Source organism: Streptomyces sp. NPDC015171 (assembly GCF_043079545.1).
Classification (GTDB): domain Bacteria; phylum Actinomycetota; class Actinomycetes; order Streptomycetales; family Streptomycetaceae; genus Streptomyces.
In genome coordinates this window covers 22,354-79,675 of record NZ_JBIBUO010000026.1, presented here as the reverse complement: position 1 = coordinate 79,675, position 57,322 = coordinate 22,354, and the positions used below count along the sequence as shown (strand labels likewise).

The following is a 57,322-nucleotide window of genomic DNA, read 5'->3' as shown; positions in this document are numbered from 1 at the left end:
TCACCCGCGTCCTTCCCAAGGAGATGCTGCCCGTCGGGCGGATGCCGATCCTCGAGCACCTCGTCCACGAGCTGCGCGCGGCCGGGACCACCGAGGTGCTGTTCGTGATCTCGGCACGCAAGCCGCAGATCCCGGCCTACTTCGGCAGCGGGGCCGCGTACGGCATGGACTTCTCCTACCGGGTCCAAGAGGACAGCGCCGGCCCCGGCGCCCCCGTCCTCGCCGCCGAGACATGGACCCAAGGTCAACCGTTCGTCCTCGCATTCGGGGACAACCTGATCCGCGGCGCCGCCGATAGTCAGACACCGCTCCAGCGGCTCGTCTCCGGCACGGCGGACTGCTCCGTCCTGACCCGCATCTTCCCCGCGGACAGCATCCCTGCGCACGAGACTCTCCTGGGCGCGGCCGACGCGCCCGGGCCCGGGCCAGCTGCGGTCGCCTTCGGCAGGGACCTCCTGGACCACGCCGGTGCCCAGTGGGTGTACGCCTGCGCAGCGCGCTGGGTGCTCGGGCCGTTCGTCTTCAAGGCCCTGCGCGCGTGCCCGCCCCGACCGGGCGGCGAGCTCTACCTCATCGACGCCATCCGGCGCTGGATCGCCGCCGGAAACCACCTCACGGCGCTGCCGCTCCGGCCGGACGACCTCCGGTTCAACTGCGACAACTGGGAGACCTACCACGATGCCGTCGCCGCCCTCCGCCCATGAACCCCCACACAGCCAGGCGCACGTCCACGACGCCGACCCCCTGCCCGCGGGCACCCGGTTGGTCCTCTTGGACAGCCCGTTCCAACAGCCCGGCACGCAGGTCACCGTGATCTGGCCCGAGCAGCGGGTGCGCAGGGTTGTGCTCGCCCTGCCCGTCGAGAACGGCGACGGGCGCAAGTACGGCCACAGCCTCGCCGAAATCGGACGGCTCCCGGCTCACCTGCGCGAGGGGACCGTCTTCGCCGCACCGACGTTCAGCGAGTCGCCCTGGCTGGTCAACCACGCCACCCGGGCCGACTGCCAGCAGGAGGACCACCTCGTCCGCGTGGTCGTACCAACGGTCCTGGCCTTGCTCGGCACGCAGGCCCAGCCTCCGGTGCACCTGCTGGGATTCAGCAAGGGAGGCTTCGCCGCCCTCAACCTGCTGACCCGTCACCCCGACCTCTTCGCCGTCGCCAGCGTCTGGGACGCCTCATTGCTCAGCGACCGGCCGCCCCACCCACAGCTCGTGGACGTCGCCGGCAGCCCCGCACCGCTCGACGAGTACGACGTACGGCAGAACCTGCGCCGCCACGCCCAAGCCCTCCAAGGGGCTCGCCGCATCGCGCTCGGGGGCATCGGCACCCTGGAAGCCGACTGGACTGCCGGCCGCCAGCTCCTCGAAGCGCTCGGCATCCCCCACGACGCCTACCCGGACGCACGGGCGGACCACCGGTGGGACACCGCGTGGCTCGCTCCCGCCCTGGAACACCTGCTCGCTCTCGAAGCCGGCTTCCTCCCGGGCTCGAGGGCCCGGGAGGAGTGAAGGCGGGAGGGAGGGATCAGTCCTTCAGCAGGTCGTCGCGCACCGGGATCCAGTCCAGGGCGGAGCGGATGCCGTCCTCCAGGGACAGCTTCGGCGTCCACCCCAGCAGCTCGGCCGCCCTGTCGCTCTTGGTGTAGCCGCCGGCGACGTCACCGGGCCGCGGGTCAGCGTCGATGGTGGCCAGGGGGGTGCTGACGACGTTGTTGAACGCGGCGCACAGCTCCCGGACGGTGGTGCCTGATCCGGTGCCCAGGTTGATCGCGATCGAGCGCTTCGACCCCGTGAGGATGGAGTCGAAGCGCTCGATCGCCGCGATGTGGGCCGCGGCGAGATCCCAGACGTGCACGTAGTCCCGGATACCGCTGCCGTCGCGCGTCGGGTAGTTCGTCCCGGTGATCGGGAACGGACGGCCTTCCTGGTGCGCCTGGATCAGCACACCCAGGGCGTGGCTGGGCCGCTTGAGCTGGAGTCCGGTACGCAGCTTGGGGTCGGCCCCGACCGGGTTGAAGTACCGCAGCGACAGCACGCGCGGCCCGGCCACGGCGATGTCGGCGAACATCTCCTCGCACACGGCCTTGGTCCGTGCATACGGGCTCTGCGGCGCCAACGGTGAGTCCTCGTTGACGGGCGAACCGTCCTCGGCCTGGTAGATGGAGGCTGAGCTGCTGAAAATGATGCGGTCGCAACCGTTGCGGTGCAGGTGCTTGACGAAGGCCAGGCTCTTGGCCACGTTCGCCTCGTAGTAGCCGATCGGGTCCGCGACGGACTCCGGCACCACGATCAGCGCCGCGCAGTGCACCACGGCGGAGATGTCCGGGTGCTCCGAGAAGATCCGGTCGACCAGCGCGCCGTCCGCGATGTCGCCTTCGTAGAAGGTACGGCCCTCGGTGAACTCGCGGCGGCCCCGAACGAGATTGTCGAGGATCACAGGGGTGATGCCCTGGTCCAGGCAGGCCGAGGCCACAGTGCTGCCGATGTAACCGGCGCCACCGGCGATAAGAACCTTCACCACGATTTTTTCTCTCCCGGCCTCGTTCCAGCCCAAGTAGGCGACCGGCAGCAAGGCTAGCGGAGAAGCCAGGCGGAGGGTGCTCGGTTGCCCCTCCGCTCGGCGCCCTGACGACCTGAGGTTCGGACTCCCCCGAGCAGTCACCGGTCGTCCTCGTGGTTAGGTGGGGTGGACCAGGGGGACGCGGCTTACCTGGTCGGTGACGATCTCCTCTACGCCAAGCCACACCGCGGTGTCACCAGCCTCGCGCCGAACAACGTACGGCCTTGAGCGCCGGGTAGCGCCGTGACCCTTGAACGCGCGTTGTCTCTAGTCGAGTTGGGTACGGTCCGACCGGCGGTCTGGGTCGTTCGGCGGCGGAGGCGAATCATGAAGAGCGTGCACGTGGGGCTCGCGGCGTTCGAGACCAGAGCAAGCGAGGCTGCCCGGACCCTGCTGAACAACCAGGGATACGACGGCGGGTGGGGCCTCACCCTGACCTCGGTCTCGTCGATCGTCAACACCAGCGAGGTCCTGCCGATACTGCGGGCCGCCGGCATCGCCGGACAGCCGGTTCGCCAAGGGCTCGACTTCCTCACCGGCGCCATCCCGGAGCACTCGCGGCCTCGGCCCAAAGGCGGTCGTGGCGAGCACACCCGGTTCATCGCCTTCGGCCTGGCCGGACTGCTGTCCCACCCGCGCTTCTTCCACCACAACGGCGTCGCAGAGACCGCGGCCTGGTGCGTCGGCTGGCTGGAGGACCACCAGGTCGACGACGGGTGGCCCGAAGTCCTCGGACTCGACGACACCTCGCTGCACCAGACCGCCCTGGTGGTGCACCGGCTTGCCGAGCTCAGAGACGCCCTCCACGACTTCGGCCCCAGACTCCTCTTACCCGGCGGGGTGGAGACCACCAGCCTGTTGGAGCGCGTCGAACCGCTGATCGACCACGGAGTGCACGGCCTGCTCTACCACCGGCGCCCCAGCGGGGCATGGGGGTGGCGTACCTACATCGACACCGACCCGAGCCCGAGCAAGACCGCGCTGTGCCTGCTCGCGCTGTCGGCCGTCTGTGCGGGAACTGGGCCCGGCGGCGAGCCCGCCTACCGGGACGTCCCGCGGGAGGTGGGCGGGGTGCACGGCCCGGTGCAGCACAAGCGGCTGTCCGACGTGGTCGACGAGGCCGGCCAGTGGCTGCTGCGCAACCACCACCGGTGGGAGGAGTTCGTCGAGGACGACAAGGACGTGCAGGGCACGGCCTGGGAGCACATGGCGTACGCGCTGTGCACCCAGGCCGCCATCCGGGCGGGCGCGAGCCCGCGCGATCCCCGCCTCGCCAAGGCGTGGAAGTTGATGAACGACCTGTGGGACCCGGAGGCCGGGCTGTGGAACGAGCCGGGTGCCTCGGGCAAGCGCGCCACCATCCGGGCCGCGTACTACACGGTGTCGGCCTACGAGGAAGCGATGCAGCGTCTGGCCCGGATGAACCTTGCCGACACCACCTCCGAGGACGCGAGCGAGGTGTCGGCCGAGATGGTCATCGTCCATGTCGCCCTCGGTCCGGGCCGGACCGTCCTCCTCGGGGCACGCGACAGCGAAGGAAGCGTGGCGTGTGAGCTGTCGGAGCGCCTGTTCGACGTGGTGAAGGTCGTGCACGACGCCCCCGAGGCGGGAATGTCGACCGAGCGGATCGCGGCGAAGCTCTACGTCGCGCCGTCCTCGGTGCCCAAGTACGTTCAGCGCCTCAACCAGGCCGTCTCCGCGGCCTTCGGTGGAGCTCCGGCTCGGCTGCTGCTGGCCAGCACGGTGGACGGGGCCGGCGGGTATCGCCTCGCGGGACGGTAGGCCGCCGCCTATGACGTGGCGCGCTCCCCGGCCAGCGGGTAGTTCAGAAGGGCGAACCGCGCCAGGGAACGGACCTGGTCGAAGGTCTTGAGGGTGTCGAGGTCCTCCAGGCCGAACCAGGCGGCCCCGTGCACCTCTTCGAGCTGCGCCTCCACGGCCTGTTCCCGGGTGCCCGGCTGCCGCTGGACGTAGAAGAACTGGACCAGCGCTGGCGTCGGAAAGCCTTCGCGCTCGATGTCCACGTAGAACGGCACGGGTTCAGGAGTGGCGTTGTGGTCGGCCGGGTGGATGGATGGCTGGCTGGAGATCGCCTCCACCAGCAGCCCCGTCTCCTCCTTGAACTCGCGCACCGCCGTGCCCGCGAAGGACTCCCCGGGCTCGATATGACCGCCTGGCGGAACCCATTTATCGAAGCGGTTGTGGTGTACGAGCAGCACTTTGCCACGCTCGACGAGGTAGCCGGAGCAGCAGTACACCAGACCGATATCGCGGGCGGTCTGGCCGTCGTGGATCAGAATCGAGCGAGGCACCCCGTCACGATAGCTCACAGGGAAGCACTCGAACTCCCGTGCAGGTGAAGCCACTTCAGCGCGGTGTCATTGCCGCGCCGATGACATGTCATCGGCAATGACAGCGCGATGTCATCGCGTACACGTCATCACGGGTCGGATCCTGGTCGTATCCCGCTCCGCGGCACCACTGCGGGCCGGCGTTGCCCTCTGTCCGTTGAGGAGAGGACCCTGATGCGCTCTCGCTCCTTCCTGTGGCGTGCCCGGTACCAGCAGCGGTTCGCGGCCCCGCAGACCGTGGTGGTGCAGCCCACGACCTGGTGCAATCTGGACTGTCGGTACTGCTATCTGCCGTTTCGCAAGCTCAAGCACCAGATGCCCTTGGAGGTGGCCGAGGCCCTGGCGCAGGCGGTGGCCCAGTTCGACGACAGCGGCCATCCGATCGGCATCGTCTGGCACGGCGGGGAGCCGCTCGCCGTGAGCCAGCAGAAGTTCGCCGCCCTGCTCGCGCCGTTCGAGGCCCTGCGGCGGGCGGGCCGAGTCCACCACTATGTGCAGACCAACGCGACGCTGATCACCGAGACGTGGTGCGACCTGCTGGCCGCGTACGGCGTCCGCGTCGGGGTGAGCATCGACGGGCCGGCCGCCTTGAATGCCGAGCGCGTCGACCTGCGGGGCAAGCCCGCCTTCGACCGGATCCTGTGCGGCATCTCGCAGCTGCGCGAGCACGGCATCCCGTTCTCCGTCATCTCGGTGGTCGGCACCATAGGCATCGCGATGCCGGAGGAGCTGCTGGAGTTCTTGGCCTCTCTGGGCGGCCATTCGGTGGGCTTCAACATCGAGGAGATCGAAGGGGTCAACACCGACCGGCAGCCGCCCACCGCAGTCCAGGCCGAGGAGTTCTGGCGCCGCATCCTCTCCTGGGCCCGCGAGCATCCTGGTGCCCCTGCGGTCCGGGAAGTCGAACGGCTCGCCGAGTACCTGAAGCTGATCCGTTCCGGCCAGAGAGCTGAGTGGGACCGGCGCCGCCTCGACCCGATCCCCACCGTCTCCTGGAAGGGCGACGTGGTCCTGCTCTCCCCGGAACTCGCGGACACGGCGGCGCCCGAGTACGGCGACTTCGTGGCCGGCAACATCCTCGACCGTCCCCTGCCCGAGATCCTCCGTGATGCTCACCGGCTGCGCTACGTGCGCGACTTTCTTACCGGCCTGGACCGCTGCCAGGCCGAATGCGAGTTCTTCGACTTCTGCCGCGGCGCCCAGGCCGCCAACCGCTACTTCGAGAACGGCGACCTCACGACCACCGAGACCAACTATTGCCGGGTCTCCCGGCAGGCCCTGGTCACGGCCCTGTCCACGCTCGCAACCAAGGAGGCTGTTGCATGAAGATCCTGGACCGACTCGCCGCATCCGACACCCCCGTCGTGATGGAGTTGATAGCCACGCACGACGCCCCGCCCCCGGTGATCGTTGAAGGAGCGTGGGACAACCGGCCTACGTGGGACAACTGGGCGAAGAACCCGGCTCCCTTCGACAACCGCCCGACCTGGGACAACTGGAACAAGAAGAAGTGAGTCGTCCCGCTGCTGGCACGCCCCTGGGCGTGCCAGCAGCGGGACGACCGAGCCACTGCGCTGAAAGGCTGTTGATGGACACCCGCACGATCCGCCGTACGAGCGTCACGCTCCCTGCCCTGAACGAGCCGGGCCTCTACCTCTCCAACGTCACCTCGCTGGAGGGCGGCCGTGGCCGGGTGGCGGAGTTCCAATACGCCGACGCCGACCTGCGGGACCTCGACCTGGCCGACACCCACCTGATGGGCGGACGGATCACTGGCGTCAAGGCCCAGCGCACCCGCCTGGAGAAGCTCCGCGTCGACTCCGTCGAGTTCACCGGATGCGACCTGTCCTCCCTGCAGTGGACCGACAGCAAGATCTCCCGAGCCGTCTTCCGCGACTGCAAACTCATGGGCGCCGCACTCGAAGACGTGACACTCGACAACGTCCTGTTCGAGAACTGCAAACTCGACTACAGCACCCTCACCCGCGTCCGGGCCACCGGACCCGTGATCTTCGCCAAGTGCTCTCTGCGCGAGACCACCTTCGCCGCCGCTGACCTCGGCACCGCCCTGATCGACGACTGCGATCTACGGCTGACCGAGTTCGACGGCGGGAAGTACCGCGGCCTGGACCTCCGGGGCAACGACCTCTCCCAGCTTCGCGGCCTGACCTCGCTCAAGCAGGTCGTCATTGACCACGCCCAGACACTCCAGCTGGCCGAGGCCCTCGCCGCCGAGCTGGACGTCACCTTCGGTGAAGACCTCGACAACAAGTAGCCCCCGCACCTGCCCTCGGGAGGCACGGCCATGGGCCCGCGACTCGCATTCGACACGTACGACGACATACGCGGCCGGTGCGACACCGCACCGGTCCGGCAGACCGACAGCGAGCACGGCTACGACCGCGGCGCCATCGTCCCCAGCGACGACTGGGTACCCCTCACCGCCGACGGGGCCGAGCGGTACCAGGCCGACGACTCGGCGCCGGACAGCATCCGCATCGAGCTCGTACGCCGACCGCTGCCGCCGCTCGACCCGGACGACCTGTCCGACCGGCTCGAAATCGCCGCCCGCCTCGACCCCCTCAATGGCCGCTGGCCCACCACCCTCCTGGGATGCGCGTCCAGCCCCGGTAACTGGACTACCACCACAAAGGACTCCACCACCGGCCGACGCATCGGCCTGCACGTCGACAACTTCGACCGGCTGCCGTACCCCAGACGCCACCAGGGCCGCCGGCGACTCTGCCTCAACCTCGGCCCCGGCCCGCGCTACCTGCTCATCGGAGACCATGACATTCAACAGATCTGCCGTACACTCCACGCCAACCCGGACCGGCAGCACCCCCATACCGAGGACGTCCGTAGGTACGTTGCTGCAGGGCACCAGCTGCGCTGTCTGCGCATCCGCCTCGATCCGGGCGACGGCTACATCGCTCCGACCGAGTTTCTTGCTCACGACGGTTCGACTGCCGGAATCGACCAGCCCTCGGTTGCTGCCTTCTGGCTCGGCCGGTCGCCAAAGGCGTCATGACCGATTAGCCACCAAACCGATTGTCTCTGGCCGTAGATCTGCCAGGCCCGGGTGTTGGTGTCCTCGGCGGGCACGGTTGCCTCCTGGTAGGGGTGGTGAAGGTCAGGTGTGCGTGATCAGGAAAGTGGGGCCCTCTCCGCGCCTTGCTCGTTCGATGGCGTCGAGGCGGGCGAAGGCGCGCGGTGCCATCAGCTCCTGCCAGGTCGCGAGGTCGTGGACGGCCCACATGTCGTGCTCGGCGGGGTCGAGGCGAATCCGGCCGATCTGCTCGGCGGTCAGCCGGCCTCCGTCGAAGATGAGCCCCACCTTGTTCAACGGCAGGCGCGAACCGGCGTGCAGGAAGTGCGTGAGGAGCAGCTTCGGCGTGTCCATGCCGAGTTCGAGGCCCGTCTCCTCGACCGCCCCGCGCCGAGCGGTCTGCAGCGGGTCCTCGCCCGGGGCGCCCAAGTTGCCGCCGGGAAACTGCCAGAGTCTTGAGCCGTAGACCGAGCGGAGCTGGACCGGTCGGTCGTGCTCGTCGCGGATGTACAGGCAGCCGTACACCGTGTGGTGGGGCACCGTCTGCGCGTACTGCGTGGGCGTCATCGGCATGGGGCGGCCGGGCCGGGCAGGGCGGTGGTCGAAGGCGAGGGCAAGAACACCGAGCGCTTCCTTGGCCGGCGGGTAGATGCTGCGGAGGTTGGCGAGCAGCTCTCCGGGCGGCCCGTCCGGGTCGATGCGCGCGGTGTCCTCCGAGTTGAGCAGGTCGTCGAAGGAGGGGCACGGGGTGATCCGCTGCACGATGACGTCGAGTTCCCGCCCGGTGTCCCGGTCGTGGAAGACGACCGTGTCGCCGACGCCGACGGCACGCTTGTTCGGGGTGGCCACCCTCACTTCGATCGTCTTGCGGCCTGCTTCCACTTGGCGGTAGTACCGCCCGAGCAGGTGCATGTGGTGCTCGCGTGGTTCGTCTCCGGCCGCCGGATTCGGGGCGGCTGGGATCGCCTGCTGGGTGTCGTCAGGCATACGTGCCTCCGTTCGGCGTATCCGTCCGTTGCCGGTCTGGAGAGCGCAACCACCCGAGGGGCGGTTGCCGCTCTCCTGTGCTTCCGGATCGGCGCGGGCGGTGAGGAAGTGGACGAAGATGCCGGCGTGCTGACGAAGATGCCGGCGTGCTAAGGCAGCTCGATCGGTCCGTAGCGCGCGTGCGGCTCCTGCCGCATCAGCGCGTCGTAGCGGTCCGCTGCCGAGAAGTGCCAGAACTCGGTTCCGTAGTTCGTAAAACCGGCGGCCTCCATGGCGTTGAGCAGGAGCGTGCGGTGGTGGCGCGCGCGGTCGCTGAGGTTCGGTGCGTGTGTGAAGCAGGCACCGTCGCTCTCCTCGGGGGAGGCGTTGACGCGGGTGCCGAGGTCGAGTTCGTGGCCGTCCTGGTCGACGAGGGTGACGTCCACGGCCGCGCCTGCGGAGTGGGGCGCGATCTCCGGCGGCGACACGTACCGGCTGGCGGCCTGGTGCAAATGCTCCGCTGTCCAGTCGGGGTGAGCGGCGGCCAGCTCGTCCCGGTATTCGGTGAAGTAGCGCTGCTGGAGGGCCAGCGGCCGGTAGCCCTCGATGAACAGCAGGTCGGTGCCGCCGGGCAGGAGCGAGCGGGCATGCTCCAGCCGGGCCAGGACGCCCTCGCGGACGTGGGCGAACGCCCCTTGCGGATCCTGCTTACGGGGATCGACACGGAAGTTGTGGTCACGCACGTCGATGAGCGGCTCCCCGCACTCGCGGACCGGGATCGCGGCGACCCGCGGATCGGACATCAACACCAGAGGGTTCATCGAGTCTCCCTGTGACGGCTTGCACTGAGGCGGCGGGATGGTGGAAACAGAGGCCAGGCCGGTTTCGCGCCGGATGCGCGCGACGGTATTCTGTAGCGTGCTGTCGGCCGGGATCACGGTCTCCAGACCGCGAGGCAATAGATCCAGCTCGCGGTACCAGGAGGCGAGGTGGCTGTCGGTGACTTGCTCCAGGTACGCGGCATCAGCCTTCGACGTGTGCCGGGCAAACGTGTTTTCCAACGGCACGTCCAGGTAGTAGCAGCTGGAGACGCCGCGGTGGTCCCGTACCAGAGACGTGATCATGTGGCCGTAGCGGTCGGCGTACAGAATCCCTTCGAGGACCACGTGAAAGCCGGCGTTCAGTGCTTCGCGTGCGATCCTGCCCAGCAGGGCGATGTTGGCGCCGCGCGCGGTGTCGTGTTCCCTGAGCACGTTCCGGCGGATCACGTCCTGGCCCACGATCGCGATACCGCGGCCGTAGTGATCTCGCAGGCCCTGGGCCACGCTTGACTTGCCGGACGCCGAGTTGCCGCGGATCACCACGAGGCGGGTGTCCTTACGGCCGGCCCCAGTTGCCGTGGACGCACGGCGGTCTGCGCCGCTCGGGGTGCCGGTCACGCGGGCCAGCCCGTCTCGCTGTACAGCTCCCCGTTCTGGATCTTTCCGATGGCCACTCGGGTGTAGGGGACGACGTTGTCGGGGAGCGCGGCGGGATCCCAGAATCTCCACTGGGTGCACTTGTCCGGCTCGCGCAGCTCTGGCTCGCCGCTCCAGACGCGGGCGCGGAAGAATGGGCCCATGCGGGGCCGGTCCCCGGCCTTGTCGATGTGGTGGACCACGTGGACGAGTTCGACGTCCCTTCGCTCGATGTGCAGGCCGGCTTCCTCCCGCGCCTCCCTGATCAGGCAGCTGATGGCGTTCTCCTGCTCGCAGTGGCCGGCCAGGACGTGCCAGGTGGACGGCGCGAACGCGGAGTCGGGGTGGCGCAGCCCGAGCAGCACCGTCCCATCGGGGCGCTCCAGATAGAGGTGGACGCCGATGACGTTGAGGACCGTGCCGTGCGGGCAAGCTCGGTGCTCCTCCTTCGGGGCGAGCCTGCTCTGCGGCGCGGTGGGGGCCGGGAGGCTGGCGGCGTGGCGCCGTACGAGGTCGCTGGTGGTGTCCGCGATGCGTAGGCGGTGGAGGTCGCCAGGGGCGAACCAGGCCAGCATCACCCCTTCCGTCAGCGTGAGTTCGCGCGGGTCGCCGTTCCAGCGGCCGGCGTAGATGGCGATGGGCACCGTCCTGCCGGCGTCGTCGGAGGCGTACTCGGTGCCGAACGGAGTCAGGTCGGCGAGGTCGAGGTCGGCTTCCTCGGCCAGTTCGCGGCGCACGGTGTGTTCCAGGGTGGCGTCCTGGGGCTCTCGGCCGCCGCCCAGCAGGGACCACATGCCCGGCTCCCAGATCTCGCCGGGGAAGTAGTCGCGCAGGTGGAGCAGGTACTCACCGTGGTCGTTGTAGATCAGTGCGGAGGCGTTGGCCGTCTCCGGTTCGCCCTGGAGCGGGAGCTTGAGGAGCTTCTCGCGCAGGGATGTTGAGGCCACCTTGTCCACGGGCCGCCACTCGATGCCGCCGACCTCCTCTTCCTGCAGCGTCACCTCCACCTTGCTCGCGGTGTGCAGGCGGAAGAGGAACCGGAGGTCGAAGTGCTGGTGGCCGGGTTCGCCTTTGCCCGGGCGGGCGTCAATGTCGTGGATGTCGATGTCGAAGGGCACCGTCTCGTATCCAGGCCACGGCGTGACGGCCTGGGGTGGGATCCCGGTCTCCTCGTGCAGTTCCCGCAGCGCCGTCCCTGCCAGGGACTCATCAGAGGGCTCGGCGTGTCCGCCGGGGCAAGCAGGTGGGTTCGGGGAATTCTGGCCGCTCAGTCGCGGGAACCTGCGCGTTGGTGGGCGACAAGGCGCTCTGCACGGACGAGTTCCGGCCTCGGGACTGATGGGCTCGCGTGTTGAGGTGTCGCGTATTCCTTGTCGCTGAGAACTCGGTCTCACGTTGAGTGACGCGAGCCCGAGCTGCGGGCCGACCGCGTTTTGAGGACAGTAAGCCTCTCCGACGGCCGCAACGGCGAGATCGCCGTCCGTCTCCGTGCCCCTCGGCGGCACGGTCTTCGTCAAGGGGATGCGACAGAATCACAAACAAGCGTGGACGCGGCAGCGGGAGGCCAACGGGGCTCTCTACGTACGCGACGTCGCCCCGGCTCTGCTGCGGCACGTCCAGGAGGCCGAGTGGGATCTGCTCGCCTTCGAGGACGTCGACGGCCGCCAGGCGGTCTACGCCCCCGGCTCCGACGACCTTCCGCTGGTCGTGGATGTCATGACGCGGCTCGGGGACCACCAGAAGCCGCACATCGCGACCGAGCTGCTCGCCACCATCGAAGACTCCGAACACCGGCGGCTTCTCCGCCACTTCGCCACCCGGCACCAGATGTGGCGGCTGCCGACGAAGGCGGCGAAGGGACTGCTGGGGCGCTCCCGGACCAACCACACCAAGCAGGAAGTCACCCAGGCCAGCGCCTTCCTCACATGGCTCGCCAGCCGAGGACGTGCCATCAGGCAGTGCCAGCAGGCCGACATCAGGAACCAGTCAGCCTCACGGGCGCTGATCGAGCGCGCGTTGTCCTCGTCGGGATCAGACCGGACCAATGGGACTTCGCTGGGCCACCACATCCATCCCCATGGCTCAGCGACGCGCAAAGTCCTGTTGCGGCGAGGAGGACCGGCGGCAATCGCGGCAGCGATCTCTGCTGACGGCAGACCGAGATCCATCGGCGGAAGACTGGTTTCAGACCGGGCGTCGCGATCACTTCTACCGTTCGTTCAGCCGCCCGCCGTCCAGCCAGGCCCGCGGGTTGGCGAGAAAGGGGGTTTCGCCGTGCTCCTCGCTTTCCTGGGCCAGGATCGGCAGAACTCGCTTGGGCGTCTCGGCGGTGCCGGCGGCGATGAAGGCGGCGAGCTCGTGGTCCAGGCCTCGACGCAAGGGACGGTCAGTGGCGGCGTAGGCGAGGCGCTTGGCGGCTGAGACTGCTCCCCGGGGTCGTGTGGCGAGCCGGGCTGCGGCGGCCTGGGTGCGGGCGAGGAGTTCGTCGGACGGCACGAGGCGTTGGACCAGGCCGTAGTCGAGTGCCTGGGCGGCGTCGATGGTCGAGCCCTCGAGGATCATCTCGAGGGCCCGCCCGGGGCCGATGTGGCGGGTCAGTCGCTGGGTGCCGCCTCCGCCGGGCAGCATTCCGAAGAGGATCTCGCTCTGTCCGAAGACCACGGCGGGGTCGTCGGCGGCGTACCGGACGTCGCAGGCGAGGGCGATCTCGGTGCCGCCGGCCAGGGCCGGCCCGCCGATCGAGGCGAGGTAGACCACTCCCGAGCGGTTCATCCGCAGCGTCGACTTCTTCCAGCGGTGGGCCCAGAGAATGCCCGCGCCGAGGGTGCCCAGGCGCTCACCGACGGACTCCCCTCCGGGCAGGCCCAGGGCACGGTCGGAGGCTTTCCAGACGGGCAGCATCGTGCCGGGCCGGAGGCGGGGCAGTGGCAGGTTGACCATCGAGCCGAGCTCCTCGGCATCGACGTGGATCATGAACCTTGCGGGCAGGTCGCTGGTCAGCACGACCGCGCCGATGGTCGGGTCGCGGTCGACGGCGCGGGTGAGCTGGTCGAGGTCCTTTAGGAACGCAGTGGTGATCAGGTTGAGTGGCGGGTTGGCGTAGAACGCCGTGAGGACGCGCCCGTCCTGCTCCAGCCGAAGTGTGGTGAGGTCGAGTTCCAGGGCGCTACTCATAGGACTATCCCTACCGCTGCTTCGTGGCGAAGGTGGCGTTGCCACGCTGTGGTCGGGAGGCGCATGTCGGGCAGGGCGGACATCAGGCGAGTCCCGATGCTGAGAGCGGATTCCAGCCCTCGGTGGTGATGACGCCTTGGAGCTGGCGGCGTCGCATGCTGATGTTGCCGCCCTCGAAGACGGGGTAGGCCAGCGCGTTGAGCAGGTGGTGGATGATCGGGAAGTCCTTGTTGTAGGACTGCACGCCGACCACCTGGACGAGCTTGTTGATCACCTCGACGGCGGTCTCGGAGCCGAAGACCTTGGCGTGCAGCGCAAGCTCCAGTCCTGCGGGATCACCGGAGGCGACGGCGTCGAGGGCCTTCCAGGACAGCAGGCGGGTGGCCTCGATCTTGCCCTTGGCGTCGGTGAGGAAGTCGGCGACGGGGCGGTGCTTGATGATCGGCACACCACCGCCGCGGGTCTGCTCCTTGGCGAAGGTGAAGGCCACGTCGAAGGCGGCGCGCATGGTGGCGGTGGCCATCACGCCGACGGCTGCCGAGGAGGCGGTGAAGGCGATGTAGGTCAGGTCGGTCCCCATGCCCTCGGTGCCGATCAGGTTGCCCTTGGGCACGCGGACGTCTTCCAGGCGCACGGTCTGGGTGAGGTGACCGCGCAAGCCGGGCATGTCGAGGGTGTTGAGCACCTGGAGGTTGTCGGGCGTGAAGTGCTCCTTCTCGACCCCGATCAGGGAGACCCCGCCGGGGGTGCGGCACGCGACGACCATGAGCTCGGGGCCGGTGCCGTCCCAGCCGCCGAGGTTGGCCGACCACTGCTTCTCGCCGGTGATCACCCACTCCTCGCCGTCAAGGACGGCGGTGGTGGCGATCCCCTCGGCCGGGGCGGGCGCGGCGAAGTTGGCGGTGCCGGTCGGTTCGGAGAGCGCCATCACGGCCTGGGGTGATCCCTCGTCGGCCAGGAAGGGCGCGAGGAACCTGTTGATCTGGTCCATGTCGCCGCCGAAGTAGACCGGCGTCAGCGCGAGCAGGACCCCGCCGAGGGCCGCGACGAAGTCGGGCATGACGGTTGCCAGCTCCTCGGTCACGATCGCGGCGTCGACGCCGTTGCCCATGGTCCCGCCGAAGATCTCGGGGATCATGCCCTTGACCAGGCCGGCCGCCAGCGCCGCCTCGTGGGCGGGCTTGACCAGCAGCGCGGCCTCGTAGGGGTCGGTGGTGGAGCGGACCTGATCGACCAGCGGGGCGAGATGCTCCTGGGCGAAGGCACGGGCCTGGTTCCGGAGCTCGATCTGCTCGGGGGTGAGGGTGAACCCTATGGGCATGGGCTCCTCCGTTCTGCGAGTGGTCGGTGGCGGGTGGTCAGGCGATGCTGCGGCGGGCGGGCTTGCCGATCAGGCCGGTGGTGCGCATGTAGTGGGGCAGGTTGCGCAGCGGGTGCCGCTTGGGGTCGGGGTCCTTGCCCTGGCCGATGCGGCGCAGCTGGACGCCGTACCACATCAGTTCGCCCATCCCTTCGAGGTGCTTGATCCGCAGCTTCTTGATCGTGACCGGAACCGCGGCCTCGGTCCCGGCGATCAGGCGCCGGGGCAGGTCGGGCTCCAGGATGAGCGGTCGACCCAGACCGATCATGTCGACGGCGCCACCCTCAAGAGCCTCGGTCATGCCCGTGCGGGTGCGGAAGCCGCCGGTGACCATCAGCGGTAGCGTGGTGCCGCTGTCATCGATCGCCTTGCGGACCCGTTCGGCGTAGTCGAGGAAGTAGGCCTCCCGGGCCTTGGTGGAGGTCTTGACCTTGGCCCCGTTGGCGGCGTCGGCACCCATGAAGACCGTGGACTCGTAGTTGCCGCCGGAGATCTCCAGCAGGTCGATGCCCTCGGCTGCCAGGGCGAGGACGACGTCGGTGGACTCGTCCTCGGTCATGCCGCCGCGCTGGAAGTCGGCGGAGTTGAGCTTGACCCCGATCGGGACACCGGGCCCCAGGGCGGCTCGGATCGTACGGACGATCTCGATCAGGAAGCGGCGGCGGTTCTCCGGGGTGCCGCCCCACTTGTCGGTGCGCTGGTTGGTCAGCGGGGAGAGGAACTGGCTGATGAGGTAGCCGTGGGCGGCGTGGACCTGCACGCCGGTGAAGCCGGCCTCGACCACCGTCTGTGCCGCGGTGGCGAAGCGCGCGATGGTCTCGGAGATCTCGTCACCGCTCAGCGCTCGGGGCTTGCCGAAGACACCGGGGGCTCCGGAGACCGACGTGACCGACGGCGCCACCGCCTGATTGTTGCCGTTGAGGCCCTTGGGTGCCTGGCGTCCGGGGTGGTTGAGCTGGACCCATGCCTGGGCGCCCCCGGCGGTGGCCGCGGCGGCCCATTCCTTGAGCAGGGGCATGTGCCGTCTGTCCTCGACGGCCACGTTGCCGGGCTCACCGAGGGCGCGGCGGTCGACCATCACGTTGCCGGTGATGAGCAGGCCTGCGCCCGAGTGGGCCCACCGGTCGTAGAGGCGGATCAGCTCCGGTGTGGGTGCGTTGTCGTGGCTGCCGATCGCCTCGCTCAGCGCGGACTTCGCGATCCGGCTTGTCAGCGTCGTGCCTGAAGGGAGAACGAGTGGGGTGTCAAGGTCGTGGGACATGCCATGAACGCTAGGTACCCGTCAGGTCGTGCCACAGAGCCCAGGCGGCACGTAAGTTACTCGATCAGGCCCCCTTGGGATCAGGCGCCGCGGAGGCGCTGCACCCTGAAAGTGGAGCGGAACTCGCGCGGCCCCACTCCCTTCCAGCGCCGGAATGCCTGGGAGAAGCTGGAGACCTCCACATAGCCGAGCCGATGGGCGATGTGCTCCACCGGCAGCCCGCCGGCCAGCAGCAGCTCCTCGGCCAAGTGCTCCCGGACCTCATCGAGCAGGATCCGGTACGAGGTGCCCTCGGCAGTGAGGCGTTTGCGCAGCGTGCGCCCGCTCATGTGAACGGAGGCCGCGACAGTGTCCAGGGAGGGTGGATCGGCGATCCCTGCCAGAAGCTCGTCCCGGACCCGTCCGGCCACCCCGCTGCGAGCGCGACGGGAGTCCAGGAGCTGGCGACACTGCTCGATTGTCTGCGCGGCGGTGTGAGGGTTTGCCCCGGGTAGCGGCGCATCGACCACCGCACGGTCGATGACCAGCACGGTCTCTGCAGCGTCGAAGACCGGCTCAAGACCGAAGACATCACGAAAGACGCTGTCGCCCTCGGGCGGCGCTGGGAAGGCGAACTCGACACGAGTGATCGCCGCAAGACTCGGGGCGATCACGCGCTGGATCGTCATGATCGAAGCGGCATCACGCTCGACATAGAAGCGACGCACCGTCGGAGGAAGTTCAGGGGCATCGAGGCTGAGGATCAGATCGCCGTCGCGGTCTGCCTGTGCCTCGACGGTGCCCATCGCGAAGGCCAGGTCCAGGAACCTCAGGCCGACGTCGACGGCCTGACGCAGCGTGGGGCTGCTCAGCAGCGCGAACCCGTAGATGCCCTGCTCGGCCAGCCGGAACCGGCTGCCCATCTCCAGCCCAGGGTGACCCGACGGCACCAGCTCGACCAGGTTGCGGGCCACCGCGAGGTCGTGGCGTGGCGTGACCTCGGTTCCCGGGTCGAGCAACACCTCCGGCGTCAACCCGGTGCCCGCCAGGCACGCCTCCGCCGGCACGCCATGCTCCGCGGCGATCTGCGTCATCAGCAGCAGGCTGACCGGCGGCCTCGGCTGGTCCCAATCCATGGGGCCCAATCTAGTAACTCCGGGGCCTCGCTGCATCTGTGTCGGCCCTTCGCATATTGCCACGCTGAAGGCGGCCACCCTCATCACTTCGAGAAGGAAGAACCGATGTACGCCTATCCGAGCCCGCCAACGTCCGGCGCACTGGCCGCCTCGGCCGATGCTGACCTCGCCACCGGTGCCGGGGATCTGGTGTCCGTGATCAAGCCGCGCCTACGGGGCTGGCTCCACGCCGCCGCGGCGCCGCTGGTGCTGGCCGCGGGGATCGTGCTGATCGCTCTCGCACCGGCCGGGGCCGAAAGGATCGCGGCCGTGGTCTATGCCGCGACCGCGTTCGTCCTCTTTGCGACCTCGGCGGTCTACCACCGCGGCAGTTGGGGCCTTTGGGCCGAACTGGCGCTGCGGCGGGTGGATCACACCAACATCTACCTGATCACGGCCGGCAGCTACACCCCGATAGCGGTGGCCGCGCTCACCGGATTCGAGCAGGCCGCGATCCTGGCCTGGGTGTGGACTGGCGCAGCAGTGGGAATCGCGCTGCGGCTGGGCTGGCGCACCGCGCCACGAGCGCTGACCACCAGTCTCTACATCGCGTTGGGCTGGTCGATCATTCCGGTGATGGGCTCTCTCTTCGCCGCCTCCACCACGGCGGGGGTCCTGATCGTGGTCGGTGGCGGGCTCTACACCCTCGGCGGGATCGTCTACGCCGCCAAGTGGCCCGACCTCTCCCCGCGGTGGTTCGGCTTCCACGAGCTGTTCCACCTCTTCACCATCGCCGCCTGGACCTGCCAGTACATCGGCATCGCCTTGCTCTGCCTCGGCTGACCCAACCCACACGGATCCCTGAGGGGCCATCATGACCACCACTCCCACCACTTCCGCGGCTTTCGGCGTCCTCGGCTCGATCACCCCGGCCCTGCTCGCCCGGCTCGTCACCCGGGTCACCGCCGCTGCCGGCCACGACACGGTGACCACCCGGGCGCCCTACACCCTGGAGCCGCTCGCCACCCTCCCGGTCTCCTCCCCAGAGGTGGTCACCGAGGCGTTCTTCACCGCCCGCGCGGCCCAGCGCGCCTGGGCAGCCCGCCCGGCGAAGGAGCGCGCCGCGGTGCTGCTCCGGTTCCACGACCTGGTCCTCGACCGGCAGGACGAGGCCCTGGACCTGATGCAGGCCGAGAACGGCAAGACCCGCCGCGACGCCTTCCTGGAGGTCAGCGACATCGCCGCCACGGCACGCTACTACGCCCGCAAGGGGCCCTCGCTGCTCAAGCCGCACCGGCGCCGCGGCGCGATTCCCGGCCTGACTCACACCCGGGAGCTGCACCACCCCAAGGGCGTGGTCACCGTGATCTCCCCGTGGAACTATCCGCTCTCCATGGCCGCCGGCGACACCATCGCCGCGCTGATGGCCGGCAACGCCGTGGTGCAGAAGCCCGACACCCAGACCGCCCTTACCGCGCTGTGGGCCCACGAGCTGCTCACCGAGGCCGGCCTCCCGGCCGGTGTGTGGCAGCTCGTCGTCGGATCCGGCTCCTCGATCGGACCAGCACTCATGGCCGGTGCGGACTACGTCATGTTCACTGGCTCGACCGCCACCGGCCGCTCCATCGCCCGCGACGCCGGGGAGCGCCTCATCGGCGCCTCCCTGGAGTTGGGCGGCAAGAACCCGATGCTGGTGCTGGCCGACGCCGACCTGGACCGGGCCGTGGAGGGCGCGATCCGCGCCTGCTTTCCCTCCGCCGGGCAGCTCTGTGTCTCGATCGAGCGGCTCTACGTGCACGACTCGCTGTACGACGAGTTCACCACCCGGTTCTCCGCCCGCACCCGCGAGCTCACCCTGGGAGCTGGATTCGACTACGGCTACGACGTCGGTTCCCTGACCAACCCCGCCCAGCTGTCCACGGTCACCGCCCACGTCGACGACGCCGTGGCGAAGGGCGCCACCGTGCTCGCCGGCGGCAAGGCCCGCCCCGACCTCGGTCCGCTCTTCTACGAGCCGACCATCCTCACCGGCGTCACCTCCGACGCCGTCTGCTACCGCGCCGAGACCTTCGGGCCGCTGGTCTCGATCTATCCGTTCTCCACCGACGAGGAGGCGATCGCGCTCGCCAACGACACCGAGTACGGGCTCAACGCCAGTGTCTGGACCACCAGCCCTCGCCGCGGCCAGCAGGTCGCCGCCCGGATCCACGCCGGCACGGTCAACATCAACGAGGCCTTTGCCGCTGCCTGGGGCAGCGTCGACGCCCCGATGGGCGGCATGGGCGACTCCGGCCTGGGCCGGCGCCACGGCGCCGACGGCCTGCTGAAGTACACCGAGGCCCAGACCATCGCCCACCAGCGACTCCACCCGATCGCCCCACCCCTCGGCATGGACCATGACACCTGCGCCAAGGCGATATCCACCGGCCTGCGCCTGCTGAAAAGGGCGCGAGTGTGCTAACGAGTAAGGGCGTGAGGACAGTTGAAGTTCCTTAGTCCTCGAATCCGCAGACCGGAACGCCGCGCCACTCGCCCTCCAAGTCGCTGGCGGAAGGATGGAAGCGGCCCATCGGCAGCTCTGGTACGTCCTCCACGGCGTCGAGGTAGCGCAAGCAGTCGAAGCGGGGAGGAACATGCACAAGTGATCGGGTGCCGTCTATTCGCACCTTCACCGCGGGCTCGGGGGGTGTCCTTCGCGTTGTTGGCAAGGAGTGTCGGTACCCGTTTCGGCTGGGCGTGTTCCACGCTGTAGAGCCAGCCGCGGGTGGGGTGGATACACGACCAGTTGGGCCGGGATCCGCAGGGCTTGCAGCGCACGACCGCGACCGGGCCATGTCCGCCGGGGCTCAGCCCCCGCTCCCGTAACTGCCGCCGGGTGAGCAGCCCTTCGGGAACCTCCCCACGGTCATGTTCGCCCCACGCGGGTTCGCGGAATCTCGGATGGTGTGAGTGAGAAACACGCGCGTCAGCCTCCCTAGGTAGTCGAGTAGGCGGTGGGTTCCTGGGCTTGCCCGTCACCGTAGCCGGTCGGGGCGTTTATCCGGATGGGCGGCGTAGATGTAGATCAGGGCGGTGTCAGCGGTGATGCCGAACACGCGCATGAGGTGGACTGGGTCGACGGTGACGCGGGCTTCGTCGACGATGCGATCGCGTCGCAGCTGGGTGAGGTTGATGCCCAGCGGATTGAATATGCGCCATAGGTAGACGGCGTCGACAGGTCCGGTCTCTGCGGCGGTCTGTTGGCTGATGAACAGATGCGGATTGCGCGTCGCAGGCCAGCGCCGGTATCGCTCGTGGAGCCACAGGTTGAGGAGGCTGACGGTGACCTCGTCGAGGTGGACGACGCGAAGTGCGTGACGACGCCGGATGAGCAAGCGGCTGCGGCTCAGGGACAGATCGTCCACGAGGATGCGCGTGAGTTCGCGTTGGCCGACCGCATGGATCGCGACGAGAGCCACGGCCAGGCGATCAGCGGCTCCGCTCGCGCGGTCGACGAGCCCGGCGACCATATCGCTGGGGAGCGTGCGCGGCGGCCGTGTAGGGCCATGAGGCACGATGACGCCGCGGGTGGGGTCGCGGAAGATGGTCTTGTTGCGCTTGAGCGTGCGGAAGATGCTGCGTAGAGCGATCCCCATGTGGCGTGCCGCCTCGCCCACTTGGGATTCGATTGCGGCGTCGACGTCGGCCGGGGTCACCTCTCGCAGTGTCCGGTAGCGTCGCCCCCACTCAACCAGGGCGGGGTGGGCGTAATGGAGGTAGTTCCTGATCGTGGCGTAGCGGGCGTGGGGCCGACCGTTGCGATCTTCCCTTCGCAGCAGCACGACCCACTCTTCGATCTCTGGGCTGATGCTGGACGGCAGGCTGGCGATGATGCGGTGCGAGGCATGCTCGCGTGGTTCGCTCTGGCGCGCGGTATCAGGGATGACCAGGCTGTTGTCGGCCAAGAATCGCAGCGCCCTGCGGGTCCGCAGCCCCACTTCGGTCAGGAGTCTGATGTCCTGCTCGGGGATCGGGGCTGCGTTGCCGAGCCATCCGAACAGGACGCGAAGGGTCCTGACCGAAGTGGAGAGATTCTCGCTGCTCCAACCGTGCTCCTGGCCGTGGCGCTTGAACCGATCCAGCATGCCGGCTGCCGCTGGCGACAAGGAGTAGCTCTCCAGCATCGCCCGCGCGTTCACCCAGTCCCGCCGAAGGTTGAACAGCTCACCCTGTCCCGAAACGAGCAGGTGGGGCGAGAGGCTGACGGGCGAGGGCGCGGCAGTCAGCTTCCTGTCGCTGGGGGACGAGGGCTCGGTGCGCCGCCAACTCAACTGGAAGGGGCGTTCGGACAGCCCGACGACGCTGTCGGCGAGCCATAGCTGGCACCAGTCGGAGCCGTGAGCGTCGATGCCCTGCTCCTGGACGTGCAGCAGGCAGGCACGGCACCATCCGTCGCGTATGGCCAGTGCAGGATGCTGACAGCGCGCACAGACGCCCGCGGAGTCAGGGCGGTTCAGTGCCCAAGCCCGGCAGGCCGCACACATCTCTGCGGTGCCGCCGAATGCGCCGCAGAGCGCGCAGCTTCGCGGTTCGCGCCCCACGACGACGTTCGGCCCGCGTGGGGCGGGACGCAGCTCGCAATCCGGGGCAAGCAGTCCTGAGCGACGCAGGGCCTCGGCGGCGGCACCGGCGAACCGCGGCATACAGGCCAGGACGGCGTCGTCGACCAGCGTCTTGCCCTCCGCCGCGGCCAACGCGAGGGCAAGCCGCACGACGTCGCGGGCGACCGGGAGCCACCACTTCGTGTAGCTGCGCTCCGCGATGAACTCGGCCAGTGCCGGCTCGACGGCGTCAAGACCAAGGATCGGACGGTCACGGATTCGGCTCGCGAAGTCGATGCTGATGCGCCCGCGGTACTCGAACAAGGCCATCTGCCCGGGAACGGCCGGCGGCAGCACACGTGGATCGTCGGCCACCGGATCGGGCCGCTGCGCCCGTGCCCACGTCGGGAGGTGGTACCGACCGTCGGCGTGCTTCCGATAGGGGCCGAACGGCTGCGCCGGACGCTTGGGCAGCCCCTGGAAGATCAGTGTGAGCTGCACCGGCCGGGGACTTGAGGTCAGCCTGAAGTACCAGTCGGCGTCGGTAGCGACGACCTCCTCGACGCAGGGCCGGCACAGGTCTTCCGGATTGACGAACCACACCCGGTCACAGCGTCGACAGGCGCATTCGCGACGATCCGGCTTCGACCTGGTCTGGTGGCACGGCGAGCAGTAAGGCGGCTGCACCAGCCAGCCCCACCCCAGACAGCCAGAGCAGTTCCCCACGCGTCCCGGTCGCTTCGGACGCTTCGGCCGTGCCCCCATCCTCAGTTCGGCGGCAGCGACCGCGGCGAACGCCCGGCGCGAGGCACCGGACGCACCGCACCAGAGCCCTCCGCACCGACCGCCTTCGGCGTCTGCTCGACGTCAGCCGGCAGCTGCACCTCGTGCGGCTCGGCCTCCAAGAGATCGGAGACCTGGCAGCCCAACGCGGCACACATCCGATCCAGGTCGTCCAGGCGCACCGTGACCGGCTTCCCACTCCACATCGCCGCGACCTTGCTCAGCGACGGGCTGAACCCGACCTGCCGGAACGCCACCAGCAGATCCGACGGCCGCCAAATGTCACGTTCCGCCGCCGCCCAGCGCAGCTTCCACTTCACCGCAGACTCCCCTTGTCCACCCGCAGACGCTGTACCGCACGGTCAGCCGCCTGCATGCTGGCCAGCTCGGGATCTCCCTGAGCCGTTCTTACATATCGAACCGTGGTCGTGGTCCATTCGTGGCCAAGGACCTTTTGAACCTCCCACAGCGACATGCCCGACTCGTAGTAGTGCGTCGCGCAGGCATGCCGTAGAAGATGCGGATGCAGCCCGGACACTGGGCCGGTCAGATACCGGTCGGAGGCCCTGCCCACCGCCTTGCGGAAGGTCGAAGGCGTCACTGCCGGGGCCACCCTCACGTTGAGCATCGCGACGTTCCCCGGCAGCCGCTCCGAGGGCCACACCGGCGCCAAAGGGTGTTCCGGGTCGTCGCAGAACGAGCCGCGCACCTCCTCGACGTACCACCACAGCAGCTCGCGGCCGGCGGCGAACATGTACGCCTCCCGGGGCCGCGGCCCGGAACGGCGGGCCCCCTTGCCCACGACCTCGAACCGTCCGAACGCCCCGGACTCCCAGTGCAGGTCGCTCATCGTCATCCCGCACAACTCCGAGGCCCGCACCCCGGATATGTACGCCAGTTTCGCCATCGCGTAGTCGCGGCAGGCCACCGCGAACTTCCTGGTGTTCGGCAAATCCGCGCGCCAAGTCGCGAAGAACTCACGTATCGCCCGGGCCGACGGTGGGATCCGCTGGGTGTAGTCGCCGCGGTGCGCAGGCCGGTTGAACGGATCGACGGGCGATTCGACCACCGCGCCGAACCGCCGGAACACCTCCCCGCCATAGCGCTGTTCCAGAAACGCGTAGTAGTGATCGATCCGCGTCACTTTCTGGCGCACCGTCGCGCCCGCCCGCTTGCCAGCCCCGGCGAAGTACTGATCGACGTGCCGTGGCGTGATCCGCCACGGCGGCAGGTGGTAGTAGTCGCAGACTTCGATGACGGGTCGGACCAGGTTCTCCAGCGTGGAGGGTGCAAGCCCCGCCACATCACGAGACCACTGGTACTCCGCCAGCGTGTCGATGAAGAACCGCTCCTCGTCCTGTGAGGAGACCTGCGCACCAGCACGCCGCTGTAGCAGCACCACATCAGCTAGACCAGGACCGGTCACGCCGAGATCCGGGCCAGCCGCGGTCGCCTTCTCAACCGCCGACGGCAAGAGAGTGAGGGGAGTCCTGGATTCCGACACAGGCAGCGAGATTACAGGAGTGACTCCTGAATTTCAGGAGTTCAGCCAGGATTCCAGTGCGGCTTCGATGTGGCAGCACCTACGCGTCTGACGTGCCGGTACACGTCAGCATGCCGACTGAGGCTCTCCTCGAACCCGCGCGTACTCCAGTTGCGAGAACCTTCCCGCTCGCCAGGTGCAGTACGTGCAGGACGCGGCCGAGCGGGTCGAGGACGATCGCGCCGCAGGTGACATGTCCGGTGAAGGTGGAGCGGCTGGCGATGTCGGTGGGACGTTCGAGGGCGTCCAAGAAGGCGCCGAGCTGCTCGCGCTCGTGAGGGTGAAGAGCGAGGTAGGTCTCGATGGTGGTGCGGATGTGGTCGTGCGACAGCGGCATGGGGCTACCTCAGAGGGGCGTGGCGCGGGACGAATCGAGGAGGGGCGGTCGTGCGGGTCAGCTCAGCCGCATCCCCTCCGCCGGGATCTCCTCGATGGCGGCGGCGCGAGCTGCGGGCAGGCCCCACAGCTCGCGTGCGGTGTCCACCGCGACCTGGGCTTGCCGCGCCCCGGGCAGGCCCCAGCCCAGCAGAGCGGCTGCCTGGGCGGGAGTGGCGAGCAGGCGGGCAAAATGGTGGTCGGTGGCGGGGTCGACGGCCGCCGGCCCGATGGCGGTGACCCGGGCGGCCAGGCGGAGCCGGGCGTTGGGCCCCACCCCTCCGTAGACCTCGCCGGTCTCGTCCAGCACCCAGCCCAGTCGCACCGGATCGGCCAGGGTGAGCTGGCCTTCCTCGGCGGCTTCGCGGTGCAGCGTGTCCTCGGGCATCGCATCGGTATCTTCCACAGTGCCGCCGGGAAGCATCGGCAGCGCACCCCGCGGGCCGGGGTCGGCCACGAGGACGATCCGGCCGTCGGGGACGAAGCACCACGCCCATGCTTGCTGCACGGGCAGCCAGTCGGGGACAGGGCCGCAGTGGAGAGGGCTGTCCCACAGGGGCCGATAGCGGACGTGGACGTCGTGCCGGTCCAGCGCCGGGACGTCGAGGATGTGTCGGCCGTCGGCGAGGTGCGCTGTGGCGGTGTTCCCGAGCCGCGCACGGTAGGCGGCGAGCATGATCCGCCCGTCCACAGGCCGCAGCCGCTGCACCGCGTCCCGGGTCTCCAGGAAGGCGTACTCGGACAGCTCCTCGCGCGGCAGGCGGATCGCCTTCACCTGGTCGGGCGTGAGGGTTCCCCCGTCGAAGACGAACCGGACCTCGCCCGGACAGCGCGTGCCGGGAAGCAGATCGGGGTGGTGTGCGGAGAAGGAGTGGACGGCGAGCACGGCCGACAGCGGGAGATCCAGGCCCAGTTCCTCGGTGATCTCGCGACGGCAGGTGATATGCGGGTGCTCGCCGGGTTCAACGACGCCTCCGGGCAGCAGCCACGAGTCGTCCTTGCGGTAGGCGGGGTGCACCAACAGGACCCGGCCGACCTCGTCGGTGATGATCGCGGCGGCGCCGAGCCACGCCGCATGCCGGGATGTGGCGTACTGCGCTGCGGGCAGAGTGGCGCGCGGGGTGACGTGATCCGAAGGGGAGGCGGGAGAGGTCACGTGGCTCTGCCTTTCGGGCGGTGGACGGGCGAAGGTTCAGTGCGGACCGGCGAGAAGTGATCGGGACTACCGCTGCTCATCCGGCGCTGTGGCTGCCTGTGCTGCTGGCGACGATCGGCTGGTCCAGGGTGATGAGGGTGGTGTGTTTCTTGGCGAACACGTGCGGTTCGTGGTCTGTATCGCCGGGGCGCGGCCGGCTGCGGGTGGGCGGTGATGAGGGGGCAGCGGGCGCCCCTGTGGTTGCGCTGCCAGTGCGCGACCTGCTCGGCCATCTCCTGCGCGGCGAGGTGCCCTTGGTCGCCGTAGCCGTGGACGACGAACTTGTAGCGGCCCTTGCCGTCGAGCTGCTCGACGAGCTGGTGGCGAAGCTCGTTTGCGTCGCTGACTTCGGTAGCCGGTGAAGCCGTCACGGCAGTCCTTCCGGGGATTCGTCGGGCGGATGGGGGCGTAGTGCGAAAGGAGCATCGGGAGCGGGGCGGTGTCTCTGCCCACAGGACGGTGGCCTGATGCGGGCCGGGTAATCAGGGGGCGTCGCCGCTCATCCGGCGCTGTAGCTCCCACAGCGTTCGGAACAGCCCTGACTGCTGGGTGAGCTGGGCGTATGTGCCCTCCTGGACGATCCGCCCTTCGTCCAACACCACGATCCGGTCGGCGACAGCCACGTTGGTGAGCCGGTGCGTGATCAGCAGGATGGCGCGGTCCTTGGCCAGTTCGCGCAGGCCGGCGAAGATCCGGTGCTCGGCGCGGGCGTCGAGGGCGGCCGTGGGTTCATCCATCACCAGCAGCGCCGCCTGCCGGTGGAACGCGCGGGTGAGGACCAGGCGCTGCCACTGCCCGCCAGAGAGCTGCTGTCCGCCGAACCACTCGCTGGTCAGGAGAGTGTTCAGGCCCGAGCGGAGCCCGGGAAGCATCTCCGAGGCACCGGACGCCTCGCACGCGGCGAGCAGGGCCGCGTCGCTGGTATCGCCCTGTCCGAAGGTGATGTTGTCGCGCATCGTCAGTGGCAGGTAGGTGAACTTCTGCGGCACCAGCGCGACGTGCTTCCACGACCCCCACGGGTCCAGGTTCGCGGTGGAAGCGTGGTCCCAGGTCACGTCGCCCTCGGTGGGCAGCAGTAGCCCGCACAGCAGGCGCGAGAGGGTCGTCTTGCCGGAGCCGTTCTCCCCGACCAGCGCCACGATCTCCCCGCGCCGCACGTGCAGGGAGACGTTGCTTAGGCTGTCCTTCGGGGCGCCGTCGTAGCGGTAGGTGACGTCGCGGACCTCGAAGCGCTCCGGGGCCGCGGTCACAGGTGCGGTGCCACGTGAGTCGGCCATGGCCTGTCCGTGGGCGTTGTCGAGGAAGTTCTGCCAGTCCTGCACGTACCAACCGGTGCGCACCAAGCGAGCCCCGCCGTTGATGATGCCGCGCACCGAGCCGGTGGCGGTCTGGAGGGCGAAGACGGCGCCGCCGCCGGCCGCCAGGCTCATCCGTCCGGAGGCCAGGAGCCACAGCAGCGCAGCCCACACCGCGGTCGAGGCGATCCCACCGGCCACCGCTCCGGCAAGCCCCATCCAGGCTCTCGTGTTCGCGGCCGTCCGTTCGGCCGCGTTGACCGAAGCCGCCAGCCGCCGGTACCGGCCGATCAGGAAGGGGCCGGCCAGACAGGCTCGCATCTCCTCGCTGGACTCCATGTACGCCATGTGCCAGCGCAGCTTGCCCAGCATCCGGCGCCGCCCGGAGGTCTCGAGCCCGGCGAGGTAGAGCACGCGGGCGGAACGGACGTACGCGGCGGCCTGCGGCAGGCAGGCGAGGAAGAGCAGGGGAAGGAGCACGGGGTGCAGGACGGTCAGCACGGTGGCGCCAGCAGCGAGCGTGGCGGTGGCCGCGAGGACGTCCTGCGCTTCTTCCACGAGGTCGGGGGTGACCTGGGCGCCGCGGTCGGCGATGTCGTACGCGTCGTTGTAGCCGGGCTTGTTGTTGGCGGCCAGTTCCGCGCCGAGCGCGGCCTCGATCATCGTCAGCTCCGCGGCCCGGCCGAGCACGGGGCGGAGACGGCCAGTCAGCCAGACGACGGTGATGCCCAGCAGGGAGCGCAGGCCGGTGGCGGCGGCGATCACGGTCAGCTGCGGGGCGGCGTCCCACAGCCGCTCGGTGATGTCGCCCGAAGAGATCAGCGCGGTGATCGTGCCCGTGACGGCCAGGAGACCGAGAGCGGCGAGGATACCTGTCGCGATCTGGCACACCAGCAGGCCGATGGTCGCGCTGCGGTCCACGCGCCAGGCCATCTGCACCGAGCGCCGCACGAGGGAAGGAAGGCGCCGCGCCATGGTGCGGGAGGTCAGCAGGGAGCCGGCCTGGAGTCTCGACTCGTCGCGGTAGAGGTATTCCTCCTCTCGAACACCGGCCTCCTGCGGTTCGTCGTTAGGCGCGGTCCCCCTGGGTGGTTGCGGCGGCTGGTCCTGCGTAATGGCCGAGGTCATCGTTCCCCCTAGGACGGTCGCTGCGGCAGAGTCATGAGGTCTAACGACACGGCTGCGATATCGAACACACGTCATTCGGTCGTGCTGGGGAGCCCGCTATTTCCTGCATCCAGGAGGCCCATGGACGCGGGATCCCTGGTCTGGCTTGGAGCGGCTGCGGGCATGGAATGGCCGAAACGCCGACACCGCCAAACCGAGTGGGCCGTACGGCGGGGCATCCCGGATCGCCTCCTCCTAGCCGGGAGTTGGATCGGCCTGCAGCAGCTTCTCCAGCTCTGTCTCCGCGTAGCCGACCGCGCCCGTCAGAGCCTCGTGGTGGCGGGCGGACAGGGCACCGGATCCCAGTCCGGCTGCGGCGATCACTGCGTGGAGCGCGTCCCTCACCCGGTCTTCCAGGGCGGACGCGACGACGGGGTGGAGTAGCGCCTCCCGTGCTGCGTAGGCGTCGAGTCGGGCGACGCTGACAACCGAGTCGAGAACGCGGGCGCTATGGCGTCCGGTGCGGTCCAGCTCCAGAGCTGATAGGCCCGTCCGTGTCTGGAAGGCGGCGGTCGGTGGATCCGGCTGGGCGAGGAGCTGTACGGCTTCATCAAGGGTGCGGTCGAGGTCGGATTCCGGGAGAGGAGCGTTTGCGGGCCGGCAGTGGGCGTCCAGGAGGAGGGCGATGGCTCTCTCCCAGGGCTCGACGGGCTGGGTGGTGTCGATCAAGTCGCGGGCCTGCTGATTCAGGCCCTGCTCCATCAGTGCCATGATCTTGATTTGGCGGCCGTCGAGGAGCCGGTTGCCGATGCCACGGTGTTGGGCCATGGCGTCGGCGGCCTCGGTCCATCGCCCGATCTGGGCGAGGGCGCGGGCACCGTCCACGAGCAGGGTGACGTACAGCTCTTGGCACACCGTGCGGTGGTCCTCGTCTGTGCCGGTCAGGGCCGAGAGGTCGACGGTGCGGCCGTCGATGCCGGTCTTGTTCCGGTGTCGGGCAGCGTCGTTGAGGCAGTTCAACAAGCTGTAGGCGAGTTTGCCGTGGCCGGCGCGGGTCTGCAGTCGGGCGAGGTTGACCAGTGGCATCAGCGACATGACGGCGGTCCGTCCGCTGAGGCGTCCGGCGTTGGCGAAGACCTGGTGCTGGCGCCAGCACAGGTCCTCGGCCAGGTCGGGCTGGCCGATGTCGGAGGCGATGAGCGCGGCGTAGTTGAGAACTCCGCAGGTGCGGGCCACCAGGTCGTGGTGGCCCGCACCTGCGGGCGCGACGGTCAGCCCGGTGAGGTGGTTGATGCGCTCATCCAAGGGGAGCGCGGGCGCCTTGGTGCGGCGGACCAGGGGGATGCGGCTGGCTATCGCGGGGATCATCGGCTCAGCCCTTGCGCGCCCAGTCGACGACCAGTCGGCTGTAGGGCTTGTCGACGATGAAGCGCGCATCGTCCCCGGTCAGCCGGTCGCGGGAGTGGGCGACGGCCATCCGGAAGCCCGGTTCGGGGGCGTCGTTGCCGCCGGTCGCGTCCCAGGCACGGATCTCGCTCACGACGTGCTCGGCGAGGTCGGCGCCGTCCGCCCCGTGGCCGATCACGCCGACCTCCCAGTACCGGCCCTTCTCGTCCTCGCCCTCGCGGATGGTCAGGTACGCGAGCGATCCGCCGTCGAGGGCGGCCATGGACCCCCAGCCGAAGTGCGGGGTGAACCCGGGGCGCTGGCCCGGAAGTCGGGACAGGCCGTTGGGCAGCACGCAGGCCAGGTACAGGTACAGCCACTCCCAAGGGGAGCCCTGCCGGAACTTCACCCCGGTGTAGAGCTTGGTCTGCGGCTGGTCGAGGACCGTGCGCAGAGCGTCGCGGTCGATGTCCTGCTCGCTGAACGTCTCCAGGCGGACGTTGCCTTCGCCGGCCATGGGCACGAGGGTGTAGACGTCGTCGCAGACGCCCTTGCGCAGCGGGATGAAGGTGGCCATCTCGCAGGAGACGGTCTTCCACGTGTCGCCGTCGCGTTCGAAGGCGAAGGAGCGGGAGATGCTGCCGCGGATGCGCATCGGCAGCACCAGGCGTCCGCCGGGGGCGAGCTGGTCGAGGATCTTCACGGGGACGTCGCCGGCGCCGACGGTGAAGATGATCCGGTCGTAGGGGGCGTGTTCGGGCAGCCCGGCAGCGCCGTCGGCCATCACCGCGGTGGCGTTGTCGACGCCGGCCTCGGCGAGGTTCTTGTTCGCGCCGGCGACGAGGTCTTGGTCGACGTCGAGGGTCCACACCTGTCCGCCGGGGGAGACGATCTTGCCGAGGAGGGCGGCGTTGTAGCCGGTGGCGGCTCCGGCTTCCAGGACCTTGTGGCCGGGTCGGGCGCCGAGCTGTTCGAGCTGGGTGGCGACGATGGACGGCGCGGAGATGCAGGAGATCATCTCCCCGTGCTCGTCGTGCTTGATCGGGACCGCGTCCTCCTTGTACGCGGCGTCCAGGTCGATGCCGGGCAGGAAGGCGTGCCGGTCGGTGGTGCGGAAGGCGTCGATGGCCGCCTTGGTGCGCAGGTGACCGCTGTCGACGAGTCGCTGGGTGAGGGCTTCGCGCAGCTCGTTGGGGTCGGTTACGGGTGTCACGGTGGTTTCCATCCGAGGGAGGTTAGGGTCCGCCGGGGCGGACTTGCGGGTAGACACGTCAGCTCCTTCTCCGGTGGAGAAGGCGACGTGACGGCCGAGCCATGCGGTGGCGGCCTGGACGTCGGCAGGCACGCCCGCACGGTTGAACGCGAAGATCGCGTGGTGGGCGATGACGCCCCGGATTCCGCGTATCAGTCGGCCGTCGGCGGCGAGCCGGCGCAGGCGGCGGCCGGCGTCCTCGAACGCGGCGACACGTTCGCCCCAGCCCGCCTCCGCGTCGGGGCGCCGGGCGGCGTCCGCATTCATCAGCCGCCGCATCGCGGAGACGGCCTTTTCCAGCGCGGGTCCCTGACGCGGGGAGATGGTGGGCCGCAGGGCGGCCCACCGGGCGTAGACGTCTCCGGCTTCGAACGGGTCCAGCCCGGCCTCGCGGATCATGGCGGACAGCAGCATCACGCTCCTCTCGCGGGCACCGGGGCTGCCGGTCTCCGCGAGCGCGGCCGGGCTGTCGGCGCAGAACACGTCGTGCGCGACCTGCATGCCCTCGGGCCCGCCGAAGGCGTGTGTCTCCGGCTCGTAGATCCCGCTCGTCCAGCCGATGATGTGCTGCTCGGCGACGAGTTGGTCGAGCACGTCGGCGGCGGGCTGTTCGGTGCGCAGGCGCACGCCGGCGTCCTTGCGCAGGAAGTGGAAACGGCGCCCGGTCAGCGCGGTCGCCAGGGCGTGGGCGGCGTCCGTGTGCGGGTCTGGGAAGGCTACGGAGGCGTGCCACCAGGACGTGTCCGGTGGGATGGGCAGGTTCTCGTCGTCGAGGGCCATGGACAGGAATCTCCTTGCGAGGCGGCGGGGAAGGGTCAGGTGAGCAGAAGGACGCGGGTCCAGCCGGTGGTGTCGGTGCCCTTCAGGGCGAGTTGGGCTCCGGCGCGGCCTTCCATGAATCCGGGTTTGGGCAGGCGTTCCCAGTCGGCGGCCAGCCGTTGGTGCAGGTCCGCAATGATCGGGGTGAAGCGTGCGGGTGCGGGGCTGTCGGCGGCGACTGCGCGGGTGAGGGTCAGCAGGCCGGCCCAGCCGTGGCAGAGGGTCGAGTCGGTGATGCGGGCCAGCTGCAGCGGGTCGGTCAGGAGGGTCTCGACGGTGTCCTCGGCCGCTTGGCGCCGGGCGGTGTCGCCGAGGGCGAGCGCGGCGAGTTGCTGGGCGCGGGCGATGCCGGGCTGGCCGTAGCACCAGGACGGTCGGCCCGGTTCCGCTGCGGACGGCTGTTGGACGTCCACATGTGCTGCGGTGACCCAGTAGTGGGCGCCGTGCCAGTCGAGCCAGGTCGTGAACGTGCCGACGGCTTCCTCCTGGCCGGGGACGCTGACGCCGGCGCGCAGGGCGAGGGAGAGCACGGCCAGAGGTCCCGCGATGCCGTGGGCCATGCCGTTGTTGCCGTGCCCGCCGGTCATCTCCTTCCCGTCCGGGCCGACCGGCGACCACCACCCGGGCAGCATGCGGCCGTCACCACGGGCGGGGTGCGCGAGCGCGACCAGGCAGGTGAGCACGTCGGGCAGCCGGGGCGCGATCGGGCGGCGATCCAGCAGCAGCGCGGCGAGCCCGGTCAGGCCGCGGATGAGGCCCCATTCGGCGAGGTGGGGCAGCGCGCCGGCCGCTTGACGGCGGTGAGCGGCGGCGAGCCGGGCATCCACGACGCGGTCGACGGCCGCGCGGACGTGGTCGCCGACCGCGTGGGCGCGGGCGAGGACGAACTCCATGGCGGGTGCACCGTGGAAGAGGGATGCGTTGCTGCCTGTGCTCACCCCCCGGGCGGTGGCCTGGGCGAGGTGGCGGCGGGCGGTGGACAGGTCGTGGCGCTCGATGTCGAGCAGGGCCATCCCCAGGGCGCCTTCGGACAGGTCCTGTGTACGGGGAGCGGTCGTCGTTGTCATGAGCGCCTGGCCAGGGGCAGAACGATGCTGTGGGCCCGGCCGCCGATCCACCCGTCGGCGTCCGGCGGGGGCGCCTCGTGCAGAGTGGCGATGCCGAAGGGGTTGGCGTCCAGGTGCGCGCGCAGCAGGTCCAGGTCGACGTCGCGAGTGAGGTCAAGAGGCAGCTGTTGGTCATCCTCGGCGAGCAGGACCTGCTCCGGCACCCGGAAGCGGCCCCGCCAGGCGTGGAGTTGGTTCGCCCACTGCTGAAGCGGTGCGGTGCGGTCAGGCAGTGTCCGGCTGCGGATCTTCCACCGGGCGGCCGTGAGGATGGTGCGGCGGTAGGTGAGGGCCGGGGTGAAGGGCAGGGTCCAGGCGGCGCCCCAGTCGAACCAGGTCACCTGCGGGGTGGCGGCCCGGCTGATCTCGCCGAGGAAGCGGGCCATGGGCGGGGTGTAGTTGTTCCACAGGAAGTTGACGGCGGTGGGGGCCAGCAGCTCAAGTCGCTTGCCCGTCGCGGACTCCACCAGCTGTGGGCGGCCGTCGGTGACGGTGACCGACAGGTCGCGGGGGAAGAGGACGTGCGGGGCGGGATGGCGGAATTCGCCGACGCTGACGATCCGGGGCAGCGCCTGCGGCGCGCGGGTGAGCAGGTCGGCCGGGATCCGCCCGGCGTGGAAGGAGAGCTGCGCCAGTTGTGCCTCCGGATCGACGGTGGGCAGGTGGGTGTACGTCGCCTCGGTGCCGGGGAACAGGTGCCAGAACCGACCGGTCATGGAACCGGCTGAGCGGGAGACGGTCACAACGCGCAGCCGGAAGTCGCCCCCGTCAAGGGCTGGAAGAGAGGCGGCGTGGACTTGGGCGGCGAGTTCGAGGTGGGGCGCCAGGGCGTGGGGCTTGTCGCCGGCTGCCGCTTCCAGTTCCTCGATCATCGCCCCGGTCACCGCGACGGTGCGGTTGCCCTCGGCGGCGGCGGTGCCGGCCAGCTCCAGCAGCAGGCGGTCGCGCCGAGACATCGGCCGGGGCGGTTCGCTCGCGGTGACGAACCCATCTGGGAAGCCCACCCCCCGGTCGGGGTCCGTGGCCATCTCCACCGGAACGTTGGTGTTCTCGCCGTAGCGCTCGGTGAATTGCTCGATCCACCGGCTCCAGGTCGGTGTCCCGTTCGGATGGGTGGCCAGGCGAGCCAGGACGGTCGCCGCGGTCCCCGCTTCGGCCAGCACCTGATTCGGCAGCCGCACGTCGGCGTCCAGCCGCAGGTCGCAGGCTGTCCGCAGGCCGGCTGCCGTGGTGTGCGCCGCATGCGGTAAGACGACCGTGGGGTCGGCGACGGTGGCGGGTGCGCGCAGTGAGGAGCGCAGCAGCCGCACCCGCAGCAGTTCGCCCAGGAGCTGATGGCATGCTCTCTCGCCCACGGTGGGGAACTCCGCGGCCAGCTTGTCGACCAACTGCCGGTACGGGATCGGAGAGCGGGCGAGGTCGAGCACGAGACGCAGCGCGGGGCTGAGGACGAGGCGGAACTCGGCGTCGCCCTCGGACGGCACGTGGATGTGCTGGCCGCGCTGCCGGGTCAGTGTGTTCACGCACACCTCCGTGTCGGCCATGTGCGCGGCGTTGCTCTCCCAGGCACGGAGCATCTCGTCGAGCCCGACCGGGTCGGGGCGGGGCACGGCCTGGTGCTCCTCGCCGAAGCGGACGGAGGCGGCCGGGCCGAAGGTGAGCGGGGCGACACCGGCGAAGCGGCCATAGGGGGTGGAGCGGCGGGCGTAGCGGATCGCGTAGCGGGCGGTGGCCAGGGCCGCCCGGCGCATCCGTCGCACCTTCGGTGTGCGGCCGTTAAGGATGGCCTGCACCTGCTCGGCCAGGTGAGGGCTTGCCTCCGACACGGTTCGGCGAAAGGCGGTGTCGGACCACACCGTGCTCAGCCATGCGCGCCACTGTTCCACGGGTTGCGTGGACGTCGGCCAGGGCGGCATGGCGGGCTCGCTCGTGTGAACCGCGGCGCGCAGCAGGGCCTGCCCGGTGCCCTCGTACAGGTTGGGCCGTCGCCGTGTCATCGACGCTCTCCTTTCTTCTGGCGTGGCGGGCGGTGCGGGCCGGAGGGGCAGAGCCCCGTCCGGCCCGCACTGCCGGGGCGGCCCGGCTTACGAGGTGGTGCAGGCGCTGGGGCAGGAGCTGCCGCAGGTGTCGCCCGTGCTGCACATCAGGGCCGTCTCGGTCGCCGGCGTGCCCTCGATGAAGGTGATGTCGAGCCCGAACGGGTCGTCGTCGGACTTCACGAGGTCCGCCTGCACGAGTGCGGTCGGCCTCTCGGTCTGGATGGCGGTCACGCTTGCCTCCTAGGAGTGGTGGATGGTGCGGAATACCGAGACCCGGTCGGGTCCCGGAGATCGGTGCCAGACGGCGGTGGCCGGCGAAGTCGCCTGACCCGCGGTGTCTGGGGTAGGCGTGCGGTGCCGTCAGGCCGCTGCGGGCTGCGCCTGCGCGCGGTGCTTCGCGGCCTGGTCCAGCACCTTGGTGAAGTGCTCGGCGCGCTCATCACCTTCGGCCTCCTGGGTGCGGAGGTCGCCGAAGCGCTCCCAGTAGCGCCGACAGACGTCGCTTTCCATCAGCTTCGCGGCCTGGAACGGCAGGTGGCCGTGACGGACGAAGCCGAGGCGGTCGCGCAGGCTGAGGATGCAGACGAGCTGGTTGGCTTTCACCAGCTGCATGTACTCCTCGACGTCCATGTCCTCGGGCGCCCAGAGCTTGGCGAGGTCGGGGTTGGTGGACAGTTGCGCCAGCCAGTCGAGCTGGTTGCGCGTGAGGACGGCGTCGTTCCGCTCGCTCTGGTGCCGCGCGTTCTGATTCAGCCGGGCGACTCCGACCGCGGCGCTGGTGAGGGAGAGGGCGGCGCCGACGGTGAGGACGGCGGTGGTGAGCTTCACGAGGAGAACAGTCCTTTCGGAAGGCGAGGTAGTGGACGAGCGTCCAGCCGACGGAGGGGCAGCGGCTGCGTTCATGCGACCTCCCGGAGCGCGACAGCAAGGGCGTCCTCGGCGCGGTGATCCGGGGCGTACCGGCGGCGCACCGCTTCCAGGGCGACGGCGATGGGGGGCAGCCCCACGCTGGCCCTTCGCTCGTCCAGCAACTGCGGCGCACGCACTGGGCACAGCACGACGCCGTCAGCGCGGAGGAGGAACTGGGTGCCGTATATCTGGACGCGCCCGCTATTGACCAGGGCGCGGTCGTGCAGGTGCGCCCAGTGCTGGACGAGCGCATCGCCGGCCCGCACCGCCCGCTCCAGCAGGGTGGTGGCGGCGCGCTGGAAGTCGGGTGCGTCGTCGCTGTGAAGAGCGATGCTCCAGGCGGCGCGGGCGGCGGCAGGGCCGACGAGGCGGTGGCCGGGCCAGTCGTGCTCGGCCAGGATGCGGCGCAGCACGTTGGTGTTGGCGTGGTCGGAGTGCCGGCCCTGGCCGAGTTGGACGGCGTCGAGCTGGTTGCGCGCTCGTTGGGCCCGGCGGGTGGCCGCTTCTGCCGCGCGGGCGAGCAGCTCGCGGGCAAGGTCAGGCCGCTGCGGTCCGGCGGTCCTCACGCGCTGCCCCGATCGTCCGAGACTGCCCGTGGCTCGTCGACGCGGCAGCCGATCAGCGCACTCAGCCCGGACCGGCGCTCGGCGGCGAGTTGAAGGCGGGCGACTCGGTCACCCTCTCGTCCGGTGCCGGTCCCCTGTGCATCCCAGCCCATGTCGGTGAGCCGGCGCAGCAGGATGGAGGTGGGCTGGGCGTCGAGGGCGTGACGGGCCAGTGTTTCGGCCCGTACGAGGGGGAGGGCGAGGCGGGCGGCGAAGTCGGATGCCCACAGGGTGATCAGCCGGGTGATGTCGTCGGACTGGCCGGGCAGGGTGTGGAAGCAGCGGAAAAAGAGGCACGGCCCCTCGCCCCATCCCAGGGCGGGGTCGCGCTCGGGGATCATGCAGGCCAGCAGCTTCCCGTCCTCGAACATGCCGGCCGGCCGCGTCTGAGGGTCGCGGAAGAGCGCCGGGACGTCGGTTCTGGCCGGTACCGGCAGACCACGCAGGGTGAGCCAGCGCTGCCGGTCATCGACGAGGGCGGCAGCTTCCTTCCGCTCTGCGTCCGTGCGTAACGAGCGCACCTCATATACGGCGGCCAGGGGCGCCGGGGCAAGCGGTGCCGCAGCCGTTCGCTCCTCACCATGCGTGGGAGCCGGGGGCCTGCTCATCGGTCCGCTCCGCTCCGCGTCGCGTGGGCTTGCCCGGCCGTCAGCAGCTTCCAGCCGTGCGCCAGGATCACCAGCCGGGTGGTGTCCTGTGCGGCCGTGTCGGCGAGGAGCTGGTCGAGTGCGGCACGCAGGTCGGCCGGGGCGATCTTGGCGGCGACGGCGATGGCGCGGGCGTCGCTGTGCTCAGCGACGGCTCGCAGCAGCAACAACTGCTCCGGGCGGAGTTCCGGCGCCGGCCTGTCCACCGTAGGAGGGGCCACCTGCTGCGCGGTGAACAGACGGTGCACGATCACCGGAAACTTGCAGCGGGACGGACAGTGCAGGCTCTCGCGGATGTCGCGGAGGTACTGGCGGACGGTCACGGGCGACAAGACGGTCTGCGTGGCGATCTCTTGCGCCGTGAGGCCGTTCGCGAGGTGCTGGGCGACGCGTTTCAGGGCCGGCGTCAGGGGTGTGATCGGTGCGTGAGCAGTCGGCACGGGCGGGGTCACGGTGTCTCTTCCTCGGCTGGGCGGATGGTCACGGGGAGGGGTGCCGCCGGCCCCCGCGGGGACGAGGGCCGGCGGCACGGGCCCGTGCGCGGCAGTGGAGAATCACGGGGTGCCGCGCACGGGGGCTCATGCGGCGGTCGGGTCGGTGCGGGCCCAGGCGGCCTCGGCGGCGAGGCGTTCGGACCACTCGATGTGGTTTTCATCGAAGGCCGCGTCGGCCAGGCGTATGCGCTGGACTTCGCCGGTGCCGGCCGGTGGGTAGGTGTGCTGGATGTCGCGCCACAGGCGTTGGAGGACGTAGCCGCCATCGAGGGCGTGGGCGCCGTGCAGTTCCATGGCGTCCTGGGCCGACTGCACGGCCCACTGGTGTCCGAGGTATTTCGAGTTGATCAGGTCGGCGTCACAAGACAGGCCCTGATCGAGAAGGTGCACGGCCTGGTAGGCGAGTATCCGGCCGGCGCGCAGGCGAGCCTCCATGCCACCGACGCGGTCCCGCAGGACGGGTAGGTCGGACAGGGCGCCACGGTAGCGGGCGCGGGCCTTGAGCCGACTGGTGGTGGTGGCCATGACGGCTTCGTGGATGCCGAGGCTGACGGCGGCCAGGTTGGGGCGGCCGTAGAGGATGCTGCTGCTCTGGGCCACGGCCAGGCCCTGGCCGACCTCGCCGACCATGTTGTCCTCGGGGACGCGGACGTGATCGAGGTCCAGGCGGCCGGCGGAGAAGCCATGCAGACCGAGGCCGGCACGATGGTCGGCGGCGGAAAGCCCGGGGCGGTCGGCTTCGACCATGAACGCGGTCAGCCCCTGCGAGGTGCTCACCCCGGGTGCGGCGGTACGGGCGACGACGAGGTGGGCTCCCGCGAGGTGACTGTTGCCGATATGGATCTTGCTGCCGGTAATCACCCACTCGTTGCCGGCGCGTTCGGCGGTGGTCTCGATGCCGCCGATGTGTCCTCCGGCGAGCGGTTCGGTCACGGCGATCGACAGCAGCAGGGAACCGTCCGCGACCCCGGGCAGCCATCGGCCCTTCTGCTCGTAGGTGGCGAAGTGCAGCAGGGCGCCCACAGGAATCAATGTGGCCTGCAGGATGGCCGCGGCAGCCGCCGAGACCCGCGCGATGCGGTGGATCAAGACGGTCTTGGCCACGTGCCCGGCGCCCAGTCCGCCGAAGACGGCCGGGACGGTGACGGCGAACCAGCCCCGGGCGGCCATCAGGCCGGCGACCTTGCGCTCCACCCTGCTCGGAGCGGCCTCCATTCGCGCAGCGCGCGCCGCGACGTGCTCGGCCGCGAAGGCGTCCGCCTCCTGCCACAGCATGTCGTGGCGGGCGGTGAGGTAGGGACGCAGCGCCGGTGGGGGCGTGGTGGGTGTGGCGGACATGGTCTCCCTCTCCCTGGATGAAGGTCGCAATGCTGAGCGGCCGGGGATCGTCTACGGCTCCCGGGTGGGGGGTTGGGAACGAATGGCCTAGCGGGTGGGCGCGGGGGCGATGTGGTCCATCACCTGCGCACTGGCGTTGATGACGATGTCCCGCAGACGGCGGGCCTCGGCCAGGGGCCGCTTCTCGGGGTCGATCACGCACACCGTGCCCAGCACAGTGCCGCTGTCGTGGATGAGCGGAGCGCCGAAGTAGGAGCGGATCCCGACGGCGTCGACCACCGCGTTGCCGCTGAAGCGCGGGCTGGCGTGCACGTCGTGCAGCGGCAGGGCCTTCCTGCGGGCCATGACCTCCGGGCACCAGCCGTGGTCGCGGCTCATGGTGCGGCCGACGATGACGTACCCGCTGTCCGCGGGCGGCTGGTGAAGTCCGACGAAGGTCTGCTCCTCCAGAAACAGGTTGACAAACCCGTACAGGAACCCGGCCTTCTCCGCCATGTCGCGTGCCAGCTCGTCGAAGTCGTCGTTGGCCACGGTCGGGACGCCCAGGCGAGCGAGCAGCTCGTAGCGCTTCGCCAGCTCCGGCGCCTGCTGGGCCGGCTGGATGGCGAGGTCGGCGGCGAGCGGGGTGAAGGGGCCGCGAGTGGCCTCCCGTGTGTCACGTCGCGGCAAAGACCCTGCGGTCGGGGTGGCATGCAGCGTGCGGTAGGGGCCGCTGGGGTGCTGTGACATTAGGCGTCCTGGAGGGTGGTGGAAGGGGCGTGACTAGCGCGGCTCGTAGCGGCGGTGTTCACGGCGTGGTCGACGAGGGTCAGCAGGGCGCCGGCGATGTGGTTCGGGTCGCGGGCGTCGCAGGTGAGCACCGGTACAGCTGCGGGGAGTTCGAGGGCGGTGCGGACCTCTTCGGGGTGGTATCGGTGAGCGCCGTCGAACTGGTTGATGGCGATGACGAAGGGCAGGCCGATGTCTTCGAAGAAGCTGACGGGGGTGAAGCTGCTCTCCAGGCGGCGGGTGTCGACCAGGACGACCGCGCCGACGGCGCCGCGGGAGAGGTCGTACCAGAGGTCGACGAACCGGTCCTGGCCCGGCGTGCCGAACAGGAACAGCTCCAGGGGCGTCGGTGCGTCGGGCAGGCTCAGGCGGCCGAAGTCGAATGCCACTGTGGTGGTCTGCTTCGCCTCGATGCCCGAAAGGCTGTCCACGTCCGCGCTCGCCTCGGTCAGGTATTCCTCCGTGCTCAGCGGCGTGATCTCGCTGACGGCGCCCACGGCGGTGGTCTTGCCCGCGCCGAAGCCCCCGGCGATCACGATCTTCAGCACAGTCGGAGCACCGGCCTGCGAGTACGGCGAACTACGCGGCACCGCGGCCGGTTCATCCGGCCTGGGGATAGGCGACGGCATCAGGCCACTTCCTCTTCAAGCCCGCGGAGAGGGCTGCCAGCAATTGGGTAGACGGACCGGATCCCGCACCGGCGTCGGCATAGGGGCGGGTCAGGGGGACCACCAGGGCGTCGGCGTCCAAGAGGTCGGAAATGAGAATCTTGACGGCGGTGACGGGCCGGCCGAGTCGGCCCGCCAGCTCGACCACCGACCGCCGACGTTCCCGGCACAGGGCGAGAATCTCCGCGCTTTCCTCGGCTTGTGCCGGGCCCGGCCTTCCCGGTCCGGGCTCCAGCACGGTTTCCAGTCCGAGCAGGTGTCGGGGCTTGGTGCGCCCGCGCGTCAGGGTGTAGGTCCGCACGAAAGCCGACTCCTCGGCCGCGCGACCGTGCATGGTCACCGGACCTCTCCGCCCGTGCCGACACGGACGGGGATCAGCATGTACGGGGAGAACTTCTGGACGAGGCGGCCCATCTCGAACCCGACGGTGCCAGCATCGGCGTCCCCGGCAGCGATGACGGCGAGGATCGTGTCCACTTCGCCGCGTTCGTTGCCGGGATGGTTGTCGAAGGCGGCGCTACGTCCGGCGCTCTGGACGAAGAACAGGCAGTCGTCCCGTTCGATGATGACCTGCCGGGCCGGCCGCTTTTTGTGACTGGGGCCGGTGATGTTCGCCGCTAGGGAGGCAACCCCGCTGAAGGCGGCAGACAGTTCGTCCGCCCAGTCCTTGTCGACGTCGCTGTCCAGCAGCCGCAGTCCGTCGCGCGAGATGAGGACGGCGTGCGTGACGCCCGGCGTCTCGGAGGCGAACTGCCGCAGCAGCCAGACCATGCTGTCCCGCTGTCCGCTTGTCGATGTCGCGGATGCGGGCGTGCCACCAGTTACGTTTCTCATCGCGGGGTGGGTGCTCATAGAGATCGCTCCAGAAGGGGGGAAGGGCCAGCGGATGTAACGGGCCACTGGGAACGCGGAAGGACGATGGTCAGGGCCTGGGATACTCCGTCGAGGCGGGAGGGGAACCGGCGGTGCCGCCGGCCTGGAGACCGTTGCGGAAGGCGGCTGCGAGCCCTGGCGTTGCCGCAGCCACGGGGGCTTGCTCCTGCTCGCGTGGGGGACGGAAGGATCCCGTCCGGCGTGTGCGCGTGGGAAGAGCGGGTGCGTCGACCGAGTGGCCTGCCGCTGCGGCTCCCGGCGCCCCTTCGCTGACGGGGTGTGCGACCTGACCAGCCCTCGGCGCGGCAGAAGACGAGGCAACTTGCTGCTGCCGCTCGGAGGGGCGGACTTCTTGGGGCGGCAGCTCGCCCGCATCCTCGACCGGTGGAATCGCTACCAAGAGCCGTGCCGGTATGACGACCAGAGCGGTGGTACCCCCCGTCACGTTCTCCTGCAGGAGGACGGACAACCCGTGTGTCTGGGCGATCTTCGCGGCGACCAGCAAGCCGAGCTGACCGGCCCTGACCTGGCCGCTGACGTCGACCTCATCCGGAGCCTTCAGCAAGTGGTTCATCTGTGCACGGACCTGCGGATGCATGGGGATGACCCGATCCTCGACCTCGACTGCCAGGCCGTGCGCCACCCGCTGCGCACGCACCATCACCTTGGTCGCCGGATCGGAACACTCGCAGGCGTTCTCGATCAGTTCGGCCAGCAGGTGCGTCAGATCCGGACCCACATGGCCGGGGAGCCCCAGCTCGGCGCTCACGGATCCGGCCGCGACGGCCACCCGTGGATACTGCACGACCTCGGAGACGGCGCCGCGCAGTGCCGTCGTAACAGGAACGGGTCGGCGCACGCTGCGTAGGGACTGCCCACCCAAGACAGCCGTGCTCTCGACTTGGCGGCGCATCCGCGTCACGAGGTGGTCGATCTCGAAGATCTTGGCCAACAGCTCAGGGTCGTCGGTCAGCATCTCCAGCTCGCTCAGCGCCAGGAGCGCCTTGCCGACCAGAGCGTGCTCGCGCATGGCCAGGCGGCGCAGCACTTCCAGAAGGACAACGGACTGGGACTCGTCATGCACGCGGATCAGCGACGCGATTGCCTGAGCCTGAAGGGCACTCAGCACGTTGTTGATCTCGGCATTCGGATTGGTCGACGGTGACACCTGAAGATCTGGCATCGGTGGGCGTCCTCCGCGGCACAGCTCGTCCGCCGACCACTGCACTGACTTCTCGGCCGCTGCTGCCGCCGCTGCGACCGCTGTCAGCGCCGCTACCTGAGACTCCTGCGCGGCCGACTGCACCGCTCCGGCGACGGTGCGCGCTCCACGAGCCGCCACGATGGCGACCCCCACCAGCCCGCAGACCAGACCGACTAGGACCCAGCCGGCTTTTACGGCGGACACCGATCGCAGCGCGAAGGCGGCAGTAAGCAGTGCGGCAAGGAGCGCTAGGGGCAGTGTCACCGCACGGCGGGCACGGTGCAGAGTGACGGCGTCGACCGGGGGCCGCCGTCTGCGGTGGCCGGTAGCGGCCGGCCGTGCCGGGAAGGCGCTGTCAGACATGGGAATCCTCGTCAAGGGTGGGGTGGCTAGGCGTGCTGCGGTGTCAGGTCTGCGGCGTTGTGGGGCGTGTTGCAGGGGGTCGAGTGGGGTGCCGGAACCGCGGCCGCGCCGCAGTGGTGGGAGGGCCCCGTCGTCAGGACCTGAAGGAGCCGGGCACTCTGGATCAGGCCCATATGGCTGAATGCCTGCGGGAAGTTCCCCAGCTGGCGCTGCTGGACGGGGTCGTACTCCTCTGCCAGGAAACCGAGGTCGCTGCGCAAAGTCAGGAGGCGCTCGAACAAGGCACGAGCCTCATTGAGGCGGTCGGTCAGGGCCAGGCCATCGACGAGCCAGAAGGAGCAGAGGACGAAGGTGCCCTCATTGCCCTTCAGGCCGTCCACCCCGGCGCGCTTTCCGCGGGTCCGGTACCGATGCACGAGCCCGTTCTCCGTGGACAGTTCACGACGTACCGCGTCCACGGTGCCGACGACGCGTGGGTCGTCGGGCGGTAGGAACCCGGTCCGGGGGATCAGCAGCGTGGCGGCGTCCAGTTCCTGCGAGCCGTAGGACTGGGTGAAGGTGTTGCGGTTCGCATCGAATCCCTTGGCGCAGACCTCGTGGCGGATCGCGGCCCGCAGCTCGACCAGGCTTGCCAGGTCCACGTCGAGCGCGCCGGCCTCGGCCAGGCGGATGGTGCGGTCGACCGCCACCCAGGCCATCACCTTGGAGTGGACGAAGTGCCGACGCGCCCCCCGGATCTGCCAGATCCCCTCGTCAGGCTCCTGCCAGCGCCGGGTCAGATCCTCGATGAGCCGCCGGTGGAGCACCGCGGTGTCGGCGCAGTGGGCCACACCGCTCTCGTGTGCGAGGTACAGGGTCTCGATCACCTCGCCGTACACGTCGAGTTGGAGCTGGTCTGCCGCGTCGTTGCCGATGCGTAGTGGGGTTGAGCCCTCGTAGCCGGGAAGCCAGGGCACCTCCCGTTCGCGCAGGTCACGTTCCCCGGTGATCCCGTACATGATCTGCAGGTTTTCCGGGTCGCCGGCCACCGCCCGCAGCAACCAGCGCCGCCATGCCTGTGCCTCCTGCCGATACCCAGTGCCCAGCAGCGCGGCCAGCGTCGTCGAGGCGTCGCGCAGCCAGGTGAAGCGGTAGTCCCAGTTCCGAACGCCGCCGATCTCCTCGGGCAGCGACGTGGTCGGCGCCGCGACGATCCCGCCGCTCGGCCCGTACGTCATTGCCTTCAGCGCGATCGACGAACGCACTACGGCCTCGCGGTAGGGCCCGTCGTAGGTGCATTCCTGCGTCCAGCCCTGCCAGAAGGCGAGCGTCTCGGAGAGCGCGGCCTCTGGGTCGGAAACGTCGGGCGCTGCGGCGTGGGACGGGCACCAGCTGAGCACGAACGTCACGTTCTGCCCTGCGCCGATGGCGAAGGTGCTAACGACGACGCCGTCCTTCTCCACCTGCGGGACGTAGGTGTCGAGCCACAACGCGTCCGCGCCGGCCTCCGCGACCATGCGCCCACCGGCCTCGTGGATCCACGGGCTGACGTTGCCGTATCCCGGCTTCGGGCGCATGGTCGAGACCATCTCCACCTCGCCGTCCACTCCCTTGACAATCCGGATGACCTGCGGGGTGCCGTCGCGCGGCGGCATGAAGTCCGTGACGCGGACCGAACCCGTCGGGGTGCGCCACAGCGATTCGAGGACGAGCGAGTCGCCGCGGTACCGGCGCTCGGCGACCGCGCCAAAGCCGGTCTGGTCAGCAGGCTGCGCTGGAGCGATCTGCCAGGTGCCATGCCGCTGTGTGCCCAGGAGCCTGGCGAAGACAGCCGGAGAGTCGAAGCGGGGCAGGCACAGCCAGTCGATCGAACCGTCATCGCAGACGTGGGCGCTGGTCTGCATGTCGCCGATCAGGCCGTACTGTTCGATGCGCGGAAGCCGATTCATCGTGTGGATCTCCGTGAGCCCCGCGGGTTCGGGGTGGTATCGGGCCGTTGCAGCGGCCGGGAACGGTGGGCAGAAGTCAGTTCGGCGGTCACCGAGCTGGGGGGAGCGTTGCCGGGCGGCGGTGGCAGGGTCTCGACGGCTCGTGCAGGGCCGGCCGCCCGCTCGCCGCGAAGCACCAGCCAGGCTGTCGGTCCGAGCACCAAGGCGATCACGACGGCACCGGTCATCGTCATGTCCGCGGCACCGAAGCGGCGAAGACCAGAAGGGCCAAGGCGAGGGCAAAGACAGCCCCGCGCAGCACGTTGACTGGTGGCTTCCGCCAGTGCGGCCTGCTCTGCCAACTACTGGGGCCGGGACCGCTGCGTTCCACGTAAGCCACCAGCTCCTGGCTGGCTTCGGCGAGCCGAACCAGGTACACCCGGCTCGGCACGTAGCCCTCGGGGATGCTGTAGGAGGAAAGCCGCTGCGCGCGGAGCAGGGCCGGGGTCCCCGGATCGGTCCGTGCGCCTAGCTGGGCAACGTGGCCACGCAGCCGATACACGAGGTCCTCCACGTCGGCAGCACTCTCGGGCAGTGGGGAGTCCTCGCCCAGCACCAGGGTCACGGTCTCCGACGCGGCCACGACGGGATCGCGCTCCCGTGGCTGGGTGGCGGTCGCATGCCGCCCGCGTCCGCGCACGAGCTGGCTGCCGTCTCGGCGAAGGTCCAGCGAAAGGCGCATGACGCAACTCCTGTTCGGATCAAGCCAAAGTGAGCCAGTGGTGCCGGTTGGAACCGACGGCTGGCGTGCGAAGTGAGTGATCTGGCAGCTACGTTGAGCGAACCGCGAATCCCGCCCGAGGGGTATGCCTTCGTGGACGGGAAGGCCGCCAAAGGCGCCAAAGCTCATTTCAGAACCGAGGGGCATACCATGGCCCGTGAACGCAACGTCGCTCTCGCCGCGCTCATTCGCGAAGCGGGCTGGTCCCAGCCGCAAGCAGCCGCAGGAGTCGTCCGTGTAGCCACGGAATGCGGAGTGCGCGAGTTGGAGACGACTACCCGGTCGCACGTCTCCATGTGGGTCTTGGGCACGAAGCCGAGTGGCAGAGCGCCACATATCCTGCGGGAGACGCTGTCCCGCAGGCTCGGCCGCCGCCTCACCCTGGCCGACCTCGGGCTGGACGAAGAGCCGACAGGCACGACCGACACCGGATCCGACTGGAGCGTCGACCCTCTGACCACACTGGCCGAGCTGGGAAGCGACGATCTCGACATGCACCGACGCAAGCTGCTGGCCACCGCAGCATACTCGGCGGCCGGCCTCGCTCTGCCCGCCCCCTCGTGGTGGGCAGCCGCCCCCGCCACAGCGGCGAGCCGCCGACCGACTTCCTCGCGCTCGGTGACCCAGGCCGATATCGACGACATCCGCGACCTCACGGTCTACTACTCCGCACGCGACCAGCAGCGAGGCGGCGCATCCGGTCGCAAGGCCCTCGCCAGCCACTTGATCGACGAAGCGGAGCCGTTGCTCGGCGGCCGGTTCCGTACAGATCAGCTTCGCCGCGACACGTACTCCGCCGTCGCGGAGATGACCTATCTTGTCGGCTGGATGGCGTTCGACGCCGGAGAACACCGCCCAGCCCAGCGCTACCTCACCACCGCCGCCCGGATCGCGGCGGAGGCCGACGACGGACCGCTCGGTGGCCACGTCCTGCGTGCCCTCGCCCACCAGGCCGTCGACCTTGGACACCCGCGCAGGGCGCTTACCTTGGCCGACGCATCGATGTCCCGCGACCGCTACGGCCAGGCCAGCCACCGCGAGAAGGCGTTGCTGGCGATCGTCCACGCCCGTGCACTCGCGGCCGACGGTGACCGAGCCGGCACCCTGGCGGCCATCAGCCGAGCGGAGCGGGACCTCGCCCGCGCCGACGCCAACGAGGCGCCAGCCCGCGTCGGCTTCTTCCAGGAAGCCTCCCTCGCCCACGAGACGGCCTGCGCTCTGCGCGACATAGGCCAGCCCCTTGACGCGGAGATCCACTTCAAGCGGAGCGTCGCCACGCGCCGCCGTCAGCAGTTCGCCCGCACCCACAGCGTGACGCTCGGCTACCTCGGCGCCGTCCAGGTCCAGCGGGGCAACCTCGACGAGGCGTGCGCAACCTGGAACGAAGCCCTCGACGCCATGACGGGTGTCCAGTCCGGCCGGGCACGTGACGTCATCGTCCGCATCCAGAGCGACCTCTCGCCCGTCCGGCAACGCGGAGGTCGCCATGTCACCGCGCTGGACCGCCGGGCACGCGGCCTGCTCCGGGCCATAGGCTGATCGCGACGCGGACACCCAAGACCCCACGGCATCCCGCGGACCAGAATCGCCCGAGGAGAGGAACCAGTGCCGATGACGACGTACGAGATCGGAGCGGTCGCAATGGTCGTCGGCGGTCATACCCGCGTGCAGGACGACTACCAGGGCGGCGTTGAATCGATCATCCGATTGAACGACGCCTTTCCGCTCGAAACGCTGCAGGGGATCGAGGATTTCTCCCACCTGACAGTGACCTGGCGCTTCCACCTGGCATCGCCCCAGGACGTGCAGCTCCACGCTCGCAGCCCCAGGGGTAACGCGCAGTGGCCGGCGACCGGAACATTCGTCCACCGAAACCACCGGCGCCCTAACCAACTGGCTGTCAGCTACCCGAGGCTGCTGCGCCGGGACGGCCGCGACCTTCTGGTGACCGACCTCGACGCGGTCGACGGCACACCGGTGGTTGACGTGGCCCCGTACTTCCAGGAAATGGGACCCCGAGGCTCCGTCCGTCAGCCGGCCTGGCCGGGCGAGATGCTCGCCGACTACTGGCGCGACGCAGCGGAGCGTCCCGGGCTTTAAGGTCTTGAGCAGGGATGCTGAGGTCTGGGTGGAGGGCATCAGGCAGCCTCCAAGGCCAGCTCGCACCACGTAGTGGCCCCGCCATCGCTGAGGCCCCAGGCTCCTCGTCTGTTGCGTGCGATGTGCCGCACGAGGTCCAAGCCGCGGCCGGTCTCGTCGTCGTCAGTAGGCTTTCGCAGACTGATGGAGCGGGAAGTGGCCACTCCGTCGTGCACGCGAATACGCAGTACGCCACTGCGGAGTTCCAGGGTCAGACTGATCCACTCGCCGCCGCTGTGCCGGATTGCATTGGTGATCAGTTCGGAGACGACGAGCGTGGCGTCGTCGGCGACACATTCCAGACCGCGGGCAACGAGACTGTCTCGTGTCACGCGCCGCATGGCGCGCACTCGCACTCTGTCTCGGGTTGGAGGGGCTTCCCCGGGCAGAAGTCTGGTAATGGCGAAGTGCTCCTCGACCAGGCCGCCATCATGAGGCGCGGTTGGATTCTGTGGCGCCGGGGCGGTCACCGCTCCATTCCGATCTGTGCCGCCCGCTCCTGTTGGGTGGCCGATACCCCGTACGGGGACAAGGGGCCCAAGCGGTGTCGCCGGTTCGGGGATCGTCGAAGCAGCCCGTCTCCACTTGGCAGAGGAGTGATGGAGGCGTCGGCAAGGTCCTGACGACGCTTTCGGTCTCCGGGAGTTCTTGTGGTCACCGAGCGGCCCCTTCCACGATCGGGAAGAGGGCGCCGAGCTTGCAATGCAGGGCCACCGCTTCGTCAGCGGTCAGGACAAGCGGGAGGGGAGTGGGCTCCGCAGCCCCCTCGTGAAGGGCGAGGGGGACCGCGAAACGGCCGGCTTCCGTGGGCGCTACCTCCACCTCGCGTGCGAGGCGGAGGTGACGCTTGGCGGGCGGTACGGGCGCCACGCCGTGTTCCATCTCAACGTGACTGGACGTCATAGTCCGTAAACGTAGAGCCATTTCGGCAGGCAGCCCCTGAGAAAAAATCAGGGCTGATTGGCTCTCAGGGTTGTCATATGCCTATGCGGCCAGACCGATGTGGGCGGCGACCGAACGCAGGTCGTCACGCCACATCGGCTTCTCCCTCTTCAGTAGATCCGCTACCGCCTCCCTGACCAGCGGAGAGAACACGATCTCTTCTGGAGACTGCTTCAGCAGCTTGCCCAGGATGTGCACCGTCGCGTAGTCGTCGTGCTGGATTCGGTTCAGGTTCATCACCTCGATCAGGTACCGAGTTCGGCGTTCGAGCGGCACCTCTGGGTTGACCTGGACGTGGTCGGCCGCGCGAAGGGCTTCGTTGGTATCGCCCTCCTCGGCCTTCAGGTGCACCTCATGCATCGCGAAGTTGGTCGGCCCGAAGCATGTGTGCCAGTGATTCGCGTCCCTGCCCACCCTCTCTACGGCTTGCTGAGCGCCGCGGTAGAGGTCCCATGCCCTCGGGCCCTTGGTCGCGCGTACGGCGGCCACGGCACCCTGCAGGTGCAGCGCGCCATAAGCAGACCAATGCTCCAGCGTGGAGTCGTCCGTCGGTCGGCACTGGGCGATCGTCTGCTGGGCCAGTTCGTAGCTGTCGTCGACCTCTCCGGCGGAGGTGAGGACGCATGCCAAATTCCATGCTGCTGCCGCGAGGAGAGCTGGGTCGCCAGCGTTGTCCGCTAGGGACAGTCCTCGGTCTGCAGCGATGCGCGCCAGGGTCGGTTCTCCGACGCGGCGCAGCCAGATCTGGTGCAAGCCGTAGAGGCTGATGAGCTGACGCAGGACAGTACCCTCCTGCTCGGACGGGGCATCACGGAGCGCCGCGTGCCCTTGTCGTAGCAGAATGGGAAGTCGCTCTCCCACATCGCGGTAGCGCCTCTCGGCTTGCGTTTCGTAAACCGTCCATGCATCTGCCACTGACGCTTCGAAGTCCTCCGCGTCTATCGAGCCGACGCGCTGGGGGAGCAGTGACGAAGGGAGCGACAGGGCCTGCCGGATGAGAGGGACGCCGGCATGCTCAGTCCCTCCGGTATCCAGTCCGGAGACGTACCCACCGGTCAGGTCCCCGACGGTGCACCGCAGCGCTCTGCTGAGCGCGATCAGGTTCTGAAGCCGGTCCAAGGGGATGCGGTCATTCTCGATCTTGTAGACCCAGTTCTCCGATCGGCCGATCAGGTCGCCCAGCATCTTCTGGGACATCCCTCGGCGTTCTCGGTACCACTTGATCCGCTGGCCGATGCTGAACAACTCCGCGTCGTATGCCATGGATTGACCATCCGTCGTAGGGGACAGAGCACTCGTGTCAAGCGTATGCCCATGCGAGTCGGGCAGGGGCGATACTGGGGGTCTCTCCCGTCGGGGAGGGCACTTAACGGTCCCCCGGCCGCTCCTGCGGCCGGGGGACCGCGTACAAGTACGAGCAGAGCAAGGAGGCCGCCTTGGCAGCCCCGTACCGTGGCCTGATCCTGGACTTCGGCGGTGTACTCACCACCCGCATGAGGCTGAACGGGCAGGCGTTCGAGAGGTCAGAGGGACTGAAACCCGGCGAGTACTTCGCGGCCCTTAACGAGAATCCAGAAGGAGTGGCTATTTACGCAGCGCTGGAGGTGGGCAAAGCTACCCAAGAGGACTGGAACCGTGTCATCGGCGGCATCCTCGGAGTCGACCCCACTAACCTGATGCAGCGCGCACTCGCCAATCTTCACCCTGAGCCACAAATCGTCGCGGTGGCGAAACGTGCTCGCGTAGCGGGCGTCAAAGTCGCCATGCTCAGTAACAGCTTCGGGATTTACCCCTACAATCCATATGCCGACAAGGGCATGTGGACCGACTTCTTCGACGCGGTGATCCTCTCGGAGTTGGAGGGTGTGCGGAAGCCGTCCCCAGCCATCTACCAGCGGGCTCTCGACGCTTTGGGGCTGACCGGTCCAGAGTGCGTGTTCGTGGACGACCATGCAGAGAATCTGCCGCCGGCCGAAGCTCTGGGTATCCGAACTGTTCACCACACCACTAACCCTGCAGCTACTGCGGCCACTCTGGACTCTCTTCTGCTCGACTCCACCCCGGCTTGACGTAGGGTGGGTCGGCTACCAGAGCGAACTGTTTAAGCCCAGAACGTCCCTTGCCAACGGCCAGCCGTGAGGCCGGCGGCTCGGCACGCGCCACAATTATCAGCTGGGCCCCATGCCCTAGGTTACTGGCGTCACTGTGTCCTCAGGCGAGCAGCTTGTTCCTCCGCCTGCTTCTGTTCCGCGATGCCTCCGGGATCGCCTCAGCAACGGATTCGCCTACGGCAGACAAGAAAGACCACGGAAACACTGGATAGCTGGGCGAGGGCATGTCAACGTACAACGTCCCCCCAAAAACCCAGACCAGACGGCACCATTGCTCGACGGCGGTTCTTGACCATTCGGACTGCGCGTTGGGTTGTTGGCCCGTTGTGGTAGCTCCTGCCGAGGAGGCCCCCCTGACTGAGTCCGCTATACGGTGTGCTCGCTTCACTTCACCGGTGCTCTTCGCCTTCGACGGGCGAACGCCCGGGTGGGCCAAACGGCAAGTGACTACTTCGCTGTCTATACCGGGTTATGCGTCCATCTGCGTGGCCGGCCCAGTCGGTCAGGATCTCTGGCAGCGGGGCACCGCGGGGACCGTGTCGTCCTTGCACACGTGGCCAGGCATCCCGGTGCCGCAACCAGGGAAGTGGCCTGGGCTATCGAGATTTTCGAGCGTCGTATCACGACGAATGTCGACCCGGCTCGCCGTCGACAGTTTCCTAACGGGGGCCTCAGACAGCACTTCCGGAGCCCCGTGCTCGTACTACTTTCTCTCGTCCATCGATGACGAGGTCAAGCAGATGTCGAGCGAGTGATGTGGCGGGCAACATAGCCGACGATCGCCGGTTGGCCAAACCGGCGATCGTCACGACCATTGAGGTGTTCGCTTTTCGGCTGCGCTTGGCGGTGGGGTCGTGGCGGATGCAGATAGCTTCGCGTTGGCAAGAGGAGGCGTGAGGCAACTCTGCTGCGGCGCCTATGCCGTAGGCAGCGAGTGCCGCCAGCAGGTGGCCGTCCTGGCGTAAACCGCGCGAGGTGATGCTGCTGCGCCCCTGTCGCTCCTCGCCCTCCGCAAGGAAACCCCTCATGTGCCGATCCGTGATACCCCCTGCCCTCTGAAGCGGTAAGTTCTGTGCCCGTGCTCGGCCTTACGGCCCGAGCATGGGCCCTCCGGCCGCACAAATCCCGAACGTCGGCGGTCCACGCCTCGCCGCGGCGGCGATCCTGTTACGTGACTCTCTCCCCTGAGCGATGTGGTCCCACTGTCCTGACAGGGCTGGTAGACCCTCGTCCTGGATCGCGGGCAGTGCCGCTGGATCGATTCGCCGGCTTGGTCATCCCACTACTGTTTCCGAGGACTCGCGCATGCCTGCCCGTTTGCTGTCCATCCCCGCTGTCGCCGCCGCCCTAGATGTCGACCGCCGCACCGTCTATCGCTTCATCGCCGCCGGAGATCTCCCCGTCGTCGACCTACGCACTGGGACGGAACGTTCCCGCGTTCGTGTCCCTGCTGCCGGGCTAGAGGAGTTCATCGCCAGAAGGCTGGTTGTTTCCCCACGCCCCCGTCGGTGATCTCTCGCCGCAAGTCCGGCGCTCACCGTTTCCGAACGAAGGAGTAGTACCGCGTACCTGCGCAAGTTGAAGTCCGGCAAGTGGCAGGCGACCGTTCGTAACCGGGCCGGAGTCCGGTTCAGCGAGTCCTTCCCTCTCAAGGCCCAGGCGCGGGCCTGGGGCATTGAGTTGGAGACCCAGTTCGCCCGCGGAGGCATGCGCGACCCGCGGGCCGGCGAGATCGCCTTCCAGGAGTGGCACGACCGGTGGTGGAACGCCCGCATCGTCGAACCCCACACCCTCCGGGGCGACGCGTCCAGCATCAAGAACCATGTCATGCCCTACTGGGCGGACTGGGAAATGCGGGCCATCACCCGCATGGATGTCCAGAGCTGGATTCGCTCCCTGGTCGAGAAGGGCGCAGGCCCTGCCGCGATCAAGCGGGCCTATAGCCTAACGTCGTCCATCATGCGCGCGGCGGTCGACGACGATGTGATCGCGGTGAGCCCGTGCCGCAGCATCGATCTGCCGCCCATCGCGGTCAAACCGCCGCAGTGGTTCACGCCCGACCAGGCGCAGAGCATCCTCGACGGACTCGCCCCCGCCTGGCGGACGATGTGCCTCCTCGGCTTCTACACCGGACTGCGCTGGGGAGAGCTCTCCGGCCTGCACCGCCACCGCATCGACACACGCCGCTCCCGCCTGTTCGTGGTGGAGGTCAACAGCAAGAGCGGCATCAAGGAGTACCCCAAGAGTTCCAAGAGCCGCCGGGAAGTCCCGCTCCCGCCACACGTCCTGGAGGCCCTCGAACGCCACATCCACCGGCTCGACCGCGACGCAGTGGTCTTCACGACCATCACGAAGGGCCGTTCCGCACGCCTCCTCGCCGACAGCAACTGGCGTCGGCAGACCTGGTGGCCTGCTGTCGAGGCTGCCTACCATTTCGGCGACGACGGCGAGTTGCAGCTCGTCCCGCACTACCCGCCGCACTCCATGCGCCACACCTGCGCCTCGTGGCTGGTCCAGAGGGGGGTTTCGCTCTACGAAGTCCAGCACCTTCTCGGCCACGAGAGCTTCCAGACCACCCAGCGCTACGCCCACCTGCAGCCGGACGCCCATAAGGCCGTCCTCAGCGCCTGGGAGCGCATGGAAAACCCCCTCACCATTGCCGCATAAAGCGAGCCGTCGCCCTGTTCGTCGTGGACAGGGCGACGTCAGCTCGTGGCGCGGCCGGACAGCCGGCTTCGGCGGCGCGAGCCAGCGTCACACCGTCCGCTCCTAGCACACCGGCCGCCTTCTCAATGTCAGTGGTGCTTGCCGTCATCCTCGCAATCCTAGGTGCACATCAGGGACCGCGCGAAATGCAGCAGGCAGCAACGCAGCAAGTCTCACTGTCAGTGGGCGACTGGCCCGCGAGGTGGGATGAGGCGGGAGCACTGGCGGCCGGAGCGCAGAAGGCCGTCAGGCGGTCCTTGAGTCGAGGCTATGTCCCGTCAGACAGCTTCCAACGCCCTAGTGTTGGAGGATGACCGAGGAGACGTATAACAGTCTGGACGGACGGGCGGATGTGGTAGTCCAGGCTGGGCGTATTGGAGAGGTGCATCAACACCTGCACGAGGTGGGTTTGCCGCCTCAGCCAACGCCAATTCAGTTGCCGCCCGCGTTGGCGTACTTCGCCGACCGGCAGGCAGAGCAGGAGCGCATCGCTCAAGCTGCGGAGAGTCACGCGGACCACGCTGGGCCGCTCGTGGTGGCGTTGACTGGGATTGGCGGGATCGGCAAGACGGCATTGGGGTTCCAGGTTGCGCGTCAGCTCAGAGATAGATATCCCGACGGTGTGTTGTACGTCGATCTCGACGACCTGCGCCGGGACGGGGTGGTGGAGGTGGCGGACGCCGTCGGGGAACTGCTCACCAGTCTGGGTGTCTCGCCGGATTGGCTGGAGCGGTCCTTTGCCGGCCGCTCGAAGCAGTACTGGACGCGCTCTCGGGACAAGCGTCTCATCGTGGTGATCGATAACGCCCGCTATGGAGCGGAGGTCGTACCACTGCTCCCGGCTTCCGCGCAGAGCCTGGCGATCGCGACGAGCCAGGGGCTGCTATACGACCTCGACGGCGTGGCTGCGGTCGAGGTACCTGTGAACCCGTTGGCCGTAGACGATGCGGTACGCCTGCTTGCGCACATCGTGAACGACCCGCGACTCGAGGCGGAGCCGGACGTCGTGGCGGAGCTCGCCCGCAGCTGTGGTGGACTGCCTGCAGCCCTCCAGGTGGCTGGCCAGTGGGTCCGCAAGTACCGTCGGCGCAGTCTGTCCCGGCTGGTCACTGAGCTCACCACAGAGCTGCACGAGAGGGGCATTCCCGTGGTCGAGGCAGTCTGGGACGCCGCATGCTCAGGGCTGGGGCCGGAGGCTGGCCGCCTCTACTGCCTGCTGCCGCAGTACCTCGCTCCTGTCATCACGGGCCCAGCCGCCGCCGCGCTCCTTGGTGGCGGTCTCCAGCCGGCGGAGGACGCGCTGGAGGAGCTGGAGTCGGCGGGGCTGCTGGAGAACAGGCCCGGGGGGTACCGGATGCACGAGCTGTTGCGAGGGCATGCTGAGCGCCGCGCACGCCAGACGGACCCTGACGGTGTGGGCCGGGTCGAGGCGCGCCGCAGGCTGATCCGCTGGTACAGGCGCCAGGCAGCCCGGGCGGATCTGCTGGCCGCTGGCCCACGCATGACCTTCGCATACCCCGTTGCGGTAGTCGAAGACGTACCCGACATCGATTTCACTGGTAAGGCGCAGGCACTGAGGTGGCTGGAATCGCAGCGGCTGGCTCTGTACGGCTGTGTTCGCCTGGCCTTCGAGACCGGGCTGTATGAAGACGCCTGGGCACTGTGCGAACCGCTGTGGACACACTTCCTTGACCACCCGCATTACGCGGACGTCACGGACGCTTTCCGCTCAGGCGTAGCAGCCGCCGATCGCCTGGAGTGCCTGCCGGCGATGGTGCGGATGCGGTGCCAGCTCGCCAGGCCGTTGTGGGAGCAGGAACGGTATGACGAGGCCGCTGAGCATCTGCGGCAGGCTCTGGGTGCATCCGAAGCTCTGGGCGATTCTGCGCAGGAACGCAAACTGAAGGCGTCCGTGATGGAGTTCCAGGGCTTGCTGAAGTCCGCGCAGCGGGACTGGACAGGGGCAACCGCGGACTTCGAAGCCGCCAGGCAAGTCCACGAGGCGATCGAGAACGCTTACGGTGTGCTGCTCCAGACCTACCTGCTGGGTCGCACCGCCCTGAGCCAGGGCGAGCCTGAGCGGGCGGTTGCCTTGCTGAGCGCGGCGCACAGCATGGCGCGAGAGCAGGAGCGGGAGCGCATGACGTCGCGGGCCGGCTTCGAGCTCGGCCGTGCGCTGAGGCGCGCCGGGCGTGCGGCGGAAGCGGGCGGTCTGGTACGTGCAGCACTGGGGAACGCCCGCGAGCGGGGTTCGACGTTCGATGAGGCGCGTGTCCTGGAGGAACTGGCTGCACTCGCTGATGAGCTGGGCGAAGCCGTCGAAGCGGAGGAGTACCGGACGGCTGCTCAGCTGCTGGCCGCACGCTCGGGCGCTCTGCCTGATGGTGGTCAGAGCTCGTAGGTGAGGTCGGCTTCGTCGGCCGGAGCCAACCTGACGCGGACCGTGAGGGGACCGATGTCGCAGACGAGTGATACGGGCAGCGTCCACTGCGGGGTGGAGCTGAGCCAGGCGTGGACTGCCGACACCACTGCCCCAGGGTCGGTGCGCAGGACGCGGTCGCTGGTTGTGCAGGGCTCGATGCGGACGCTGAACGGCCCGGCCGATCGGTGCCGGACCAGGCACCGTTCTGGGGAGAGGATCGCAGCGGCGGTCCGGCAGCCCGGGGCGTCTTCCAGTACCCGGGCCGTCCAGCCGGCCGCCGTCCATGTGCTGGTGTGTGGTGCGGGGGAGGCAGGCCGTGCACGGCGCCACAACACCGACGCGCTCTGCACGTGGCGCTGGTCGGCTTCCGGGTGTTCGGCCGCCAGGTGGTGCACCGCCTCGGAGGTGAACGAGGGGAACCGTTCGATGCTGATCCGGCACCCGGCCACCTCGGCCCGCACCGCGAAGGCCGCAGGACGTCGGGGTGCGGCTGGGTGAGGAAGCGGATGCGGGGCCACTGGGACGGTCCGCGGCCGGAGCCTCAGTAGAGAGTAGAGCTCGGATTGGAGGCGTTGCAGGGCCTGGCTGGGCAGGGCGAAGGCTGCCTCGGCGGAACCCCGGGTGTCGTGGGCTTCGGCGGCCGGGAGGACACGCACCAGATCGGCGGCTTTAGCCAGCCGGGGAACCTGGGTGAGCATCTGTGCCATCGGGCTGCCGGGTATCAGTTCGCTCCCGCCGTCGTACGCCCCGATGACCGGTCGGCCGAGGGCGGCTGCGTACAGGGCGGTGGATCCGTGATCGGTGACTACGGCATCGGCCGCAATCAGGAGGGCGGCCCATTCCCCGTATGGTCTGGCCAGGGCCAGGCCTGCTGACAGGGCGGGAGCGAGTTGACGGGAAAGGTCGAACGCGCTGATCCGGCTGTACTCATTGGGATGAAGGATTAGGGCGAGCTGGTACTCGTCGTACGGGAGCCGGCTGATCAGCTCCTTCGGCAGCTCGGGCCGCCGGGCCAGCAGCGACTCAGGCCCCCAGGTGGACGTGAGTACGATGAGCCGGCGCTCGCCCGTTCCCAGTGCGGAGCGGTAGTTCTCCCGGTGAGCGAGCGAGCCGATCAGCCGGTCCAGAGTCGGATCACCCACCACGGCCGCCCGCGCGGCGGCCGAAGGACAGTACTCGGCGAGGCGGATGAGTTGTTCGTCGTGCGCCAGCGCATGGAGCGCGGCCCACGGCTCGCCGTCCACGAGCAGGTAGTGGGGGTCAAGGCCGGACGGAATGCATGGCGAACCGTCGCCGCTGACGGTCTTGTTGAAGCCGGCACCGTGCGGAAGCAACACCCCGGGACCGGAAAGAACCCGCAACGCACCCTTCGGACTCGCGGTCAGGATCAGGTCGTGCTCGCTGGATCGCGCCTCTTCCCAGCTGACCGTACGTGCACCGGAGCGCTCCAGGGCTGCGAAGGCGTCTGCGTCGAACACGGACCCTGGCACCAGCGTGAAACGGACGAGGACGCGCTCGTCACCCTCGAAGACGGGCAGTACATCGAGAAGCCGGTGTAGAGCTCCCGCTGAACGAACGGCAAGGAGTACTGCCCGCTGCCCGCTGCCCGCTGCCCGCTGCCCGCTGCCCGCTGCCCGCTGCCCGCTGCCCGCTGCCCGCTGCCCGCTGCCCGCTGCCCGCTGCCCGCTGCACG

Annotated in this window: 51 protein-coding genes (1 of these 51 cut by a window edge); 16 read left to right on the top strand and 35 right to left on the bottom strand. The window is 69.1% G+C overall.

Going from position 1 to position 57,322, the window contains the following annotated elements; all coding sequences use genetic code 11:
- Positions 1-704 carry the 3' portion of a sugar phosphate nucleotidyltransferase gene (locus ACF073_RS38555; protein WP_392076170.1) on the top strand. The gene continues 64 nt to the left of window position 1, outside the view, so 704 of the gene's 768 nt are visible here — the last part of the coding sequence; its start codon lies beyond the left edge, outside the window; its stop codon occupies positions 702-704.
- On the top strand, positions 679-1,509 hold the full coding sequence (locus ACF073_RS38550) for an alpha/beta hydrolase-fold protein (RefSeq protein ID WP_392076169.1): 831 nt from the start codon (positions 679-681) through the stop codon (positions 1,507-1,509). The genes ACF073_RS38555 and ACF073_RS38550 overlap by 26 nt, the downstream gene beginning before the upstream one ends.
- Positions 1,510-1,525: 16 nt before the next feature.
- Here ACF073_RS38550 and galE read toward each other — a convergent pair whose 3' ends face one another.
- Positions 1,526-2,521 carry a UDP-glucose 4-epimerase GalE gene (gene galE, locus ACF073_RS38545; RefSeq protein ID WP_392076168.1) on the bottom strand — a complete coding sequence of 332 codons (996 nt, stop codon included), beginning with the start codon at positions 2,519-2,521 and terminating at the stop codon, positions 1,526-1,528.
- A gap of 366 nt (positions 2,522-2,887) precedes the next feature.
- On the opposite strand from galE, the gene ACF073_RS38540 reads away from it, so the two are divergent.
- Positions 2,888-4,342 carry a hypothetical protein gene (locus ACF073_RS38540; RefSeq protein ID WP_392076167.1) on the top strand — a complete coding sequence of 485 codons (1,455 nt, stop codon included), beginning with the start codon at positions 2,888-2,890 and terminating at the stop codon, positions 4,340-4,342.
- Positions 4,343-4,350: 8 nt separating this feature from the next.
- On the opposite strand, the gene ACF073_RS38535 is transcribed toward ACF073_RS38540, so the two are convergent.
- The gene (locus tag ACF073_RS38535) at positions 4,351-4,872 is read right to left on the bottom strand and encodes an NUDIX hydrolase (protein WP_392076166.1); all 522 of its coding nucleotides are present in this window, start codon (positions 4,870-4,872) and stop codon (positions 4,351-4,353) included.
- 213 nt (positions 4,873-5,085) lie between these two features.
- Between ACF073_RS38535 and amcB the strand changes: the two genes are divergently transcribed.
- From amcB to ACF073_RS38515, 4 genes are all read left to right on the top strand, one after another.
- On the top strand, positions 5,086-6,237 hold the full coding sequence (gene amcB / locus ACF073_RS38530; RefSeq protein WP_392076165.1) for a cyclophane-forming radical SAM peptide maturase AmcB: 1,152 nt from the start codon (positions 5,086-5,088) through the stop codon (positions 6,235-6,237).
- Entirely contained in the window at positions 6,234-6,425 is a 192-nt protein-coding gene (gene amcA / locus ACF073_RS38525; protein ID WP_392076164.1) for a multiple cyclophane-containing RiPP AmcA, read from the top strand. The genes amcB and amcA overlap by 4 nt, the downstream gene beginning before the upstream one ends.
- A 74-nt stretch (positions 6,426-6,499) precedes the next feature.
- Complete coding sequence (locus ACF073_RS38520; RefSeq protein WP_392076163.1) at positions 6,500-7,186, top strand: pentapeptide repeat-containing protein; 687 nt, start codon at positions 6,500-6,502, stop codon at positions 7,184-7,186.
- Between the two features lie 30 nt (positions 7,187-7,216).
- The gene (locus ACF073_RS38515) at positions 7,217-7,942 is read left to right on the top strand and encodes a hypothetical protein (RefSeq protein WP_392076162.1); all 726 of its coding nucleotides are present in this window, start codon (positions 7,217-7,219) and stop codon (positions 7,940-7,942) included.
- Positions 7,943-8,044: 102 nt separating this feature from the next.
- Here ACF073_RS38515 and ACF073_RS38510 read toward each other — a convergent pair whose 3' ends face one another.
- The 7 genes from ACF073_RS38510 to ACF073_RS38480 form a co-directional block, all read right to left on the bottom strand.
- On the bottom strand, positions 8,045-8,947 hold the full coding sequence (locus ACF073_RS38510; protein WP_392076161.1) for an NUDIX domain-containing protein: 903 nt from the start codon (positions 8,945-8,947) through the stop codon (positions 8,045-8,047).
- 149 nt (positions 8,948-9,096) lie between these two features.
- The gene (locus tag ACF073_RS38505) at positions 9,097-10,290 is read right to left on the bottom strand and encodes a M15 family metallopeptidase (protein WP_392076160.1); all 1,194 of its coding nucleotides are present in this window, start codon (positions 10,288-10,290) and stop codon (positions 9,097-9,099) included.
- 71 nt (positions 10,291-10,361) lie between these two features.
- On the bottom strand, positions 10,362-11,777 hold the full coding sequence (locus tag ACF073_RS38500) for an NUDIX domain-containing protein (RefSeq protein ID WP_392076159.1): 1,416 nt from the start codon (positions 11,775-11,777) through the stop codon (positions 10,362-10,364).
- Between the two features lie 814 nt (positions 11,778-12,591).
- Positions 12,592-13,557 (bottom strand): enoyl-CoA hydratase/isomerase family protein, encoded by a 966-nt coding sequence (locus tag ACF073_RS38495; protein WP_392076158.1) that lies wholly within the window; start codon positions 13,555-13,557, stop codon positions 12,592-12,594.
- A gap of 82 nt (positions 13,558-13,639) precedes the next feature.
- Entirely contained in the window at positions 13,640-14,878 is a 1,239-nt protein-coding gene (locus ACF073_RS38490; protein ID WP_392076157.1) for an acyl-CoA dehydrogenase family protein, read from the bottom strand.
- Between the two features lie 37 nt (positions 14,879-14,915).
- Positions 14,916-16,178 (bottom strand): NADH:flavin oxidoreductase/NADH oxidase family protein, encoded by a 1,263-nt coding sequence (locus tag ACF073_RS38485; RefSeq protein WP_392076156.1) that lies wholly within the window; start codon positions 16,176-16,178, stop codon positions 14,916-14,918.
- Between the two features lie 80 nt (positions 16,179-16,258).
- Positions 16,259-17,293 carry an AraC family transcriptional regulator gene (locus ACF073_RS38480; RefSeq protein ID WP_392076155.1) on the bottom strand — a complete coding sequence of 345 codons (1,035 nt, stop codon included), beginning with the start codon at positions 17,291-17,293 and terminating at the stop codon, positions 16,259-16,261.
- Between the two features lie 105 nt (positions 17,294-17,398).
- Between ACF073_RS38480 and ACF073_RS38475 the strand changes: the two genes are divergently transcribed.
- Together ACF073_RS38475 and ACF073_RS38470 are read left to right on the top strand one after the other, a co-directional pair.
- Positions 17,399-18,115, top strand: a complete 717-nt coding sequence (locus ACF073_RS38475) for a hemolysin III family protein (protein WP_392076154.1) — start codon at positions 17,399-17,401, stop codon at positions 18,113-18,115.
- A 31-nt stretch (positions 18,116-18,146) separates the two neighbouring features.
- Positions 18,147-19,733, top strand: coding sequence for a succinic semialdehyde dehydrogenase (locus tag ACF073_RS38470; RefSeq protein WP_392076153.1), 1,587 nt, complete (start codon positions 18,147-18,149; stop codon positions 19,731-19,733).
- A 553-nt stretch (positions 19,734-20,286) separates the two neighbouring features.
- Here the strand turns inward: ACF073_RS38470 and ACF073_RS38465 are convergent.
- From ACF073_RS38465 to ACF073_RS38445, 5 genes are all read right to left on the bottom strand, one after another.
- Complete coding sequence (locus tag ACF073_RS38465; protein WP_392076152.1) at positions 20,287-22,455, bottom strand: hypothetical protein; 2,169 nt, start codon at positions 22,453-22,455, stop codon at positions 20,287-20,289.
- Between the two features lie 164 nt (positions 22,456-22,619).
- Positions 22,620-22,955 (bottom strand): helix-turn-helix domain-containing protein, encoded by a 336-nt coding sequence (locus ACF073_RS38460; protein WP_392076151.1) that lies wholly within the window; start codon positions 22,953-22,955, stop codon positions 22,620-22,622.
- On the bottom strand, positions 22,952-24,109 hold the full coding sequence (locus ACF073_RS38455; protein ID WP_392076150.1) for a tyrosine-type recombinase/integrase: 1,158 nt from the start codon (positions 24,107-24,109) through the stop codon (positions 22,952-22,954). Before ACF073_RS38455 ends, ACF073_RS38460 begins: the two co-directional genes overlap by 4 nt.
- Positions 24,110-24,218: 109 nt before the next feature.
- Complete coding sequence (locus ACF073_RS38450) at positions 24,219-24,515, bottom strand: hypothetical protein (RefSeq protein WP_392076149.1); 297 nt, start codon at positions 24,513-24,515, stop codon at positions 24,219-24,221.
- A 57-nt stretch (positions 24,516-24,572) separates the two neighbouring features.
- Positions 24,573-25,709: an NUDIX domain-containing protein gene (locus ACF073_RS38445; protein WP_392076148.1), complete on the bottom strand. Its 1,137-nt coding sequence runs from the start codon at positions 25,707-25,709 to the stop codon at positions 24,573-24,575.
- Between the two features lie 236 nt (positions 25,710-25,945).
- Between ACF073_RS38445 and ACF073_RS38440 the strand changes: the two genes are divergently transcribed.
- Positions 25,946-26,110, top strand: a complete 165-nt coding sequence (locus ACF073_RS38440; protein WP_392076147.1) for a hypothetical protein — start codon at positions 25,946-25,948, stop codon at positions 26,108-26,110.
- Between the two features lie 120 nt (positions 26,111-26,230).
- Here ACF073_RS38440 and ACF073_RS38435 read toward each other — a convergent pair whose 3' ends face one another.
- From ACF073_RS38435 to ACF073_RS38350, 18 genes are all read right to left on the bottom strand, one after another.
- Entirely contained in the window at positions 26,231-28,171 is a 1,941-nt protein-coding gene (locus ACF073_RS38435) for an ATP-binding cassette domain-containing protein (RefSeq protein WP_392076146.1), read from the bottom strand.
- A 234-nt stretch (positions 28,172-28,405) separates the two neighbouring features.
- Positions 28,406-29,518, bottom strand: coding sequence for a hypothetical protein (locus ACF073_RS38430; RefSeq protein ID WP_392076145.1), 1,113 nt, complete (start codon positions 29,516-29,518; stop codon positions 28,406-28,408).
- 4 nt (positions 29,519-29,522) lie between these two features.
- Complete coding sequence (gene fxlM / locus ACF073_RS38425; RefSeq protein ID WP_392076144.1) at positions 29,523-31,568, bottom strand: methyltransferase, FxLD system; 2,046 nt, start codon at positions 31,566-31,568, stop codon at positions 29,523-29,525.
- A 35-nt stretch (positions 31,569-31,603) separates the two neighbouring features.
- On the bottom strand, positions 31,604-32,674 hold the full coding sequence (locus ACF073_RS38420) for a lanthionine synthetase LanC family protein (protein WP_392076143.1): 1,071 nt from the start codon (positions 32,672-32,674) through the stop codon (positions 31,604-31,606).
- Complete coding sequence (locus tag ACF073_RS38415) at positions 32,671-34,710, bottom strand: lantibiotic dehydratase family protein (protein WP_392076142.1); 2,040 nt, start codon at positions 34,708-34,710, stop codon at positions 32,671-32,673. Before ACF073_RS38415 ends, ACF073_RS38420 begins: the two co-directional genes overlap by 4 nt.
- Before the next feature lie 87 nt (positions 34,711-34,797).
- Complete coding sequence (locus tag ACF073_RS38410) at positions 34,798-34,983, bottom strand: FxLD family lanthipeptide (RefSeq protein ID WP_392076141.1); 186 nt, start codon at positions 34,981-34,983, stop codon at positions 34,798-34,800.
- Positions 34,984-35,112: 129 nt separating this feature from the next.
- Positions 35,113-35,580 carry a DUF6082 family protein gene (locus tag ACF073_RS38405; RefSeq protein ID WP_392076140.1) on the bottom strand — a complete coding sequence of 156 codons (468 nt, stop codon included), beginning with the start codon at positions 35,578-35,580 and terminating at the stop codon, positions 35,113-35,115.
- A 71-nt stretch (positions 35,581-35,651) separates the two neighbouring features.
- The gene (locus ACF073_RS38400) at positions 35,652-36,227 is read right to left on the bottom strand and encodes a DUF6624 domain-containing protein (RefSeq protein WP_392076139.1); all 576 of its coding nucleotides are present in this window, start codon (positions 36,225-36,227) and stop codon (positions 35,652-35,654) included.
- Positions 36,224-36,787, bottom strand: coding sequence for a hypothetical protein (locus ACF073_RS38395; RefSeq protein ID WP_392076138.1), 564 nt, complete (start codon positions 36,785-36,787; stop codon positions 36,224-36,226). Before ACF073_RS38395 ends, ACF073_RS38400 begins: the two co-directional genes overlap by 4 nt.
- An 83-nt stretch (positions 36,788-36,870) precedes the next feature.
- Complete coding sequence (locus ACF073_RS38390) at positions 36,871-37,365, bottom strand: LuxR C-terminal-related transcriptional regulator (RefSeq protein ID WP_392076137.1); 495 nt, start codon at positions 37,363-37,365, stop codon at positions 36,871-36,873.
- A 126-nt stretch (positions 37,366-37,491) separates the two neighbouring features.
- On the bottom strand, positions 37,492-38,745 hold the full coding sequence (locus tag ACF073_RS38385) for an acyl-CoA dehydrogenase family protein (RefSeq protein ID WP_392076136.1): 1,254 nt from the start codon (positions 38,743-38,745) through the stop codon (positions 37,492-37,494).
- Between the two features lie 87 nt (positions 38,746-38,832).
- A complete protein-coding gene (locus ACF073_RS38380) occupies positions 38,833-39,474 on the bottom strand; it encodes a GAF domain-containing protein (RefSeq protein WP_392076135.1) in 642 nt (213 codons plus the stop codon).
- Entirely contained in the window at positions 39,474-40,061 is a 588-nt protein-coding gene (locus ACF073_RS38375; RefSeq protein WP_392076134.1) for an ATP/GTP-binding protein, read from the bottom strand. Before ACF073_RS38375 ends, ACF073_RS38380 begins: the two co-directional genes overlap by 1 nt.
- A gap of 52 nt (positions 40,062-40,113) precedes the next feature.
- Entirely contained in the window at positions 40,114-40,521 is a 408-nt protein-coding gene (locus ACF073_RS38370; protein ID WP_392076133.1) for a DUF742 domain-containing protein, read from the bottom strand.
- Positions 40,518-41,033: a roadblock/LC7 domain-containing protein gene (locus ACF073_RS38365; RefSeq protein ID WP_392076132.1), complete on the bottom strand. Its 516-nt coding sequence runs from the start codon at positions 41,031-41,033 to the stop codon at positions 40,518-40,520. The genes ACF073_RS38370 and ACF073_RS38365 overlap by 4 nt, the downstream gene beginning before the upstream one ends.
- A 70-nt stretch (positions 41,034-41,103) precedes the next feature.
- Complete coding sequence (locus tag ACF073_RS38360) at positions 41,104-42,621, bottom strand: ATP-binding protein (protein ID WP_392076131.1); 1,518 nt, start codon at positions 42,619-42,621, stop codon at positions 41,104-41,106.
- 26 nt (positions 42,622-42,647) lie between these two features.
- The gene (locus ACF073_RS38355) at positions 42,648-44,549 is read right to left on the bottom strand and encodes a glycoside hydrolase family 15 protein (protein WP_392076130.1); all 1,902 of its coding nucleotides are present in this window, start codon (positions 44,547-44,549) and stop codon (positions 42,648-42,650) included.
- 229 nt (positions 44,550-44,778) lie between these two features.
- Complete coding sequence (locus tag ACF073_RS38350) at positions 44,779-45,270, bottom strand: hypothetical protein (protein ID WP_392076129.1); 492 nt, start codon at positions 45,268-45,270, stop codon at positions 44,779-44,781.
- A gap of 333 nt (positions 45,271-45,603) precedes the next feature.
- On the opposite strand from ACF073_RS38350, the gene ACF073_RS38345 reads away from it, so the two are divergent.
- Both ACF073_RS38345 and ACF073_RS38340 read left to right on the top strand, forming a co-directional pair.
- Entirely contained in the window at positions 45,604-46,848 is a 1,245-nt protein-coding gene (locus ACF073_RS38345) for a Tat pathway signal protein (protein WP_392076178.1), read from the top strand.
- A 72-nt stretch (positions 46,849-46,920) separates the two neighbouring features.
- Positions 46,921-47,409: an SAM-dependent methyltransferase gene (locus ACF073_RS38340; RefSeq protein ID WP_392076128.1), complete on the top strand. Its 489-nt coding sequence runs from the start codon at positions 46,921-46,923 to the stop codon at positions 47,407-47,409.
- Between the two features lie 38 nt (positions 47,410-47,447).
- Here the strand turns inward: ACF073_RS38340 and ACF073_RS38335 are convergent, their stop codons facing one another.
- A complete protein-coding gene (locus ACF073_RS38335; protein WP_392076127.1) occupies positions 47,448-47,798 on the bottom strand; it encodes an ATP-binding protein in 351 nt (116 codons plus the stop codon).
- A 634-nt stretch (positions 47,799-48,432) separates the two neighbouring features.
- Positions 48,433-49,653, bottom strand: a complete 1,221-nt coding sequence (locus tag ACF073_RS38330; protein ID WP_392076126.1) for a helix-turn-helix domain-containing protein — start codon at positions 49,651-49,653, stop codon at positions 48,433-48,435.
- Positions 49,654-49,826: 173 nt separating this feature from the next.
- Between ACF073_RS38330 and ACF073_RS38325 the strand changes: the two genes are divergently transcribed.
- The 4 genes from ACF073_RS38325 to ACF073_RS38310 all read left to right on the top strand — a co-directional run bounded on the left by ACF073_RS38325 (position 49,827) and on the right by ACF073_RS38310 (position 55,608).
- Positions 49,827-50,459 carry an HAD family hydrolase gene (locus ACF073_RS38325; protein ID WP_392076125.1) on the top strand — a complete coding sequence of 211 codons (633 nt, stop codon included), beginning with the start codon at positions 49,827-49,829 and terminating at the stop codon, positions 50,457-50,459.
- Positions 50,460-51,692: 1,233 nt separating this feature from the next.
- The gene (locus ACF073_RS38320; protein ID WP_392076124.1) at positions 51,693-52,013 is read left to right on the top strand and encodes a helix-turn-helix domain-containing protein; all 321 of its coding nucleotides are present in this window, start codon (positions 51,693-51,695) and stop codon (positions 52,011-52,013) included.
- A 66-nt stretch (positions 52,014-52,079) separates the two neighbouring features.
- Positions 52,080-53,168 carry a tyrosine-type recombinase/integrase gene (locus tag ACF073_RS38315; RefSeq protein WP_392076123.1) on the top strand — a complete coding sequence of 363 codons (1,089 nt, stop codon included), beginning with the start codon at positions 52,080-52,082 and terminating at the stop codon, positions 53,166-53,168.
- Positions 53,169-53,517: 349 nt separating this feature from the next.
- On the top strand, positions 53,518-55,608 hold the full coding sequence (locus ACF073_RS38310) for an NB-ARC domain-containing protein (protein WP_392076122.1): 2,091 nt from the start codon (positions 53,518-53,520) through the stop codon (positions 55,606-55,608).
- Here ACF073_RS38310 and ACF073_RS38305 read toward each other — a convergent pair.
- Positions 55,596-57,107: a translation initiation factor 2 gene (locus tag ACF073_RS38305; protein ID WP_392076121.1), complete on the bottom strand. Its 1,512-nt coding sequence runs from the start codon at positions 57,105-57,107 to the stop codon at positions 55,596-55,598. The two genes, ACF073_RS38310 and ACF073_RS38305, sit on opposite strands and share 13 nt — an antisense overlap.
- Positions 57,108-57,322 lie beyond the last annotated feature (215 nt).

Excerpts from the sequence above, each read along its gene's own strand:
- ACF073_RS38345 (WP_392076178.1), top strand. The coding sequence starts at position 45,604 with ATGTGGGTCTTGGGCACGAAGCCGAGTGGCAGAGCGCCACATATCCTG.
- ACF073_RS38485 (WP_392076156.1), bottom strand. The coding sequence starts at position 16,178 with ATGTCCCACGACCTTGACACCCCACTCGTTCTCCCTTCAGGCACGACG.
- fxlM (WP_392076144.1), bottom strand. The coding sequence starts at position 31,568 with ATGGCCCTCGACGACGAGAACCTGCCCATCCCACCGGACACGTCCTGG.
- ACF073_RS38510 (WP_392076161.1), bottom strand. The coding sequence starts at position 8,947 with ATGCCTGACGACACCCAGCAGGCGATCCCAGCCGCCCCGAATCCGGCG.
- ACF073_RS38350 (WP_392076129.1), bottom strand. The coding sequence starts at position 45,270 with ATGCGCCTTTCGCTGGACCTTCGCCGAGACGGCAGCCAGCTCGTGCGC.
- ACF073_RS38430 (WP_392076145.1), bottom strand. The coding sequence starts at position 29,518 with ATGATCCCCGCGATAGCCAGCCGCATCCCCCTGGTCCGCCGCACCAAG.
- ACF073_RS38380 (WP_392076135.1), bottom strand. The coding sequence starts at position 39,474 with ATGTCACAGCACCCCAGCGGCCCCTACCGCACGCTGCATGCCACCCCG.
- ACF073_RS38435 (WP_392076146.1), bottom strand. The coding sequence starts at position 28,171 with ATGACCTCGGCCATTACGCAGGACCAGCCGCCGCAACCACCCAGGGGG.
- ACF073_RS38415 (WP_392076142.1), bottom strand. The coding sequence starts at position 34,710 with ATGACACGGCGACGGCCCAACCTGTACGAGGGCACCGGGCAGGCCCTG.
- ACF073_RS38320 (WP_392076124.1), top strand. The coding sequence starts at position 51,693 with ATGTGGTCCCACTGTCCTGACAGGGCTGGTAGACCCTCGTCCTGGATC.
- ACF073_RS38385 (WP_392076136.1), bottom strand. The coding sequence starts at position 38,745 with ATGTCCGCCACACCCACCACGCCCCCACCGGCGCTGCGTCCCTACCTC.
- ACF073_RS38540 (WP_392076167.1), top strand. The coding sequence starts at position 2,888 with ATGAAGAGCGTGCACGTGGGGCTCGCGGCGTTCGAGACCAGAGCAAGC.
- ACF073_RS38495 (WP_392076158.1), bottom strand. The coding sequence starts at position 13,557 with ATGAGTAGCGCCCTGGAACTCGACCTCACCACACTTCGGCTGGAGCAG.
- ACF073_RS38420 (WP_392076143.1), bottom strand. The coding sequence starts at position 32,674 with ATGACAACGACGACCGCTCCCCGTACACAGGACCTGTCCGAAGGCGCC.
- ACF073_RS38355 (WP_392076130.1), bottom strand. The coding sequence starts at position 44,549 with ATGAATCGGCTTCCGCGCATCGAACAGTACGGCCTGATCGGCGACATG.
- ACF073_RS38340 (WP_392076128.1), top strand. The coding sequence starts at position 46,921 with ATGACGACGTACGAGATCGGAGCGGTCGCAATGGTCGTCGGCGGTCAT.
- amcA (WP_392076164.1), top strand. The coding sequence starts at position 6,234 with ATGAAGATCCTGGACCGACTCGCCGCATCCGACACCCCCGTCGTGATG.
- ACF073_RS38310 (WP_392076122.1), top strand. The coding sequence starts at position 53,518 with ATGACCGAGGAGACGTATAACAGTCTGGACGGACGGGCGGATGTGGTA.
- ACF073_RS38360 (WP_392076131.1), bottom strand. The coding sequence starts at position 42,621 with ATGTCTGACAGCGCCTTCCCGGCACGGCCGGCCGCTACCGGCCACCGC.
- ACF073_RS38490 (WP_392076157.1), bottom strand. The coding sequence starts at position 14,878 with ATGCCCATAGGGTTCACCCTCACCCCCGAGCAGATCGAGCTCCGGAAC.
- ACF073_RS38330 (WP_392076126.1), bottom strand. The coding sequence starts at position 49,653 with ATGGCATACGACGCGGAGTTGTTCAGCATCGGCCAGCGGATCAAGTGG.
- ACF073_RS38480 (WP_392076155.1), bottom strand. The coding sequence starts at position 17,293 with ATGGATTGGGACCAGCCGAGGCCGCCGGTCAGCCTGCTGCTGATGACG.
- ACF073_RS38550 (WP_392076169.1), top strand. The coding sequence starts at position 679 with ATGCCGTCGCCGCCCTCCGCCCATGAACCCCCACACAGCCAGGCGCAC.
- ACF073_RS38520 (WP_392076163.1), top strand. The coding sequence starts at position 6,500 with ATGGACACCCGCACGATCCGCCGTACGAGCGTCACGCTCCCTGCCCTG.
- ACF073_RS38365 (WP_392076132.1), bottom strand. The coding sequence starts at position 41,033 with ATGAGCACCCACCCCGCGATGAGAAACGTAACTGGTGGCACGCCCGCA.
- ACF073_RS38450 (WP_392076149.1), bottom strand. The coding sequence starts at position 24,515 with ATGCCGCTGTCGCACGACCACATCCGCACCACCATCGAGACCTACCTC.
- ACF073_RS38515 (WP_392076162.1), top strand. The coding sequence starts at position 7,217 with ATGGGCCCGCGACTCGCATTCGACACGTACGACGACATACGCGGCCGG.
- amcB (WP_392076165.1), top strand. The coding sequence starts at position 5,086 with ATGCGCTCTCGCTCCTTCCTGTGGCGTGCCCGGTACCAGCAGCGGTTC.
- ACF073_RS38475 (WP_392076154.1), top strand. The coding sequence starts at position 17,399 with ATGTACGCCTATCCGAGCCCGCCAACGTCCGGCGCACTGGCCGCCTCG.
- ACF073_RS38470 (WP_392076153.1), top strand. The coding sequence starts at position 18,147 with ATGACCACCACTCCCACCACTTCCGCGGCTTTCGGCGTCCTCGGCTCG.